Genomic DNA, 56540 nt, shown 5'->3' with positions numbered 1-56540 from the left:
CAGGGCATGCAGTACAGCTACGATCTGGAGAAGGCCAAGCAATTGCTTGCCGACGCCGGTGTTTCCAATCTGCACATCAGCTTCACCTATTCGCAGGCTGACTCCGCCTGGGAGCCGGTTGGACTTGCGCTGCAGGCTTCGCTCGCCGAAATCGGCGTCACGATGGACATGAAGAATGTCGCCGACACGACAAAGCGCGAGCTGGTCGCCAAGGGCGACTACGACATAGCGACCGGCGCCTGGACGCCCGATTTCGCCGATCCGTTCATGTTCATGAACATCTGGTTCGACCCGACCAAGATGGGCGCGCCGGGCAACCGGGCCTTCTATGAAAACCCGAAAGTGACCGATTTGATCACCCAGGCGCTCGCGACCGTCGACCAGAAGAAGCGTGAGCAGCTCTATATCGATGCGCAGAAAATCACCAACGAGGATGCGCCATACGTCCTTCTGTTCCAGAAGAACGACATCTTCGCCATGCGATCCTCGGTGAAAGGGTACGTTTACAATCCGATGCTGATCCAGGTCTACAACATCGCCGATATGTCCAAGTCCGAATAGAAATCGGCGCCGAGGGTATGTCGCTAATTTCAACGATCCTTCGGCGCCTCGTGCTGCTGGTGTTCGTCGTGGCTGGTGTCGCGATCATCACCTTCACGATTTCGCATTTGATCCCCGGCGATCCGGCGCAGCTGATCGCCGGGGACAAGGCTTCAGCCCAGACATTGGCGCATGTGCGCCAGGAGCTTGGCTTGGACAAACCCGTTACCCAGCAGTTTGTCATCTACGTCAAGCAACTCCTGTCGGGCGATCTCGGCCAGTCCTTGCGGACGCGGCGCCCGGTGGCCGGCGATATTGCCCTGTTCCTGCCCGCCACGCTTGAGCTCGGCATCGCCGCGCTGGTGATGGCGATCATGATTGGCGTGCCGCTCGGCGTGCTTTCGGCAATCTACAAGGATGGACCGGTCGACCAGGCAGCCCGTGTCGTATCGGTCGCCGGCATTTCAATGCCGGTATTCTGGTTCGGACTGGCGCTCATCCTCCTGTTCTATGTCAAGATACCGATCCTGCCGGGCAGCGGCCGCATCACGCTTGGCATCGCCGCGCCGCCGCGCATCACCGGCTTCTTCCTGGTCGACTCGCTTGTCGCCGGCGACCTGAAAGCCTTCTGGTCGTCGCTCTATCACCTCGTCCTGCCGGCCTTTGTCCTCGCCTTCGCCAATCTCGGCATCATCACGCGCCAGATCCGGGCCTCGATGCTGGACGTCCTGCAGGAGGATTATGTCCGCACCGCGCGTGCGAATGGTTTGTCGCGGTCGGCGGTCATCCTGCGGCACGCCTTGCCCAATGCCCTGATCCCGTCGGTGACGCTGCTCGGCCTCGCCTTCGGTGATCTGCTCTACGGCGCGGTGCTGACCGAAACGATCTTCGCGTGGCCAGGCATGGGGAGTTATGTGGTGTCATCGATCCAGACGCTGGATTTTCCCGCGGTCATGGGCTTCACCATTGTCGCTTCGCTGGGGTACGTGCTGATCAATCTCGCGGTCGATCTGACCTATATGGTGCTCGACCCACAGATCAGGGAACTCGGCTGATGGCGGCGGATGGCATCGCCACCTCGCCCCGGCCGGCATCGCGGCTTCGCATGGGACGGTTGTGGTATCGCGTGAAGGGAAGCCCCCTCACCCTGGTCGGCGCCGCGATCGCGCTGCTGGTTCTGTTTGTGATCATGGCCGCGCCCCTGCTGGCGCCCTACCCACCCGACAAGATCTCGCTTTCAGCCAGGCTTGCGGCGCCCAGCCTGCAGCACCTCTTCGGCACCGATGAGGTTGGGCGCGATCTGTTTTCGCGGGTGCTCTTCGGCGCGCGCGCGTCCTGCGGCATCGCCTTTGCCATCGTCATCATCTCGACCGTCATCGGCTCGATCATCGGCTGCCTGTCCGGCGTTGTCGGCGGCATCGTCGATACCGCGATCATGCGGCTGATGGATGTCTTCCTGGCGCTGCCGGCACTCATCCTCGCCATGGCGCTGGCCGCCGCGTTGGGACCGAGCCTGTTCAACGCCATGCTGGCCGTCGCCGTGGTGCGGGTGCCCGCCTATGTGCGGCTGGCGCGTGGGCAGACGCTGTCGCTGCGCAACCGCACCTATGTGAAGGCATCGCGCAGCTTCGGGGCTTCGCCTGCCTATATGCTGCGCTGGCACATACTGCCCAACGCCCTGTCACCCATCATCGTTCAGGCGACACTGGATCTCGGCGGCACCATCCTGACGGCCGCGGCCTTGAGCTTCATCGGCCTCGGCGCCCAGCCGCCAACGTCCGAGTGGGGTTCCATGGTGTCGAGCGGCCGCAATTATTTCCTCGACCAGTGGTGGTATGTCACCTTTCCCGGCCTGGCCATTCTGATCAGCGCGATGGGTTTCAACCTGCTTGGTGACGGATTGCGCGACATGCTCGATCCGAGGCTGGGTGGCCGATGACCGAACCGTCTGGCGATGTCCTGCTCGAAATCACCGACCTTTCGCTCGAGTTCCGCACCTATCGCGGGCCGATCAAGGCGCTGAATGGGGTCAGCCTCAATGTCCGTGCCGGCGAGATCGTCGGCATCGTGGGGGAATCCGGGTGCGGCAAATCGGTGACCATGATGGCGGCGACGCGGCTTTTGCCCAAGGGGAGCGCGCACATTACCGGCGGCGGCATCCGTCTGTTCGGCAGCGATCCGATGAAGCTCAGCGAGCGCGAACTCCAGCATGTGCGCGGGCGGCAGGTGTCGACCATCTTCCAGGAACCGATGAACGCCCTAAACCCGACCCGACGGATCGGCGAGCAGATCGTCGAGGTCATCCGCCGCCACCAGCGTCTCGACAACGCGGCAGCGACGAGCAAGGCCTCGGGCCTGCTGCGCGACATGCTGATCAGCGAGCCGCAGCGGATCATGCAGGCCTATCCGTTCGAGCTTTCCGGAGGCATGCGGCAGCGCGTGCTGATTGCCATGGCCTTTTCCTGCGAACCCAGGCTCATCATCGCCGACGAGCCGACGACGGCACTCGATGTGACTGTGCAGGCGCTGATCCTGGGCCTCATCAAGCACAAGGCGATGAGCACGGGAACGGCCGTCGTTTTCATATCGCATGACATGGCCGTGGTGTCGCAGCTTTGCGACCGGCTCTACGTGCTTTATGCGGGACGGGTCGCGGAAGCCGGAACGACCGCGTCGGTGCTGGCGGCGCCAGCCCATCCCTACACGCGCGCCTTGATACGCTGTCTGCCGGGGCTGGCACCACCCAAGCAGCCGCTGGAACAGATCCCCGGTACCTTGCCCGACCTGCTTGACCCGCCTGCCGGCTGCCTCTTTCGGGCCCGCTGCCGCGAGGCGGATGATCGTTGCGGCTCGGTGCCGCCGCTGGCTGCCATGGAGCCTACCCGCCGTGCCGCCTGCTGGCGCCGTATCGAGGAGACGCAAGCCGCGTGACCGAGCTTCCCCTCCTTTCCGTCGAAGACCTGGAAGTCCGCTACCGCGTCACCTCGGGCTGGTTCGGTGGCGCCGACGTCCATGCCGTCAACGGAGTGTCGTTCAGCGTCGCCGAAGGCGAGACGATCGGCATTGTCGGGGAATCCGGCTGCGGAAAAACCACGCTTGGACAGGCGATCCTCGGCCTGACCGGCATTTCCGCCGGTGCGATCAAACTCAGGGGAACTGAACGGGACCGCGCACGGCGCACCCAGTTGCAGATCATCTTCCAGGACCCCCAATCGTCGCTCGATCCGCGGCTTCCGGTCTGGCGCCTGATCACCGAACCTCTGCACATTCGCGGCGGCTACACCCGCAAGCAACTGATCGAGCGCGCAACCGAACTGGCCGTCTCGGTCGGCTTGCGGCCGGAGCATGTCGATCGCTATCCGCACGAGTTCTCGGGCGGCCAGCGCCAGCGCATCGCGATTGCCAGGGCGCTCGCCGTCGAACCTGCGCTGCTGGTCCTCGATGAGCCGACCTCGGCGCTGGACGTGTCGGTGCAGGCGCAGATCGTCAACCTGCTGCTGTCGCTGCAGGCGGAGCGCAAACTATCCTATGTGCTCATCTCGCATGACGTGTCGCTGGTGCGCCACGTGGCCGATCGTGTCGCCGTCATGTATCTCGGCCAGATCGTCGAAGAAGGCCCGACACTCGACGTGCTTGACGCTCCCAGGCATCCCTATACCAGGACGCTCCTCGATGCCGTTCCGAGTTTCGATCGTCCACTGAACTCGATCGCGCCGCGCGCCGGCGAATTGCCGAGCAACCGGACGCTGCCGACCGGCTGCTTCTTCCGGGAGCGCTGCCCTTCCGCGACGGCCGGCTGCGAACTGCCACAGGTTCTGGTACCCGCCGACGGATCGCGCACAGTCCGCTGTCATCTGGTCACGCGCGCAAACGACACCGCGTTGCCACGCACGGCGCCGCGGCCGGTGCTTTCCTCCCCGAATGATGCGATTGCTTAAGCCGCGTCGGCCGCGAATGGGTTTTCCACTTTCGGCCAATAGGGCGTCTTGAGCTTTGTGTAGGGGATCGCGGCGAAGTTGGGCTGCGTCGCACCGGGCGGGGCGCAGAACAGGATGCGCTTGGCGATCGGCGCGAAACCAGCCTGGAAATGGTAATTGGATTTGACGATGACGATGCGTCGCTCGCTTGGATCGAGGCCGAGCGCAGTCATGCAGTCGGGATGGAAGACCTGCGTGCGTACCGTGTTGATGATCAGGTCGATGCCGCCGTCGGTGGTGACCCACGCCGCATCCCCGAGTGGCCACGGCATGGTGCCGAACAGCTGCGTCAGTTCGCGGCCGAGGCCTTTTACCGTAACGCGCAGGTCGACAGGCATACCCGAGAACACGCCGCACTTGCCGCCGACCCGCAGGTTTATGGTACCGCCGATCCCGGCCTCGACGCAGAAGCGATAGGCGATCGGATCCCAGTACATGGCGCTGGCCACGTTCCCGATGCCGCGCTCGATCAGCCGGCGCAGGATGTAGGTGGAGTCCCCCGGTGCGCCGCCGCCGGCATTGTCCGAAACATCAGCGATGACGACCGGCCCATGCGGCTCGGCGAGCGCCATGTCGAGCGCCTCGTCGATGCCCAGGAATTTCGGAATCAGGTCGTTGCGCAATGCGAAAAGCTGCTTGCCGAACCTTTCGGCGGTCCGCTCGGCAAGCGGCTTGTCATCGTCGGTGACGACCAGCATGCGGGCTCCGACATCCTCGACGTCGCCATGCGGAAAGCCATGCCCAAGCGAGACTGACAGTATGCCAGGCTCGGCTTCGGCGGCAGTCATGCCATCAACGAAGCCGCGCATCGGCTGCTCCTGCACGCGGAAGGTGCTGATCATGCGGCAGTCGTAAAGCGCCATCACCGGCCTGACCTTGCCCTCCACCGTGTCGACGATAATGCGGTAGAGCTCGCCGGCACGGTCCATGATGTCGGTGTGCGGATATTCCTTGTAGGCGACGATAGCGGTGGCGTTGTCGACCATCTTCTGGGTTGTGTGGCAGTGCAGATCGAGCTCCGCCCCGATCGGGATGTCGGGACCGACGACAGCTCTGACATGCGCGAGAAGATCACCCTCGGTATCGTCATAGCCTTCCGCGACGAAAGCGCCATGCAGCGCCAGAAGCACGCAGTCCACCGGCATGGCGGCCTTGAGCTCGTCGAGGATCTCGTCGCGGAACTGCTCGTAGACATTGCGGATGGTTATGCCTCCGGGCTCCGCGCAAACGCACAGGCTTTCCACGATCTCGTGGCCGTCGGCTTCGCCGCGCTGACGCCACACGAACAGCTGGCAGGACGGCTCGTTCAATGCCTTCGAGGTGGCGTCGCCCCGCGCGATGCCCATTTCCTCGAAACTGTGGTAGCCGGTCGGGATAGGCGCGAACGTGTTGGTCTCGGTGTCCATGCCCGCTATGAAAATGCGCATTCTTTCGCCCTCAACTCGTCTTTCGTTTAAGAAAAATCTTTTCTCATCATCAAACTATTATATAATTTCCGCAAGCACCTGGACCATGTAAGAGCTGCGCCAAGCCGCATTCACGCGGCCTCTGGCGGGTGGCACAGAATCGGAAATTCACATGCATCTTCACCCGCTCGACGACCTGGTGCTGGACGAAACCACCAAGGCCATTCCGCCTGGCGTCGCGGTCCGCCTTCATGATGTCGGCTCGATGAGCTGGAACCTCCTGCGCGGTGATGTGCCGCTGCCGGCAGCGGTCATCAGGGAGTCCGCGCTCGACCACAATTCGCGTTGGATGCAGCGTTTCCTCGCGAAGCGCAACGCGGTCATCGCGCCACATGTCAAGACGACGATGTGCCCTCAGATCATGCAGAGGCAATTGCGCGACGGCGCCTGGGGCGTGACCGTCGCCACACTGCACCAGATGAAAGTTTGCCGTCGGTTCGGCATCGATCGCATCGTGCTCGCCAACCAGCTGGTCGGACGGCTGGAACTGGACGCTCTGGTCGCCGAATTGAACGCTTCGGCCGGCCTCGACTTCTACATGCTGATCGACAGCCTCGATGCCGTGCGCCTGGCGAGCGAGGCGGTCGGACGCGCCGGACCGGCCTCGCGGCCGATCCAGGTTTTGGTCGAGCGCGGCTATCCGGGCGGCCGGACCGGTTGCCGCAACAACGACACGGCGCTCGAGGTCGCGCGTGCCGCGCATGCGGCGCCGCAACTGCGGCTCTGCGGCGTCGAGGCTTTCGAGGGACTGATCAAGCCGAAGGACGGTGGTCCGGCACGGGCGGTTGCGGATTTCGTCGACGAGATCGGCGCGCTCTACGAAGCATGCGCCGGCGAAAACCTGTTCGAGCGCGCGCCACCGATCGTGACGGCCGGCGGTTCGTCGTTCTACGACATCGTGCTCGATCGCCTGTCCGGCAGCGGCGCGCAGGTGATAACGCGCAGCGGCTGCTATGTCAGCCATGACAGCGGCATCTACCAGGCCGAGCAGAAGCGCATCCTCGCCGCGACCGGCGAGAATGAAGGCCTGGTCAACGCGCTGGAAGTATGGACCCATGTCCAGTCCTGTCCTGAACCGGGGCTGGCCATCCTGACCGCCGGCAAGCGGGATTTCGGAACCGACTCCGGACTGCCGGTGCCGCTGCTCATTTCGCGCGATGGCGGTTCGCCCGAAACGCTGGCGGGCTGCGAGATCTTCGCCAGCAACGACCAGCACGCCTACATGCGCGTTGCGGCGACGGTTTCGGTAAAAGTCGGCGATCGCATCGGACTGGGCGTGTCGCATCCCTGCACAACCTTCGACAAATGGCAGATACTCTTCCTGGTCGACGACGCCTATGAGATCGTCGGCGCGCTCAAGACATATTTCTGACCGGAAGCCAGCGTTGGCACCGCGATCATCGCGCCGTCGAAACGACTTCACCCTACTCCGACGACATGTCGCGACAGCCCGTCGACCATCGAACGGGCCGCGCCGGAAACAAGTCGATCACACACTGGCGGGCTAGGGCGCTTCGCCGTTTCACAGAAACGGCGAAACACTCTAGCTCTTTGTTTTTGAGGCAATTCCGGACGGAAAACCGCTCATACTTTTCCTGGAATTGCTCTAACTCATACGACAAACCGTATCGCGCGCTGGATGTCGAAGAAATTGTCTGCCTCGAAGCGAAGCGTGCGCGCGGCGGGATGTTCGATGCCCGGATACCAGCTTCCCCTGTAGGCCTCGATAGGCGTGGTGTATTCGACGATGAGCTCGAACCGGTCGGCCAGCTTCGGCAGGCATTTCGACAGATCGCGCGAAAGCGAGGCCTCCACGGTCTCGCGTATGGCCTTGACCGAGCCTTGAGGCGAGAGGGAAGACGTCGCCGGCCCGAAGCCTTCGCTGGTTGCAACGGTTGCGATCTCGGGCACCAGCGCCCTCGCCTCGCCGCACATGCCGGCATCGCCAGACAGAAAGACCGAAGGCACGCCGTAACGGGCGGCGCAGTGCGCGTTCAGCGTGTATTCGGATGCCACCTCCCCGTTGATCAGCATCCTGGACACGGTGCCGGTCAACGTGTGGGCCAGCGGATTCGTGTCGGTGCCGGCCTTGTTGTGGTAGCCGGTATAGAGAGCGGCATCGAAGGTGTCGTCGATGCCGAACATCATCGCATCCGGATGGCCGCTCCAGCCGCGCACGATGCGGACATAGGCTGGAAGCTTGGACAGGATGAGGTTGCGCGCCGTCGAATGGGCGTCCTTGACGACGATTTCGGTCGCACCCGCCGCCTTGGCGCCTTCGCAGGCTGCGACCAGTTCGTCGGTCATGTATTCCCGGAATTCGGCATAGTCGGGATTGCCCTTGCGCGCCTCGTCCCAGTTGGTGATGCCCGCCGTGCCTTCGATGTCGGCGCTGATAAAGACTTTCATGTGCTTGCCTTTCGATTTCAGAGAAGGTCACCGCGCACGCGCCTTCAATGGCGTCCGGGCTCGTGCGGTGGAGGTGGCCCGCGCGGCGATGGCTGCCCGGACCGGGCGTCTTCAGGCTGCCATTTCGGCCCGCCGTCGCTCCAGGAACATGGGGCCGACGCGAATGCCGCGGCGTCCATTGTCGTCGACGGCGTCCAGCTCGAGAATCTCCTCCTCGTAGAGCAGACCGTGCATGCGGAACCGGCCGGCATCCACCGGCTCGCAGGTATGGGTGCAGAAATACTCGATCAGGCATCTCAGCTGGCCGTGGCTGTAGGTCAGATAGGTGATGTTGAAATCCGGCCCGTACTCGCCCAGGTGCGGCGCGATCTCCGGCGGCACCTTCTCGACAGGCAGACTATCGACACGCGACCAGTTCGCCCCTTTCCAGGTCAGCTGGTTTGCCTTGGAGAAGGAGAGGTTCATATGCGCGTAGTCGGCGCCGCGACCGTAGATGCGTCCGTCGATGACGAAGTCGTTGCCCGAGACCGGGCGGATCTGCAGCGGCACGCCCTCCCCCATCAGATAGAGCTTGCCATCCTTGTTCTTCACCTCGACGACCTCGCCGCCCACCTCATGACGATAGAGCCCGGGCAGGCTTGCAAATTGGTCTTCGGTGATGGGCGGCGGGGTCTGGCTGCGAAGCGGCATGCGTCCCATGCCGCTGTCGGCAAGGGCGATGCGCAGGCCATCGCCCGCGAGCCGGGAGGCTATCTGGTTGGCGAAATCAAGCGTGGCGAAGATCAGGACGCCGAAGCCGGCCCTCGGCAGGAGCATCATCTGCGACGCATAGCCATAGACCGCGCCGCCATGGCCGACGGAGGTCCACCCGTCCATGTCGCCGACGCCGAAGCACAGCCCATACCCGTTGAGGTCCTTGTTGTGACCTTCGGGGCGTTTGCCGATCGGGGTCCACATCTTGCGCAGCGATGCCGGGCTGACGATGGAATCGCCGTTGGGCGCGAAGCCGCCCCGCAGCAGGCACCGCGTATAGTTGGCCATGTCGGAAGTGGTGGAGAAGATGTTGCCGGCGGGCGATCCGCCCAGATTGAACACCGGCGCGGGGCTGTCCCCGTCCAGCGTCCACATGTCGGCCGGCGCCAGCCTTTCACGGATGCCGGGAGCCATGCCCGACGACGTGTCGTTCATGCCCAGCGGCTTCAGGATGTTCTCGGTGATGTAGTCGGAGTAGCTCTTTCGCGTCACCCGCTCGATCACCATGCCGACCACGGCAATGCCGGCATTGGAATAATGCATGATGCCGGCGCTGGGATCCTGCTTCAACGTGGATGTGGCGAGTTCGGCGACAGTGTCGGCCAGCGGCGGCTTGTGTGAATCCAGATAGTGTCCGCTCTTGGGTTCGCGCACGATCCCGGCGGTGTGGCTCATGAGCTTGCCCAGGCTGACATGCGAGCCGTGAGGTCCGCTTTCACGTCCGGCGAACGGATTGACCGGGTGAAAACCGGGCAGATACTCCGAGACATCGACATCGAGGTCGACCAGTCCCTTCTCCACGAGTTGCATGATGGCAACCGATGTGAAGGTCTTCGTGATCGAGCCGATGCGGAAACAGGTGTCATCCTTCATGTCGAAGTGGCGATCGTGCCGCTGTATGTGGCCGTGCGTCATGAGACCGTCCCGGTCGACCAGGGCATAGGAGATCGACGGGATGGCCTTGTCCTCCACCTCGTGGCGGATAAGGTCTTCAAGAAGCTCGATGGCGTGGGGGGAAAGCGAAGACACGGGCGGATACTCCCTGATTTCAGTTTGTATGGCGGGGATCGAGAATGTCGCGCAGGGCGTCGCCGACGAGGTTCCACGCCAGCACGAACAGGAAGATCGCGGCTCCGGGGAAGGCGAGCGTGTACCAGTACTGGAACGGATTGCCGGGCTGGCCGACGATCCAGTTGCGCGCATAGGCGATGAACTGCCCCCAATCGGCATAGCCTTCCTCCGTGCCCACTCCGAGGAAGCTCAGGGCGGACGCGGTCAGCACCATCGAACCCGTGGCCATGGTAGCCAGAACCAGCACAGGGAAGAACGCGTTGGGCAGGATGTGGAACACGATCAGCCTGAAGTCGCCGGCGCCGTAGCTTCTCGCCGCATTCACGAAATCCATCTCGCGGATCCGCAGGATCTCACTGCGCACCACGCGCGCATAACCCATCCATCCGAAAGTCGTCAGCGCGACGGTTATCGGCCCGAGCCCCTTGCCGAGCAGGGCGGTCAGCACCATGGCGGCGATGAGGAAGGGAACCGCCATGAAGACGTCGACGATACGCATCAGCACTTCGTCCACGATGCCGCCGTAAAAGGCCGCGAGCGACCCGATGATCGTGCCGATCAGCACCGAGATGGCGACGACGCCGAGGCCGATCTTGAATGCCGTGCGTGTGCCCCAGATCACGGCGTAGTAGATGTCGTACTGGCCTTCGGTCGTTCCGAAGATCGCCTCGGGCGACGGCGGTTGCGGCGTTGCCAGGAAGCCCGCTCTCGGCGTGTCGTATACCGACATCTGGAATTCCTGCGGCGGTGCGAGCACCGGCGCGAAAATCGCGATCAGCACGAATGCCAGCAACAGCAGCACCCCGACCAGCGAGATCGGATTACGCTTCAGATAGCCAAGCGCTCTCATCGCGTCTTTACCCTCGGATCGAGCAGCGGATAGATCATGTCGACGGCCAGGTTCAGCACCACGAGGACGACCGCGAAGTAGAGCCCGAAGCCCAGCACGGCCGGAAAATCCAGGTTGGCGGCCGTCTTGGCCGCGAACTGGCCGAGGCCCGCATAGTCGAAGATGGTTTCGGTGATGACGACGCCACCCATCATGGCGGCGAGTTCCATTCCGGCGATCGTCGTGACCGGGAGCAGCGCGTTGCGCCTGGCATGGTGCAGCTCCACCACGCGCCGGGGCATGCCCTTTGCGCGTGCCGTGCGGACATAGTCCTGGCGCAGCGTTTCCAGCATCGACGTGCGCATGACACGCGTCATGTTGGCAAGATTGACGTAGGTCAGCGTGATGACGGGGGCAGCGAGATGCCTGAGCGAATCCCAGAAAATTGGCAGATTGCCGTTGAGCAGCGCGTCGATCGTGTTCGCGCCGGTGTAGCGGGTGAAGCCGGGCGCGGTGACGGCAGCCTGGGCCCACTGGCTGAGACGCCCGGGCGGGAACCAGTCGAGCGCGGAGTAGAAGATCAGCAGCATCAGCAGTCCGAAGACATAGACCGGGAATGACCAGCCCAGGATGGTGAAGATGCGGATCACATGGTCCGGCCAACGGTTGAGATGGATGCCGGCCCGCGAGCCCAGGTAGATGGCGAGCAGAAAGCCGGGAATGAACGCCAGCAGGACCAGTTCCAGCGTCGCCGGCAGCAGGGAAGCCAGCGCGTGGGCAACAGGCTGGCGCGCGGTCTCGGACCAGCCCAGATTGCCGGTCAGGATGTTGCCGATCCAGCGCCCGTATTGAATGTAGAAGGGATCGTTCAGCCCATACTGCTCGATCATCCTGCGAATGCTGTCCTGGCCGCCCTTGAGGAAGTCCGGGGACGGCGCGTACGCCGCCAGGCGCTGTGTCGGCGACAGCGACATCTGCAGCGCGAAAAGCATCAGCGACAGGGCGAAGAGGACGACGGGCAACATCAGGATCCGCCGCAAAGCGTAGTTCAGCACATCAGCATCCGCACCATGAGGAATAGCCGTTTCGCCGGGCGACGATGGCGCCCGGCGAAACCCGAAGCTCTTTAGTCGGCCTTCTTGGTGACGGGATAGAAATCCCAGGCGCCGTAGAGGATCATGTTGTGCACGTAGCCGTCGATGTTGCTGCGGGTGACGATGTACCCGAAGTCCTCCCAGAGGAACTGCGTGGTGGCATAGTCGTAGGACATTTCCTGCAGCTTGGCATAGATCGGCTCACGCACGGCGGGATCGCTCGAGGCCCAGGCCTGGTCGAGAAGCGGCTTGAACTTCTCCTTCATCAGGTCACGATAGCCCTGGCCGAGCATGCCGCCGACAAGACCGGTCGGGGACAGATAGTAGGTCGCGGCACCCAGCGGACCACCCGGGTCGGAATAGTCCGGTCCCCAGCCCATGTAGGTGAGCGGCGAGGCGGGCTTTTCACGATTGTTGAGCTTGTCCGAAATGGAGGCCCAGGGCAGCGACTGGATCTTCATCTTGAACTTCGGGTTGATCCGCTGCAGTCCCTGCTGGAGCGCGGAAAGCGCGGCCGTGCCTTGCGGCGTTCCTTCCTGCACATAGGCGGTGAAGGTGAAGCCGGTGTCCCACAGCTTGCCGCCGAAGGCCTTCTTGAAGTGCTCCGCGGCCTTTTTCGGATCGTAGCTGTAGATTGGCGAGTCCGCGCGGTAGCCCATGATGCCGCGAACGGTCGGACCGCGCGCCTGCACGGTCTTGCCGAGCAGCGCCTGCTTTATCAGCGCATCGTAATTTTGGGCGTAGTTGAAGCCCTGACGAACATCGATGTCGGAGAAGAAGTCCGGCGGGATGCCGTTGCCGTCCAGCTTGCCGCTGCCGATGGCGGGGTTGTCGGCATCATCCAGCGGCCATGCGAAATAGAGGCCGCGGCTGAACACCTTGGGCAGGCCGTCGACGACCTTGACACCGTCCGTCTTGCTGAGCTCGTCCAGGAACTCGACTGGCGTCGTCACGAAGTCGGCATCGCCGGAAAGCAACTGCAGGCGACGCGTGGTCCATTCCGGAACCGTGCGCATGACCACCCGCTCGAGCGAGGCCTTGCCCATGAAGTAATTGTCGAAACGCTTCAGCGTGATGCGGCGATCGGTGCGATCCCATTCGTCGAGCATGAACGGCCCGGTCCCGTTTTCCTGGGCGAACAGCGGATCGTCACCGAGTTCTGGGCGGTAGTACTTCTTCCAGGTATTCCCGTCGCCATCCCATCCCCCGACGGAGGCGACCCATTCCTTGTCGACGATCGAGGCACCGAACGGCAGCGCCAGGACGCCAAGCGTGGCGGGGAAGGACTTCGGCAGCTTCAGCGTGACATTGTCGCCCTCGACGGTGATCTGCGACGCGAGTTCGTCATATACCTTGCGTAGCGCTTCGGGGCTGGCATCCTTGATGTCCGACACCTTGCCTTCGGCTTCGACCCATTTGGCGACGTCGGTGTACTTGCTCGCCGTCACCACCTCGGTGATGGCGTTGGACATCCAAGACTGGCCCATCAGGATGGCGCGCAGCAGCGAGTAACGCACGTCCTCGGCCGTGATCTCGCCATAGCCGGGCTCGATCTTGGCCTTCTGCTCGTCGCTCAGCCCGTCATAGTATTGCCAGGTGATCTTGCCGTCGTCGCCCTTGATGCCGACCTTGTGGGCGTGGACGCCCTTCCGGATCGGGAAAGTGTAGCTGACCGAACCGTCCGCGTTCTGCTTGATCAGGCCGTTTTCGAGGCTCGGCACTTCCGAGGACAATGAGGGCACGAATTCGGAAATCTGGGAGCCGTTGTAATTCAACAGGCGGCTGTAGACGTTGAGCACGCCGTAGGAGCTCGGCGTGTTTGCAATGTAGGCCGGATCAAAGGACTGAACATCGTCGGTCCAAAGAAACACAAACGTTCCGGGATTCTTGGTTTCTGCCACGGCGGGCGACGCAAAAGCGCCTATGCCCATGCAGAACGCTAATGCCAAGGCATGTTTCATTTTCATGAGTATGTTCCCACAATTGACTCGAGGTCTTTTTATCGTTGCGTGCGAAAGCTAGGAGGAGGCTTGCGCCACTGTCCAATGCGTAGATAGGATCAGTTATGCGAATAATGCATGAGGTCGACCGTGGAGCTGGCTTGGTTTGAAGACTTCCTCGAGATCGCCGCGACGCGGAATTTCTCGACCGCCGCGGCGTCCCGGAATATCTCGCAGCCGGCCTTCAGCCGTCGCATCAAGGCCCTGGAGGCTTGGGTCGGCGCCGAACTTATCGACCGCAGTACATATCCGGTGCACCTCACCAGCGCGGGCAACATTTTCGTTCCGCGCTGCCAGGAAATGCTTCGCGACATGTACCGCCTGCGGACCGACTGCCGCAATGCCGCCGGCGCCAGCTCACGGCTTCTCACTTTCGCCGCGCTTCATACGCTGGCCATCTATTTCTTTCCCAGGTGGATCAGCCAGCCCGAACTGCCGAATGCGCCGGTCCGCAGCAGCATGCACACTGGCGACTTCCTGGAATGCGTCGAGCACCTGTCGTCCGGCAAATGCGATTTCGCCATCACTTACGATCACCCCGACGGACCGCCGGTCCTTGAGGGCGGACCGTTCGAATCGCTGCAAATCGGCAGGGATCGCCTCGTTCTGGTGTCTGGAGTCGACCAGACGGGAGCGCCGCTCTTCGATGTCGATGTGCCGGAGGGCACCAGGATTCCCTACCTCGCCTATTCCTGGAGCGACGGCTATCTCGGCAAGCTGATCTCGCTCATCCAGTCGCGCTGGCGGCGTCCTCTCAATCTCAGCATCGTCTACCAGTCCTCGCTTGCCGAAGGCCTGAAGCAGATGGCGATCGCCGGGCAAGGCGTGGCCTGGCTGCCGCAGATCTGTGTTCAGAAATCGATAGCCCAAGGTGAGCTCATCCAGATTGGCGGACAACAGTTGTCCCTGGAGATCGAAATCAGGATTTTCCGCCGCGTGGGCGCGCGCAGCCGGGACGGCGAAGCGCTGTGGAAATATCTCTCGCGAACCGCGGAGCAGGCGCACGGACGCAACCTGGTTGATCCGACACTGACCATGCGCTGAGCGGACCGAAGGCCCATTCGCGCGCTTCATGCGAAATCCGACAGGGCGATGCAGAGATTGCATAACTTCGGTGGAGCGACCGGGAAGCCCGACAATCGTGGGGCGGATGCCGCCTGGCGAGGCATTCCGGGGCATTCCACGGCACGGCCTGCGGGCGATCTGGCGATGGGGCCTATTGACAGCTCACATGCTCACTGCGTTCGATGCCTGTTGTCGCGACCATTGCGCCTGGAGTGCCTTTTGACCGTCAAGTCCGCCGCCACCGCGAGCCTTCCCGACGACGTGATCCTGTCGGTCGAGAACCTTGAAGTCTGCTTCGGGTCGACGGCGACAAGAGCGGTGCGGGCTGTTCAGGGCGTATCGTTCCAGATCAAGCGCGGCGAGACAGTGGCATTGGTGGGCGAGTCGGGTTCTGGCAAATCGGTCACGGCCATGACCGTAATGCGCCTGACGGAATATGACGGCGCCAGGATCACGGGCGGCCGCATCCTGATGAGGCTCAAGGACGGCGGCGTGGCCGACCTGGCAAAGCTTTCCGAAAAGCGCATGGAGGGGCTGCGCGGCTTTGAGTTCTCGATCGTGTTCCAGGACCCGATGTCGAGCCTCAATCCGGTGTTCACCGTCGGCGACCAGATTGCGGAGGTGGTCACCAGACACCAGGGCAAGTCGCCGCGCGAGGCGCGCGACATCGCCCTGAATGTGCTCAAGCTCGTGCGCGTGCCCGACGCCGCCCTCAGGCTCGACCAATACCCGCATCAACTGTCCGGCGGCATGCGCCAGCGCGTCATGATCGCCATTGCCTTGGCCTGCCGCCCCTCCTTGATGATCCTCGATGAGCCGACCACCGCGCTCGACGTCACCATCCAGGCGCAGATTCTGGATCTTGTCCGGGCACTGCAGCGCGATATCGGCATGTCCGTTCTTTTCATCACCCATGACATGGGCGTGGTCGCGGAGATCGCCGATCGCGTCTGTGTCATGCTGAAGGGCGAGATCGTGGAGTCAGGCTCGGTGCACCAGATTCTCGTGGATCCCCGACACCGCTACACACGCGCGCTGATCTCGGCGGTGCCAAGGCTGGGCAGCATGGCCGACAAGGACGGGCCCGAGAAATTCCCGCTCGTCATATACAATGCCGAAGTCTCGCGGCCGGAGGTCTCGGCATGAGCGTCGCACCGCTCGCAACGGACAGAAAGCCCCTGGTCGAAGTCCGCGAGCTTGTTACGCGTTTCGACCTGAGAGGCGGTATCTTCGGCGGCGTCGCCGGCCGGGTTCATGCGGTGGAAGGCGTTTCCTTCGATATTTTCCCGGGTGAGACCCTGGCGTTGGTGGGGGAATCGGGCTGCGGCAAGTCGACCGTGGCGCGCAGCATCATGCAATTGGACAAGCCCTTGTCCGGCGCCATTCGCTATGACGGCAAGGAGATGATCGGCGCAGGACGGGCAACCCTCGCGGGCTTCCGGCGCGAGGTGCAGATGGTTTTCCAGGATCCCTTCTCCTCGCTCAATCCGCGGATGACGGTCGGGCAGGCCCTGACCGACCCGATGCGCGTCCACCGCGTCGCGCGCGGCAGTGCGCTGCGGAAACGGGCGGCGGACCTGCTGGCAAAAGTGCATCTGCCGCCGGAATATCTCGAACGCTACCCTCACGCCTTCTCGGGCGGTCAGCGGCAGCGCATCTGCATCGCCAGGGCTCTGGCGCTCGATCCCCGCCTCCTCATCGCGGATGAAGCGGTCGCCTCGCTCGACGTCACGATCCAGGCCCAGGTCATCAACCTGTTGATGGACCTGCAGCGCGACATGGGCATCGCCATTCTGTTCATCAGCCATGACATGGCCGTGGTCGAGCGCATCGCGCATCGCGTTGCCGTCATGTATTTGGGCGAGATCGTGGAGATCGGCGACCGCCGATCGGTCTTCGGCAATCCCCAACACCCTTATACGCGCAAGCTGCTTTCGGCGGTTCCCGTGGCGGATCCGGCGCGACGAACGGTTGGACGCGAACCGATGTCGGATGAGATCCCCAGCGCGGTACGCGGCGTTGATTTTGTTCCGGTCCACCTGCCGATGAATGCCGTTTCGCCTACCCATTTCGTGCGCGAGACATCACCGGCCTGATCGGGCCATCATCCGGTCGAATGCACCGGGGAAATGTGCTTGCGCATCTCGTTGTCCCATTCGGCGCCACCGGTGGCGATTGAATCCCGCGCGGATCGGGTGATGATAGAGATCCAGGTCGACGATCTCCTGGTGGGTGAAACTGTGCGGCAAGGTGGAGCGCGCGGCGATAGCTCTAAAAAGCGGAGCTGATCCCTGACTTGACCGAAGAGCGTCCTTGTCGGCTCGCCGCGGTAAACTGTATCTCAACGCGGATATCGGGCAGCGCGAAGCTTGCTCCGACGGAGGCCCGCGCCGGCGGTTCGGCGCCGTCGAGCCAGTCGACCCAGGCCTTGTTCATCGCGTCGAAGTCGCCGGCGTCCTTCAGCCATATCTGCGCGAACAGCAGTTGCGATCGATTGGAACCAACCCTGCCCAGAAGGGCGTCGGCCTTCTTCAGTATCTGCCGCGTTTGGCCGGCTGTATCGGCTTGCCGGTCATCGTCGGTGAGGCCCGAAAGATGGATCGTCCCATTGTGAACGACGATCAGGCTGAGCCGCTCGTTCTTCTCGTGTCTTTCAATTTTCGTCATCGTGCGCCCGCGTCACGCTGGCGATAAGTAGGATGCGTCGCAGCATTGCATCGAAATCAGTTGGTAATGCGGTCCCGAGCCCGACCACTGCGATCAGCGGCCAGGATATTGTCCAGCCAGCGCGGATCCATCTGCGGGACGGCGGACAACAGCGCTTTCGTGTAGGGATGATCCGGCGCCCCCATGACGCCTCTCCTGGGTCCCTGTTGCACGATCTTCCCCCGCTGCATCACCACAACCTCATCGGCTATCGCGTTCACCGTGGCGATGTCGTGCGTGATGAAGATATAGGACTTGCCGAGCTCCTTCTGCAGCCGAAGCAACAGTTTGAGGATCTGCTCCTGGACGAGCTGGTCGAGCGCTGATGTGATCTCGTCGCAGATGAACACATCCGGATCGGCCGCGATCGCCCGGGCGATGGAGACGCGCTGCTTCTGCCCGCCCGACAGCTCCGAAGGGAAACTGGTGAGGCATCTTTGCGGCAACTCGACCGTTTCCAGCAACTGGGTCACCCGGCGCGCGCATTGCTGCCCCTTCTGGCCGGTATGCAGTGTGACCAGGCGGCCGACGATGTCCATGACGGTTTGGCGCGGATTGAGGGCATTGTCGGCCGATTGGTAGATCATCTGGATGCGCCGCAGCTGGTCGACGTCGCGATTGCGGAAGGAGAGAGCGAGCTTCTGGCCGTTCAGCTCGACCGACCCGCCCGCAGCCGGCAGCAGCCCTGCTATGACGCGGGCAAGAGTCGACTTTCCCGATCCGGATTCGCCAACGATGGCCAGCGTACGGCCTTTGGGCAAAACCAGGCTGACGTCGTCGAGGACCTTGGCCTGCCCGTAGCGGGCCACGATATGCTCGACCCGGAGGATGGCGGATGTTGGTGAGACCGCTTCCTTTTCCAGAGAGCGCACGGCCCACAAGGAACGAGTGTATTCCTGCTGGGGCCTTTCCAGCATCAGTCCGGTTTGCTGCTCCTCGACCAGTTCACCATAGCGCAGGACCATGATGCGCTGCGCCATTTGCGCGACAACGGCCAGGTCGTGGGTAATGTAAAGCGCGGCCGTGTTGTGATCGCTGACAATTCGGCGAATGGAAGCCAGCACCTCGACCTGCGTGGTCACGTCGAGCGCTGTCGTCGGCTCGTCGAACACGATCAGATCGGGCTTGCACATCATTGCCATTGCGGTCATCGCGCGCTGCAATTGTCCGCCGGACAGCTGATGCGGGAAGCGATCACCAATCGTACTCGGATCAGGCAGTTGCATCTCGGCAAAGAGTGAGCAAGCCCGAGCCTCCGCCTCCTTGCGTGAGGTCACGCCGTCGCGCATTGCGCTTTCAACGGCTTGATCCATCAATGTGTGCGCGGGATTGAAGGAAGCCGAGGCGCTTTGCGCGACATAGGAGATCCGCGTGCCGCGCAGCTTGCGCCGATCATCCTCGCCCAAAGCCAGCATGTCACGTCCGCCGAAGAGAACCTCTCCCGAGGCTATGCGACATCCGGAGCGGGTGAAGCCGAGCGCGGCCAGCCCGAGCGTGGATTTGCCCGCCCCCGACTCCCCGATGATGCCGAGAACCTCCCCACGCCGCAGGGAGAGGCTGATGCCTTTGACGATCGGTTGCCAGACGCCGTCGGTGTCGGCCTCAACCCAAAGGTCCCGGATGTCCAGGATCGTATCGGAAGACCCTTGCGGCAATGACGGTTCAACTATCATTGCGCAGTCCGCTCGTGACATCCAGGAACCAGTCTATGACGAAATTGATGCTCACGGTCAGGATCGCGATCGACGCGGCCGGGAGCAGAGGGGTGACGTTGCCGTAGCTTATGAACGTCGCGCTTTCGCGCACCATCGTTCCCCAATCCGCGGAAGGCGGCTGGATGCCAAGACCAAGGAAGGAAAGAGCCGAGATGGTCAGAAACACGAAGCAGAAGCGCAATCCGAATTCTGCCAGGAGCGTGGGAAGCACATTGGGAAGGATTTCCTTGGTGACGATCCACCACGTGCTTTCCGCGCGCAGATAGGCCGCCTCGATATATTCCATCACCACGACGTTGCGGGCGAGCAAGCGGGACAAGCGGAAAATCTGAGTGGCGTTGAGCATGGCTATGATCAACACGATGCTGGTGATGGACGATCCGAACAAAGCCAGCAATATGAGCGCGAAGATCAGTTGCGGGATCGCCATCAGCGTATCGGCAACGACCGACAGGATGCTGTCGCACCACGGCGACGAGACGGCTGAGAAAATGCCAAGCCCAGCCCCCACGACAAAAGCGAGCGACGTCGTGATGAAGGCGATGCCGACGGAATTTCGCGCTCCGTAGATCAGCCGGCTCAGCACATCCCGGCCCATCTGGTCGGTACCGAGCAGATGGATGATGCTCCATGGAGCGAAAGGTTCACTGGAAACCACGTCGGCCTCGCCGAAAGGCGCCAGCAGGGGCGCGAACACCGCCATTGCGATATAGATCGCAATCACGACCAGTCCGATTCGGGCCGAAAGAGGCGCCGTCCGGAAGCCGTTGCGGAACGATAGGCGGGACCGGCGATACCGGATCGGCGACGAGTCGGCACCGCTCTGCCGGTTGGCTTGGAAGGTCATCGTGGATGGGCCAGTCTGGGGTTCGTGGCGATCGCGACTATGTCGGCCAGCAGATTCAAAAGGACATAGGCCGTGGCGAAGATCAGGGCACAGGCCTGCACGACCGGAATATCGCGCGAGCGCACGGCGTCCACCATCGCCTGGCCGATGCCCGGATAAACGAACACGACTTCCACCACGACCACGCCGACAATCAGATATGCCAGGTTGAACGCCACGACGGCCGCGATGGGCGCCCATGCATTGGGCAGCGCATGACGAAGAACGATGTCACGGGTAGCGACGCCCTTCAACTTCGCCATTTCCACATACGGTGCGGAAAGAAGGTTTATGATCGCGGCCCGGGTCATCCGCATCATGTGGGCGATAATTCCCAGACTGAGAGTGGCGATTGGCAAGGCCAGACGTAGCGCAATCTCGTATGCCGTCATGTTCGGCGTTATGCGCGCCAGCGAATAGAAGATCGGCAGCTTCACCGCGAAGAGAAGCATGAGCACATAGGCGACGAAAAACTCGGGAAACGATATTCCGATCAGCGTGATCGTGTTGAGCAGGCGATCCAGCCAGCTGTTGCGGCGGATCGCGGCGATCATGCCGAGCGCCAAGGCGATCGGGACACAGGCGATGGCGGTTATGGCCGCCAGGAAAAGCGTATTCTTCAGACGCGGTCCGACAATGCTGACGACCGTGCGCGGCGTTCCGGCGCCCGAGGAGAACGACATCCCCAGATCTCCGGTGAGGGCCTTTCCGATCCAGCTCACATAGCGTTCCGGCAGTGGGCGATCCAAGCCGAGCGATTTCTGGAAATTGGCCACCGTCTCCGGCGTCGCCGAGCGGCCCAAGGCGACCTTGGCAAAGTCACCGGGCAGAACCGCGATCGCCGCGAAAATAATCAGGGAGACGAGAAACAGAGTGAAGAACCCCGATCCGATCCTGATAAACGCCGTTCTTGCCAAAGGTGGTAGGTTCAGCCGTTGCAACAATCGAATCTTTCGAAAAGCGGCTGGCGACCAGGCGCCAGCCATCCGGTCAGGTGAGAAGCGTCGGCCTCCCGGTCACGCCAGCCACCAACGCTCCGCCATCCGGAAATTGTCGCATTGGAGCATATTGCCGATCTTGCCGTGGGTGATCTTCTTGGACAGCGCGTCCATGAAAAGCGCATATGCGATGACAAGAGCCCCACCGTCGTCGTGCAGGATCTGTTGCATCTCGCTATACATCGCCTGGCGCTTGGTCTTGTCCGACTCCGCCCTCGCCTGAACGAGGAGTTCGTCGAAGCGTCCGTTGCTCCAGGCTGTATCGTTCCAGGGCGCGCCGGTCGCGTAGGTTGTCGTGAACAGGGAATCCAGCGTCGGCTTGCCCAGCCAGTCGACACCCACGAAGGGCTTGTGCTGCCAGACATTATCCCAATAGCCATCGTCAGGCTCGCGGATGACATTGATATCGATCCCGGCCTTGGCGGCATGCTCCTTGAACAGCAGCGCGGCATCGATCGCGTTCGGGAAAGCGGTTTCGGCGACGGAAAGGTCCACCGACAATGTGGTCAGCCCCGCCTTCGCCAGATATTCCTTGGCCTTGGCGACATCGTATTCATGGATCGGCTCCGGATTGACCGCGAACACGATCTGAGGAGCGGCCGGATTGTCGTTCGCGACCTTGGCATTGCCAAGGAAGGCCTTGTTGATGACGTCGTTGCGATCAATGGCGTGCTTCAACGCCTGACGCACGTCCGGATTGTCGAATGGCGCGGTCTTGGTGTTCATGCTGAAGCTGAAGTGCCGAAGGCCGCTCACCTTTGTGATCTCGATATCCGTATTCTGCTCGAGCATCTTGAGCGTCTTTATGTCGACATCGACCATGTAGTCGATCTCGCCGGTCAGCAAGGCATTGGTGCGAGCCGCCACGTCGATGATGTTGACGAATTCGATCGCGTCAAAGTAAGGCTGACCGGGCTTGTGATAGGCAGGATTACGCTTCATGCGGACCGAAATGCCCGGCTGGTTGTCGTCGATCATGTACGGGCCGGTCGCGACGCCCTTCTCCCACGCGACTCCGCCTTCGGGCTTTGCGGGCAAGATCACCAGATGGACGTCGGCCGTTAGGTAGGGAAAGTCCGCGTTTCCGCCGCTCAACGTGAACACGACCTTCCGGTCGCCATCGGCCTTGATGTCCACGATTGAATCGACAAGCGCCTTCACCGCCGACGACGAAGACGGCCCCATGTGATGGCGGTAGGACTGGATGACATCATTGGGGGTGACCGGCGTGCCGTCGTGGAATTTCAGGCCAGGCCTGAGCGTGTAGGTCCAGACCTTGAGATTGTCCGAAGGGGCAAAGCTCTCCGCGAGGTCAGGTACGGCGGCGCCCTCCACATCCAGTTCCGTCAACGCATTGCAAAGCGTGCCGCCGAAAATCACTTGCGTATAGGAGTTCTGCCACGTCGCCGGATCGTAGGAATCGGTCTGCGTTCCGTCGTTGATGGCGAACTTCACCGAGCCGCCCTGCTTCGGCTCGGCGCGAGCCATGGAAGTCTGACCCACGAGCGACGCGCTCAAGGCCAGCATGCCAACGGCGCCCATGAACTGGCGACGGGTCGCCATGATTCCGGCGAGGCTCGGATCCTGCTTGTCCTGCATGTTCTTTCCCCTTTGTTTTTTGGTTCTTTCAACGCCGCGCCTGCTCGATCGAGAACAGGCCGCGCCTCCTTCATTAGGCCGGCAATATCGATTCCGAAATCTGATTGGTCAATAAAAATATGATCGATCAATCAAAAAATTGTCCCGAAAATGCCATTGACAACAATCACATAAAGTTCATAGCATTGCTGATGAGCCTAAAAAAAACCGAGATATCGAACCATAGCGCCCAGCGCCGCAAGCAGCTGCTGGAGGCGGCGTGCGCGGTGATAGCCAGGCGCGGCCTGTCCGGGATCACGGTGAACGACATCGCCAGCGAAGCCGGATGCAGCTATGGCGTCATCGCCTTTCACTTCAAGACGAAGGAGCGCCTGCTGCTTGCGGCCCTCAACCTCGTGGCCAGCAATTATGAGGCGGTCTGGTCCGAGGCGATGGCGGCCGCCCCAAGCTCTCCCGCCGAGCGACTGCGCATTCTACTTGAGGTCGATTTCGATCCGAGGATAGCCAGGGCAGCCGACCTCGCGGTCTGGATGGCCTTCTGGGACGAAGCCCCGCGCGTCACGGCCTACAAGAGGCGTTGCAGCGAACTGAAACGCCGGTCCCTGCAGTCGATAACCGATCTGGTCCGCGAGCTTGCCACGCTTCGGTCGCTCGACATCGATGTCGATGCGGTATCCCAGGGTCTCTATGCCATCACTGACGGCTGCTGGATATTCGGGCACGTCACCGGCCAGAATGGCCCGCAAGACCGCAAACGCTACAGGCAGATCTGCCTGACCTTCCTGTCGGCATTCTTCCCAGACGATTTCAGCCCGGCACCATCCGTTTCGCCCCGCTGACACGACGGCATGCCCGCGGACACCAAGACAACAAGCCAAGACAAGAGACAACACATGTATTCAGAGACCGGATCCCAGTGGAACGTCGCGGAACTCGAAGATGCGGCCCACCGCCATCTCATCAGCCCGGCCGAGGAGCTGGCCAAGCTCGGCACCTCCGGCGGCCGCACCCTGTTCACGTCGGCAGATGGCATCTACATCACCGACAGTCGCGGCCGCAGGATGATCGACGGCCCCGCCGGGATGTGGTGCACGCAGGTCGGCTACAACTGCAAGCCCATCGCCGATGCGATCGCCGCGCAGGCGCTGCGCATCTGCTACAACTCGCCCTGGTATTCGCTGAACGGCCCATCGGCGGGGCTGGCAAGGCGTATCGCCGAATTCGCCCCGGGCGATCTCAACCATGTGTTCTTTACCACCGGCGGCTCATCGGCGGTGGATTCGGCGCTTCGCTTCATGCAGTTCTTCAACAACGTGCTGGGGCGTCCCAGCAAGAAGACGATCATCTGCCGCATCGACGGCTACCACGGAAGCACGCATCTTACCGCGGCCTGTTCGGGGCGGGCTGGCAACCGTCCCAATTTCGACCTGGAGATGGATAACGTCACCTTCATCTCGGCGCCAAACCGCTATCGTCATCCGCAGGGCGGCGACGAAGCCGCTTTCCTCGAATTCCTCGTGGCCGAGTTCGAAGAGCGGATCGAGAGCCTGGGGCCGCAGAATATCGGCGCCTTCCTGGCGGAGCCGGTTCTGGCCTCGGGCGGCGTCATCGTGCCGCCCAAGGGATATCATCGCCGCTTCCTCGAGATCTGCCGCAAGCACGACATCCTCTACATCTCCGACGAGGTCGTCACCGGCTTCGGCCGCTGCGGCGAATGGTTCGCGTCCGAACCCGCCTTCGATATCGTCCCTGACATCATTACCTTCGCCAAGGGGGTAACCTCCGGCTACGTGCCGCTTGGCGGCTTCGTCATCTCGGACGCGGTCCTGGGACGTATATCCGGCGAGAACGCGAAGGGGAGCGCTTACACCAACGGTTACACCTATAGCGGCCATCCAGTGAGTTGCGCGGCGGCGCTTGCCAACATCGAGGTGATCGAGCAAGGCGGGCTGCTCGCGCATGTCCGCGAAGTCGCGCCCTATTTCCAGGAGCAGTTGCGCAAGCTCGGCGAGATTCCTCTTGTCGGCGACGTACGCGGCATCGGTCTGCTGGGTTGCGTGGAATGCGCCACCGATCCGCATTCGCAGGCGGCGACCGACTTCGACAAGGCCGTGGCGGCACGCATCGACCGCCTATGCTACGAGAACGGTCTGATCGTTCGGCCTATAGGCAGCATGTGCGTGCTTTCGCCGGCGCTGATCATCAAGAAGGAAGAGATCGACACCATGATCTCGATCCTGCGCGAGAGCATCGAAAAAGTGCAGGCCGAGATCCGCGCGGAAGGCAGGTTCTGAACCACGCCTTTTTCCACTCTTCCGCTCCAGCGCAAGTGCAAGCCATGGACCCGGCAATGCCCCAACCAGATTCGTCGTCCGCCTCGACGGCACGCAGCAAGGATCCCCTGCTGCAGCCGCTGACCATCAAAAAGCTGGTGCTGCGCAATCGTGTCATGAGCACCAGTCACGCCTCTTTCATGGAGGAAGGCGGATTCCCGCTGGAGCGCTACCAGCGCTATCACGAGGAAAAGGCCAGGGGTGGGCTGGCCCTGACGATGTTCGGCGGTTCCTCGATGGTGGATGTGGATTCGAACTGGGGCGGCGGCCAGATCAACATCGCCACCGACGAGATCATCCCGCACCTGCAGCAGTTCTCGCGGCGCATCCATGCACAGGGGGCGGCCCTGATGTGCCAGATATCGCATCTGGGTCGCCGCGCCGACGCCACGACCAGCAATTGGCTGCCAGCGATCGCCCCTTCCCGATCGAGGGAGACACAGCATCGCGCGTTTTCCCGAGAGATGGACGAACATGACATAGCGCGCGTGGTCAAGGCCTATGGCGATGCGGCCGCGCGCTGCGTCGAAGGCGGTCTGGACGGTGTCGAGACACTGACCGGTGGCCACCTGATCGGCCAGTTCTTTTCTCCACGTACCAATTTCCGCACCGATCGCTTTGGCGGCTCGGTGGAGAACCGCGTTCGCTTCGGCCTGATGGTGCACGAAGAAATCCGCAAGCGAGTCCGGGACGAAACCGTCGTCAGCATGCGCTTCGTCATCGACGAGGCGAGCGAGGATGGCTTGAATTTCGAGGACTGCCTTGAAATCGCGCGGATTTTCGAGCGCGAAGGGCTTATCGACGTATTCAACTGCATATTCGGCAGGATGGATACCGTCATCGCGCTGGCCGAGCAGAACATGCCGGGCATGTCGCAGCCTCTGTCACCCTTCCTCTCACGGGTCGGGATGTTCCGGCAGCATACCAAGCTTCCGGTCTTCCATGCCGCCCGCATTACAGATCTCGCCACGGCGCGCCACGCCATACGCGACGGGCTTCTCGACATGGTCGCCATGACACGCGCCCACATGGCCGATCCGCAGATCGTCAACAAGCTGATGCGCGGCGAGGAGGAACGCATTCGCCCGTGCGTCGGCGCGTCCTACTGCATGCACAAGAAGGTGAATTGCATCCACAATCCGGCTTCTGGTCGCGAGACGATCCTGCCGCAGATTATCGAGCCAGCCAGCCACATCCGCAAGGTGGTGGTCATCGGCGGCGGTCCCGCCGGCCTCGAGGCCGCACGTGTGTGCGCCGAGCGCGGCCATCGCGTGGTGCTCTTCGAGGCATCGAGCAGGCCCGGCGGGCAGGTTCTCCTCGCCTGCCGCGCGACCTGGCGCAAGGATCTGATCGGCATCATCGACTGGCGGGTGTCCGAACTGGAGCGTCTCGGCGTGGACGTTCGCTGCGACGTCTACGCCGGTGACGCCGATGTGCTGGCCGAGGAGCCGGACAGCGTCATCGTTGCCACCGGCGGCTTGCCGGACCTCGACTGGCTGCCGGGCGCGCAACATTGCGAGACCATCTGGGATGTCCTGAGCGCCAGCACGCAGCAAGGCGGCGACGTGCTGCTCTATGACGGGACAGGCAGGCATGAAGGCATATCGACCGCGCTGCACCTGGCCGAGCAGGGAGCATCCGTCCATCTCGTCACCATAGACGACAGCCTCGGGCAGGAGATCGAATATTCCTCTCGCGCTGTCTACCGCAAGCAATTCCGCCAGCGCGGCATAAAGGTGACCGTTGACCACCATCTGGTCAGGGTCGAACGCAACGGCTCCAACCAGCTGAACGCCGTGTTCAGGCATGAACTGACCGGACAGGAACTCGAAATTTCGGCTCCCCGCATCATTGTCGAGCGTGGCACCATGCCTCTCGACGAGGTCTTCAATTCGCTGCGCGATCTTTCCCGCAACAAGGGGGTGACGTCGCTGGCGGCGCTCCTTGACCCGACGGCTGTGCCACAGGAAGCCCGTGCCAGCGGAGGATTTGAGCTGCACCGCATTGGCGATGCCGTTGCCAGCAGGAACATCCACGCCTCCATATACGAGGCCTTCCGCCTTTCTCTCGCCCTATGAACCAGAGGGCCTCATTTCAGGTCGCCGTCATCGGCGGCGGCATCACCGGCGCCAGCGCCGCCAACCATCTGGCCGCCGCTGGTTTTAGCACCGTGCTGCTCGAACGCGGCGACTTTGCCTCCGGCACGTCGAGCCGCTCCAGCCGCCTGCAGCATTGCGGCTTGACCTATTTCTCTCCCGGCCGGTCGATCTGGAACTTCCTGCTCAAGCCCCGCATGGCCATCGAACATCTGGAACTGGCAAGGCGCGCCATGCGCGACCGATCGCGTTTCGTCCGGGCGACGCCGGAACGGGTGCGCCCCGTCCGCTTCTACACGCCGCTCTATCGCAACGACGGCATCCCAGCGTGGAAGGCCCGGCTGGGTTTCCGACTGTTGGAGCTGCTCGATCCCGGCGGCGTGCCGCTCGATTTCGAGGTGCTCGGTTCCGAGGAGGCGGCGTCCGAGCCTGCGCTTCGCCACCTGCGTGGCAGGCAGGATCTGGTCGGCGCGGTCAAGTTCACCGAATACCAGTTCGACTGGCCCGAGCGCATTTGCGTCGATACAGTCATGAATGCCCGCGATTGCGGCGCGCAGGTGCGCAACTATGCCGAAGTGACCGGCATCAGGCAGGCCACGGATGGCAGATGGCATCTTGCTGTTGCCGACAGGCGCGGCCGGGCCGAGGATGGCAATGTCTTGTCGACGATAGCCGCCGACTGCATCGTCAACGCGACCGGCGCCTGGGTGGATGAAACGGCTTCCCGGTGCGGCCTTTCGGTCCCTCACGTCAATCAGGGACTGAAGGGAACAAACATCGTCACGCGGCTGCCGGACGAATTCCGCGGTCTGGCGCTTGAGACGGTCCTGCCAGACGGCAATCCGTTCTATGTCATCCCATGGGGCGATCTGCATTATTTCGGACCTCGCGACGAGCCGTGCGACCCCACGCCCGATGGCTTTCGCGCGGACGAGTCGACCATACTTGCCCTGCTGCAGGATTTCAGGTCGATCTTTCCTTCCATCCCCATCGCGCGCGAAGATGTGCTCTATAGCTGGGCCGGGGTACGGCCGAGGACGGCGCGTCCGGGCCATCCGGATGGCTGCGAGGCGGTTCTGCTCCACGATCTGTCAAGGCCCGGCGGATCCGCCTACTATACTTATACTGGCGGCTTGCTGATGACACACAGGAATGCCGGCGCCAGCATCGCCGAAGCGGTGTCGAAACGAATCCGGCCTGAGTATCCCAGCCGTCCCGTTTCCTACGCTGCCCGGATCGCCAAGCCTTCCTCAACTGGTCATTCCACATCGAGCCACGCAGCAATTGACATCGAGCAGTTGCGGCTCGCTGCCCGCGAGGAACTGGTTTTCCATCTCGACGACCTGCTGTTTCGTCGTCTTGGCCTTGGATGGTCAGAGCGGCTCGGCCTGGATATCGCTCGGCAGGCGGCCGAGGCGATCGCCGATATCATGGGCTGGTCGCCCGCCGAGGTCGCGCAGGAAGTCGAGCGATACAACAATCTCGTTGCGCGGGAATTCGGGATGGCGAAGCCATGCATCTGATCGACGGCCCGACCGTGCATGAACTGCTCGATTACCGCGGCCTGGTCGACGCGTTGCGCCTCGCGCACCAGGCTCCGATGCCAGAGGTTCAAGAGGTCGTGCTCAGCGAGCCCGGAGGCGACAATGCGCGCAATCTGATCGTGTTGCCGGCCTGGCAGCGAGACAGGCTCCTGGGGGCAAAACTGGTCACGGTCTTTCCCGAGAACCCGTCGCGCATCGAACCGTTGCCGGCCAATCAGGGAATTTACGCAGCCTTCGATGCACAAACCGGAACACCGGTAATGGTGGCGGACGGCACCGCCCTGACGTTGAGGAAGACGGCCGCCGATTCCGCCCTTGGCGCGGATCTTCTGGCGAGGGCGGATGCTCGCAATTTACTGATGATCGGCGCTGGTGCCCTAGCGCCTCACGTCATCAGTGCGATGCTCGCTGTCCGCCCATCCATCAGCATCGTCCGCATCTGGAACAGGACGCCAGCGCGGGCGATAGAGATCGCCGATGCAATGGCCCGGGAAGGACTTCCCGTGGAAGTGGCGGAGCGGCTTGACGACGCTCTTTGCGAGGCCGACATCGTTTCAAGCGCGACGATGGCGCAGTCCCCGTTGATCCACGGGCATCTGCTTCGCCCCGGTTGCCATGTCAGCCTGATTGGCGGCTGGAACCCCCAGATGCGGGAAGCAGATGATCGGACGATCGAGCGTGCGAGGCTGTTCACCGACAGCCGTTCTCAATGCAGCTCGTGCGGCGACTTCCTGCAGCCGGTGGAGAGCGGTGTCATGCTATGGGACGATATCGAAGCCGACCTTTTTGAATTGTGTGGTGGCTCCGACCCGCGCCGTATTCTGCCGGAAGACATAACGCTCTACAAGAACTGCGGCGGTGGCCACCTTGACCTGTTTGTCGCTCAGGAATTGATGCGGAAAATTCAGCAACGCACAAGCCAGTCTAACCGCTAACCGTGTGGATCGAGGGCGGCGCTGATCGAGCCTCGTGGAGAGTCCTGAACTGAAAGTCAGGGACTGCGTCCAGAAACGGAGAGCTTTTGATCAGCCCCGGCCAATGGCGGAAAATCGGATTTGGCCAGCACCCCAGCTGTCTCGGCAAAGCTGACAAATGCCTGTCGCGCCTGTTCGGTTGGCATCTGCCCGGCGATCGCGGCGTTGCAGCCTCTCACCGCGCAGCTGTATATCGGTCCCCGACGGGCCTTCGGCCATTGATTCAGGAATACGAGCGCCTCCCGCACCGTGTTGATGTCGTGTACCACATTACTGGTCTTAACCTGCACGGGAGCAAGGAAAGCCAGACTGGTCATTTGTTACCTCCTGTGAATTGCAAAGGGTTGATTCCAGCATCCCATGATGCGGCTCTTTCGTCTGTGACTGCCGGACGTCATTTGACGTTCCTCGCCATCCGCGAGGACCGGGGCCCATCGAGCCCCGGCCTCCTTCGCGACCGTCATTTGTTGCCGTTGATTGCAATGCGCCTGGCGTTTGCCTGCGCCTTTTTGGTCTTCGGCAGTGTCACGGTGAGCACACCGTTCTTGAACGTCGCCGCCACCTTGTCCTCTTCAACCTCACGGCCGAGACTGAAGCGCCGCTCAAAACGCCCGTAGTGGCGTTCGCTGAACTGGCGGTCCTTGTCCTCGCTCTCCGCCTTCTTCTCGCCGCGAAGCGTCAGAACACCGTCATCCAGCATGACCTCGACGTCGTTTTCATCGAGGCCGGGGATTTCGGCCGTCACCCGGATTTCCTGGTCGGTTTCCGAGAACTCCACGCTTGGCCAGGTGCCGTTGAGAGGGGCCACGCGGCCCAGCAACGAAGGCGTGTCAAAACCGCGGAACACCTCGTCGAACAGACGGTTGACATTGCGATGCAACGACAGGAACGGATCCATGTCGTCACCGCGATAGATGCTCGGTGCCTGGCTGCCGCCACGGCTCCAGGGAATCAAGTCACGTACGCTCATTTTTCCTTCTCCTTTTCGTGTTTTTGGGCCGCGCCCAGAACCCCACCCACGACAGGACGGGGTGTCTGCCGCGGGCCGACCGCCGAAGATCAGGCCGCCGCGCTTTCAATGCGCTTGGTCGCCGCCTTCTTGTCGGTCTCGACGTTGATCGCGATGCGGCGCGGCTTCATTTCCTCGGGAATTTCTTTCTTGAGGTCGACAATCAGCAGACCGTTTTCGAGCTTTGCCCCGACAATGGTCACATGATCGGCCAGCTCGAAGCGGCGCGCGAACGGCCTCAACGCCAGGCCATGATGGAGGTATTGAACCTCGTCGTTCTCTGTCTTGACGCCCTCGATAACCAACATATTTGGCTGATGCGTGATCGTAAGCTGGTCTTCACCGAAACCGGCGACCGCGAGGACTATGCGATAGGTGTCTTCGCCGAGCTTGGCGATATCGTAAGGCGGCCAGTTGTCCGCGTTCTGTGACGGGCTGGCGTTTTCGAGCAGGTTGAAGACGCGGTCAAAGCCGATGCTCGACCGATAGAAGGGGGAAAAGTCCAGGTTCGTTCTCATAACTACATCCTCCTTGGAGCAACATAGATACGAGGGAACGCCAAGAAGCGTGGCGCTCCCTGACACATCGGCCCCTTTCGCGGCGACCGACAGTGATGAGTTGGGAATCGATTTCGGCTGCGTCAAGTGCGCCAAGGCATTTTCGCGACCGCCTTCGAATGGCTGGTGGCAAGCGCTCCATTGAGAGAGGCTTGGGCTTGGGCCGTTGCTGATGAGGCGCTGATGAGCCAGGGATGGCCATTGCCGGGAACACGGATAGCAGCGCTAATCGACCTGATCGAGCCAGACGACGAAGGCGACCTGACAGATCACGCCCAGGCGCATTCACGCGCGGACAATTAATCCGGGATGCCCTCATTCCTGCAAGACTGCGAGGACGACGATTGGCCGATAGTGTGGCCGCCCAGGAGTAACCAGGGCGGCCTGCACGAGCCTGTCAGTTCATTTGCAAGCGGCCAGTTCCTTCAATGCCTTTTCGGCATTGGCCTTGCTCGCATAGGTCTTGTTGCCAGCATCGGTCAGTTTCGTACCGTCCGGTTTTTTGGTCACCACCTCACACTTCTTGGTCGTGGCATCCTTGGCCACCCAGTACTCCGTGGCCGCAAATGCAGGGATGCTGAAAATGGCGACAAGTGCACTGGCGATTGCGATTTTGCGGATCATGCTAACCTCCATACAATGTCAGCCCCGAAAAGGGGCGCATTGCCTTTGATCGCCAACGATTTTGGCGCCATTTTGACATCACGCCCCCTGTGACGCGTCGATCGACGCGGCGGCGGTACGATTGCCGCCGCAAGCGAAATCAACCGTCAATTTCTGCAGAATGGTCCGGACCGCTGATCTTGGGTCCTGTCATCCACGGCGGCGCCACGGGAACATCCTCGATGACACCGACCCTGCGTGCCCAGGTCGTAAATGTCTTGTGCGCCGCATCGACCGACCTTCGACCATCATATGCGGAGTAGCAAGCGTCACTCGCCGCTGCGTGAAGCAGCCCGCGCCTTTCGATCGGCCATTCCTCAAGAAACTCTATCGCATCCATGACACAATCGATCCTTCGGAGAGCGAAGCCATCATCTCGTACGAAGATCGCCTGCTTGAACATTCCATCTTCCATGGTGACCTCCTTGAACCCGTGTGGCACCTGATCCTGCCTCACCCCTGTGTGGCGAGGATGTCAGTTCCGGCAAATCGACGAGCTTGAGTGAATGCCATGGCAAACGGGACGGATTCCGACTCGACATCCACCAAGCCGCGCTCGACACAGAAAAAGATTGGAGAAGCCTCTCTTCGGTTCAAGGGGTGTTGGCAACCGGCCAGCAAGAACCTTCTTCAATCGGGTGCCATGGCGACTAAAGGGCCGTCCCGCTTAGCCAAGTCGCATCGGTTTCAGTACTATTGAAAGGTCAAAATGCCGTCCAGGGCCTGCCATTCGGAAGGCCGGATCAGGCGGTGATGGGCGACGCGCACGGAATGGAGCGCGCCTTCCAGTTCCCGCTCCCAGTAATCCAGAAACCCTTTGAGGGTCGGGAATTCCGGTGCGAGATCGTATTCCTGCCAAACGTAGAGCTGCAACAGGCTTGGATGATCGGGGAGATGGTAGTGGATCTCCGCGGTTGTGAGACCGTAGCCCTCCATCTGCAGCCGGAATTCCCTGCTGGCCATGTTTCTCTCCTTCTTAGCTGCTTCTTAGCTGCGTTCAGCCATCAAGGCTTTGCGGGCGTCCTTGATCCCGCCATTCCTTGAAGTCACTGGCAACTTCAGCGCGAATGTCGTCCAGTCGGCGAAGTGCATCCATGACGGCGTCGAACGTCACCGGTCTCGAAGCACCCGGTGGTTTTCGCAGCGCAGGCACGGAGTCGACTGCGCAGGCATCCGACGCCCATGAGGCAAGAATGGCGCGCTTTTCCTGAGTGTCGAGCGTGCGGTCGCCCACCACCTCATCGGGATGACTGAAGTAGCGCGCCGGAAACAGCAGGCGGTCAAGCGAAGGATCAGAAGTTTCAGGGGCGATCGAGGGGATATTTTTCGACAAGGTTTGTTCCATCGACAGTCTCCGCTTCCTAACAATCTCCTTGGCATCGTTGTGGGCCGTACCCCCTTCGGGACTCCAGCCGCCAAAAAATTTCGTGGAGTTCGGGGCGAATTTCAAGACCTGAAAATCGCGCGCCCTGGCGAAAATAGCTGCATGAATTCATGTCCCTAGCACTCGTGAATGCAGAGTGCCAAAATTTTTCCAGCGACCTCTTGAAACTCGAAAATACCAAAACTAGCTCGATATGCGCGCGATGCCTGAGAAAGGGTCGCGGCGCCCCGCACCGGCCGATATTGCCGGTCCGGTGTGGAGGAACCTCAAAAATCTGTTTGTCCCGAAGGAGAACGATATGACGTTCCGTCCATTGCATGACCGTATCCTGGTCCGCCGCATCGAAGCCGATGAGAAGACGGCCGGCGGCATCATCATCCCCGACACCGCCAAGGAGAAGCCGCAGGAGGGCGAGGTGATTGCCGTCGGCCCAGGCGCCCGCGACGACAGCGGCAAGCTCACGCCTCTCGGCGTCGCCATCGGCGACCGCATCCTGTTCGGCAAATGGTCCGGCACGGAGATCAAGCTCAATGGCGAGGATCTGCTCATCATGAAGGAAAGCGACGTGATGGGCGTGATCGAGCAAAGCGCCCAAGTGAGGAAGGCCGCGTGACGGCTTCCCCAAAATCCAAACAGTCAACGAATGCTGCCCAGACAAAGGAGTGATCCAATGGCTGCCAAGGAAGTGAAATTCCATGCCGACGCCCGCGAGCGCATGCTGCGCGGCGTCAACATCCTCGCCGACGCGGTGAAGGTGACGCTCGGCCCCAAGGGCCGCAACGTCGTCATCGACAAGTCGTTCGGCGCCCCGCGCATCACCAAGGACGGCGTCACCGTCGCCAAGGAAATCGAGCTTGAGGACAAGTTCGAGAACATGGGCGCGCAGATGGTCCGTGAGGTCGCTTCGAAGACCAACGACATCGCCGGCGACGGCACCACGACCGCAACGGTGCTGGCCCAGGCCATCGTCAAGGAAGGTGCGAAGGCCGTCGCCTCGGGGATGAACCCGATGGACCTGAAGCGCGGTATCGACAAGGCGGTCGACGCCGTCGTCGGCGAGCTCAAGGCCAATGCCCGTAAGGTGACGAAGAACGACGAGATCGCCCAGGTCGGCACCATATCGGCCAATGGCGACGCCGAGATCGGCCGCTTCCTCGCCGAAGCGATGGAGAAGGTCGGCAATGAGGGCGTCATCACGGTTGAGGAAGCCAAGACCGCCGAGACCGAACTCGAAGTTGTCGAAGGCATGCAGTTCGATCGCGGCTATCTCTCGCCTTACTTCATCACCAATCAGGACAAGATGCGCGTCGAGCTTGAAGATCCCTATGTGCTGATCCACGAAAAGAAGCTGTCAAATCTGCAGGCGCTGCTTCCGGTGCTGGAGGCCGTCGTTCAGTCGTCCAAGCCGCTGCTGATCATCGCCGAGGATGTCGAGGGCGAGGCTCTGGCCACGCTCGTCGTCAACAAGCTGCGCGGTGGCCTTAAGGTCGCCGCCGTCAAGGCGCCGGGTTTCGGCGACCGCCGCAAGGCCATGCTGGAGGATATTGCCATCCTCACCGGCGGCACCGCGATCTCGGAAGATCTCGGCATCAAGCTTGAGAATGTCACGCTCAACATGCTGGGCCGTGCCAAGAAGGTGGTGATCGAGAAGGAGAACACCACCATCGTCGACGGCGCCGGTTCGAAAAGCGAGATCCAGGGCCGCGTCAGCCAGATCAAGGCACAAATCGAGGAGACTACCTCCGACTACGACAAGGAAAAGCTGCAGGAGCGGCTGGCCAAGCTCGCCGGCGGTGTCGCCGTCATTCGTGTCGGGGGCTCGACCGAGGTCGAGGTCAAGGAGCGCAAGGACCGCGTCGACGATGCCATGCATGCGACGCGCGCCGCGGTCGAGGAAGGCGTATTGCCAGGCGGTGGCGTGGCGCTTCTGCGGGCGGCCAGGGCACTGGACAGCGTGCAGCCCGAGAATGAGGACCAGAAGCACGGTATCGAGATCGTGCGCCGCGCGATCGAGGCGCCCGTGCGCCAGATCGCCGAGAACGCCGGCGCGGAAGGCTCGATCATCGTCGGCAAGCTGCGCGAGAGGCCGGAATTCGGCTGGGGCTGGAACGCACAGACCAACGCGTTCGGCGACCTCTACAACGAGGGGGTCATCGATCCGGTGAAGGTAGTGCGGACCGCGCTCCAGGACGCGGCATCGGTTGCCGGCCTGCTGGTGACAACGGAAGCGATGGTTGCCGAGAAACCAAGGAAGGAACCCGCCGTTCCGGCAATGCCGGCTGGTGGCATGGATTTCTGACGCTAACGGCAGTGTCCGCGCCCGGTGGGCGCGGACACCCTGACAAAAGGTAGAGCCATGAACGTGATGAACTTTAACGTAATCCCCCCGCCGTCGCGTGCGGCCACCGATCTGAACTACGAAGCAGACCTCAAGGTTGCGCTTGACCCGATACTGGTCGAGTTGCTCGACAGAGCGGAGGCCGCGGGTTGGGATCGGCGCAAGGCAGCATACACGGTGATGTTTCTGGCCGCGCGGAATCTTACCGACAGCAAGGGCCCGCCTGGAAACGGGAGTTCGGCAAGCTGAGGCGCGGCGCACGCGATCCATCGCGCACGCGCCGAGGGAAAGGGCTTCCGATCGATTGAGCTAACCACGTGAAAACGGAGGAAAACATGGAACATGATCGATTTCAGCATCCCGTAAGGGTGCTCGTGGGTCTTGGGTTTCCGACCGACATTCAAAGCGTAAAAGACGCCTTCGTCCTGCTGGATGAATGGCCGCCCTCGAAGCGAGGCCCTGCTCATGGCGTCGCGCTCAATGCCTGTCGGGCAGCCCTCGCCGGCGAGGTGGATGCCGAGACCGCTCGCGGCACTTTTGTCGCCTTCGCCCGCCGCATGGATTTGCTTGTACAGGCCGAAGGCGACATCGTCGCGGCCAAGGCAGTTGGCGCTTTCGGGGCTGCTTCGAAAGGCCCCTACAACAAGTCGATGTAATCGGTCCGCGGGGGCGGAGAAAGCCATGAGGGATATTCGATTTCCCGAACCAGTGAGACTGCGCGTGAGATCCTCGAGGGAGCGGGTGGTTGCCAGCAGTTGGGAGGCACTTGAGTGCCTCCATGACCAGTGGCCAGAATGGGCGAGAGGACCAAGCTATCGAGCTGCCTGCCGCACTTGCCGCGACTCCTTGGACGGATGGCGGGCTCCGCAACAAGCAAGAAGGGCATTTTTGAAAGCGGCCCGTCGTGCGGGTCTGGTCCAGGCCCCATAGCGAGCTCTGCGCCGAGGCAAGTCTTTACCTTGCAGACGACGCGATCTGGACGATCGCATGCCTCCGTCGGACCGGCAAAGGAGCGTCTAGTCTAGATCGGGGGCCGACAGCGGTCGATCCTGTTGCAACCAGCTGCTGCGGTAAGAGCCGACCTCATCATTGGCGAGTGGGCCAGTATCAGATCTTCAAGAATCGATAGGCGAAGCGATCGGTCTCGCCTTTGATGGAGGGATCGAACACCTTGGTCGAGTGCGGATCGTCCTTGTTCGCGAGCATGGTGCTTTGCGCGTCCAGCATGAAGCCGGCCGCCTCCACCTCCTCGAGGACGGACGCAGGGTCGATCCGATGCAGCGCCTGAGTGTCGCTCGTGCCCGCCCCTGCGGTGGCGGCGTGGTCTACGATGACGTAGGACCCGCCGGGCTTCAGCCGCTCGTGGACGGCTCGATTGAAGTCGGCCGCGGTCGCGCCCCTGGCCTGGATCAGCGCGGTATGGAGATCGTGGTAGAACAGGTGCAGCCACAGGACATCCGCTGGCTGCGTGACCTCCGGCATCGCCACGAGGTCAGCCGAGACGGCTTCGACGTTCTCTCGGCCCGGCTCCTTCGCAAGCGTCCGCATGCGGCCGACCGGATCGTTCTTGAAGTGAGCGACCTCGGCCGGGACGAAGCTGTAGACTCGCCCCTTGGGTCCGACGATGTCGGAGAAGAGGCGCGTCCAGTCTCCGTCGCCTGGGTACACGTCAATCACGGTGGAGCCCGCATCGATGCGTGCGAAGCGGATCAATTCGGATAGCTTGGACTGGTCGTACATAGGAATCTCCCTTACGGCTTGGCATTCGACGAGCGGGCGGCGTGCGAGGCGACAGTCCACGAGAGCCCAGTCTCCTTGCGGTCTGGGTGGTCTTCTCGATGCTCATGGGAATTTCTCCATCGCGCTCGATTCGATCCGTGTATCCCGACGCTGCCGGTTGGCATGTCGTGTTCATCCGTCGAACTTGACCAAGTCCTTGAAGATCAGATGCCCCCAGCTATTTCCGCGCGCCTGGACCAGCAGCCCACCTTCCGACAGCCCGCCAAGTTTGATTGGCGAGAAACCGAGCTTTTCCGCGAGCACACCAATCTCCGCTGCGGCAGCGTCATCGTCGCTCGCCAGGAACACGACTCTTTTGCCACCATGCGCGGCCGGATCCTGGTCAAGGACGGCAGCGACCAGATGGTTGAAGCCCTTGACCAGTTTTGCGCCTGAGAATGCCTGTGCAACGAACTTGGAAGAAGGCTGTCCCCCCAGTTTTTCAGGAGGCACGCCGTAGGCATTGGTCACATCGACGATGGTCTTTCCCTGCCAGGTGGCGAGCGCCTTGGCGACATCCGGGTGCGCTTCGAAACGGACCGCCAAAAAGATGATGTCCGCCTTGACCGCTTCCGCCAGTGTTTTGGGAATGATCGTGGGTCCGATCGCGGCCGCATCGGCTGCAAAGCTTTTCGGGTCGCGCGTGGTTGCCACGAACACTTCGATGCCTTTGCGGGCAAACGCCTTGGCCAGGGCCTTGCCGATATTGCCGAAGCCGATAATTGCGTAGCTCATAATGCTTCTCCGATCCTGTGTTAACGCCGGGTCAGACCTGTGCCCAGCCACCATCGACGGCGAGATCTATACCGGTGATGTAGGAGCTTTGATCGGAGGCGAGGAACGTGAGCGCAGCCGCGATTTCCTCTGGCTTGCCCCTGCGACCCATTGGGATCTGTGCAGCAAACTGGGCGACCGCCTCCTCGGCTTGCTCAGCGGTAAGGCCGGTCGTTGTCGCCAAGGCGGGAGTCTCGATCGCGCCAGGGCTCATAGTATTGACGCGGATGTTTCGGTCCTTCAACTCCATGGTCCAGGACCGCGAGAAGCTGCGAACAGCCGCCTTGCTTGCTGCGTAGGCGCTGAACGCTGGTAGCCCCATCACATTCGAGACCGAAGAGTTCAGAATGATCGATCCGCCGTCTTTGAAGAGGGGAAGGGCCTTCTGCACCGTAAAGAACAACCCCTTCACGTTCACATCGAAGGTCTGGTCAAAATGAGCCTCAGTGGCTGCCGCGAGCGGCGCGATTGTCCCTGCGCCCGCGTTCGCGAAGAGAATGTCGATGTGACCATGTTTCTCTTTCACAGTGGCGTAGAGCCGGTCCAGATCTTCCAAGCGCGAAACATCGCCCACGACCGTGGTCACGTTTCTCCCGATAAGGGCTGCGGCCTCTTGTAAGACTTTCTCGCGTCGCCCAAAGATCACGATCTGGGCACCTTCTTCCACGAAACGCTTGGCCGTCGCCAAGCCAATCCCGCTGCTTCCGCCTGTGATGACAGCAACCTTGCCTTCGAGTTTTTTCATGATCTTTCACCTTTGGTTGTATGTTTTTGGGTTTCGTAAAGTTTGAGAAGCGTGGCCCCGCATGGGGGTCAGAGTTGCGCCAGACCGCCGTCGACGGCGACCTCGCTGGCGGTCATGAAGCTGCTGTCCGACGATGCGAGAAAGGCGGCCACGGCCCCGATCTCCGCCGGATCGGCCATGCGCTGGAGCGGAGTCATCGCGCCATAGGCCTTCTGGCCTTCCTCGCCCAACGCCTCCTTCGCGAGTTCGGTCGCCGTCGCTCCGGGCGACAGCACGTTTACCCGGATGCCGGTGCCCTTCAGGTCTTCCGCCCAGGTCCGTGCGAGGTTGCGCACTGCCGCCTTGCTCGCGCTGTAGGCGGTGAATCCCGGAGCGCCCGTTGTGCCGGCGCTCGATCCGGTCAGGATGATTGAGCCGCCTTGCCCCATCAGCGGCAACGCCTTCTGGACCGTGAAGATCGTGCCCTTCACATTGGTGTCGAAGGTTTCATCAATGTGCTGGGCGGTAATCTTGCCGAGGGGAAACGGGCTTCCCGCCCCGGCATTGGCGAAGACGATGTCAAGCGTTCCGCGCTCGGCCTTCACCGCCGCGTAGAGCCGGTCAAGGTCGGCCTCATTCGAGACCGAGCCTTTCACTGGGCGGGCATTGTGTCCGAGCTCCGCCACGGCGGCGTCGAGCGCTTCCTGCCGGCGGCCGAAGATGAAGACGAAGGCGCCCTCCTCGATGAAGCGCTTTGCCGCGGCGCGGCCGATGCCGGTCGCGCCGCCGGTGATGACGGCGGTCTTGCCATTCAGTCTGTTCATGTCATGCATCCTTCGTTTCGCCGTCTCGTGTCTTGGCTGTACGGAAAGTCCCGCGAGAGCCCCAAGATGGGTTCGCCGAAGTCGGGCGGTGAGTGCGCAATCGCGCACATCGGTGGTGCGAAAACGATCCGGCTAAATGATTGAACGCCGCGACGACCGCGCGAACTATGGCTGATCGTGTTAGAATGGCCTTTGCAAACCGCACTGCCTGGCGCAGGAATGCACCATGATCGACTGGGATGATGTTCGCTACTTTCTTGCCGCCGCGCGTGGAGGCTCGGTGCGGGCTGCCGCCGCGCACCTCGGTGTCAACCATGCGACGGTTCTGCGACGCATCGCCCAGTTCGAGGAACGCCTCGGGGCGCGGATGTTCGAAAAGCTGCCTTCGGGCTACCGCCTGACGGCTGCGGGCGAGGAGGTCCTCGAGCTTGCGAACCAGATGGAGGCGTCGTCGCACCAACTGGAGACGCGGGTCTTCGGGCGCGACCAGAGCGTGCGCGGGCTTCTGCGGGTGACGCTGGCACCGACCCTCGCGACACACCTGCTCATGCCGGACCTCGCCGATTTCGCGCGTCTGCATCCGGACATAGAGATGGAAATCCTGTCTTCCGGCGAGCTGGCAAATCTGACCAATCGAGAGGCCGACGTGGCGATCCGCGTCGTCTACGACCGCAAAACCCTGCCGCTCAATCTTCACGGCCTGAAGGGACCGGAGCTGTTCGGCGGCGTCTACATGTCCCGGGATCTACTGGCCGCGTGGCGTGCGGGCGCGCCTGATCCCATCCGGTGGATCGTCATAAGCATTCATGGAATCCCGGATTGGGCCAGCGAGGGTGAGGTTCGCACCACGGGGGCTCCATTCAGGACCACGGACGGCGAGGCGCAGATCGTCGCTGTACGGCAGGGGCTTGGGATCACGACACTGCCGTGCTTCGTCGGAGATGCCAACCCTCTGCTGGTGAGAGTGCCAGGCACCGACCTGCACATGTACGGAACGCTCTGGCTTCTCACACAGGGGGAGACGCGCAAGACGAAGCGCGTGCGGCTCTTCACGGAGTTCGTATCCCGCAGGCTCGCCGCATACGCGCCGCTTCTCGCGGGGCTATCCATATCGCGTGACTGATGCCCGGCAGGTCGCCGACGACGCATCCCGCGGATAAGAATGACTGCCCACGGTAACGTTATGAACCTGTCAATGAGGACGTGGTGTCGGTGGTGCGGCCTCAATCAACGCTCAACGCGATGTCCCACGCACCATGTCTCCATGAACAGGTCGTTGTCCCACCGGTAGAAGCCAACGCGGAAATCACAGTCGCATGTGAATGCCTTGTATCGGGTCGAAGGCGGGCTCGAGGCGCCAAGAAATGACCGAATGGCGGCTTTCAGGAAACTGAGCGTGGGAACATAGCGTATCTGAATTGGCCCACTTCAAAGCGAGGATAGCCATAACCAATTGATATTGAACAGTTATGGTGGGCCCGGAGGATGTAGCAAAATTGTTGATTTCATTGGATTTTTCGTAGGCCAGAATCGGAATTCTTCCCATATCCGCATGGTCCCGCGTCAATGGGTGTCAGTCGCCACCGAGAATTGACCCGGCACGAGCCCGCTGCGCCATACCGACAAGGGTTTGCGAGTGAGCGTGGAGGTCGCGGGCAGCCTGAGGGTATGCAATTTCGTCACCGCTAAAAACGACCATGAACTGCGCAGCGAACTCGGGGATGGTTTTGGCCGGAGTTGCGAGCATGGTTTCCACGATGTCGGCCATGTCGGCGTAAAGCCGATCCAGATCGTTGTCGCAAATGTCAAAGCAGATCGATTCCCTTAGCGCCTCCCAACGACGAAAGCCCGCCAGGATCGGGCTTTCGTTCAAGTTTGCAGCAGAAGGCCATTCCACCGCGGGCGCGCCAATGGTTGGAATGGAGACGACGGTACCGAGCACAGCGCGTCTGGTTGTTGGGTGGAAAGTCATATCGAAGTCTCCACGGTCGAACTGGTTCCTACGGCCGGCAAGCCGAAGCTGCATTGCTCTAGATCAAAATCATCGGCAAACGGGCCGAAACCGAAGGTGAGTTCATCCGCGTCCTCAAGGGAACGACACCAACTTATGGAACCCAAACGGCCCGTCGCCCGATTTGATTGGGATCGGAGAGCGACGGGCCGGATTGCCTGAGAATGCACCCGGGAACTGGCGGGACGAGGCGCTTATCGGCAGTTAGGTACGCCGATCGCAAATGCAGCTCAAAGACTGTGGATCGCCCTCGAAAGCGCAACACGGACATTCATCGCTGAAGGATCCGAAGCTGCCACTGAGGGCAACGGATCTACCGCAAGGACCTTGACCGCGTTGTCACCATTTTCTGTCAGCAGCACGTTGCACCAGACAGCGGTAGCTACTCCATTTCTAGCCTTGAATATGACATCGGGATTGGACACACCAAGCACCCGAAAGCCGCCCGTTCTGGAGCCGTCCCGGGCACGTTTCTGACTCCTCATTCCAACGGACTGAACTACTTTGAAACCGTGACTGGCCAATTTTTCGCTGACATAAGGGACGGCTTTGGCAAGCGACATGCGTATCATCTTGCTGATGCCGTTGGACATAAGTTGGTGCGCTCCCGTGCCCGTTTGGCCGATTTCGCACGCAAGCGACTGGTTCAGCATTGATCTGGCGCAATCGTCAGACCTCTCCTGCCGGAGTGAGACGCAAGGAGACTAAGCGTTGACAAGCGCCTGAGCGTATAAGCTTTGGGCTCAAGCCACGTAACGCCTCTCGGCCGGATCGTCAGGATATGCCGCCTTCACGTCAAGGAACTCCTCGGATGCGGCCTGCAGCGCCCGGACGCATTCCGGATCGAACTGAGTTCCGGATTGCTCCTTGATATAGGCAAACGCACGATCGATAGGCCAAGCCTCCTTGTAGGTCCGGTCAGAGGTAAGGGCATCGAAAACATCGGCCACGGCGGCAATGCGTCCGACCAGCGGAATGGACTCGCCACTCAATCCGTTTGGATATCCTGTGCCGTCCCAACGCTCGTGATGGGTTTCAGCAATTTTCGCGGCGAGCTGAAGCAGTGCGCATGTCGATCCTGCAAGGATAGCGCCACCGATCCGCGCGTGCTCGTTCATTCGCAGTTTTTCAGCGGCACTGAGCTGTTCCTGCTTGAGCAGGATGGAATCGGAAATGCCGACCTTGCCGATGTCGTGCATCGGCGCCGCAAGCAGGATGTCGCGGCATTGGTCGGCGGAGAAGCCGAGATGCCGGGCCAGGACCGAACTGTAGTGCGCCATCCTGATCGTATGCATTGCGGTTTCCCGGTCTTTGTAACCGGCGGCGAGCGTCAGGCGCCGGATGATCTCTTCCTCGCGCTCGCGCAACTCCTGCGTGGCCTTGTCCACTTCAACCTTCAGCCACTCCGCTCGATGAACGAGGTCTCTTTGCGCTTCACACAACCGGGCCAGGTTTCTCATACGAGCCTTGAACTCCACCGGCTCGACGGGCTTGTGTAGAAATTCGATGGCGCCGGCATGAATGGCGTCGATGCGCGTGCCGGCATCACCATCGGCCGTCACCATGACGAATGGCGTATCGGCAAACCGCCGGTCGCGCCGAATGCACTTGATGAGTTCGATGCCATTCATACCTGGCATCTGGAAGTCGACGATGCCGAGATCGAAGGTAATCGCGGGTAGGTCGCGCAACGCGTCAGCCGGCGTCGGATAGCTAATGGCCACACAATTTGGGATTTGCCCGACCAGCATCTGCATCAGCATCCGGTTTGTCCGGTTGTCCTCGACAATCAATATCTTGGTGGCTTCGTCCATGGCTTACGCCGCCCTTCTCTCGCTGTCCGCGATACGCACCATTTCTCGCTCGATATCATTGGTCAATTCGAGGTCGAGTGGGTATTGGCGTCCCGCCTCAGCCATCGCCGCAAGGGACGTCAGGCCGATGTTGGCGGCGGCGCCCTTCAGCGAATGGAGAGTCCGGTCGGCGAGCGTCCGGTCGCTGGTCGACATTGCGCGATGCAGATCGGACAGCAGTGCGGCGGAGTCCTCCAAGAACGAATCTAGCAGGCGATGGAACGCGTCCTTTCCAAGGAGTTCGATCAGTTCCTTGGCTCGCAGATCTGCGGGAATGGCACCGTCCTGGGGGTCTCCACCGCGTGGACGGATCGAGAGGGATTCCGTTTTGTCGGCGGATTCAGCAAGTCCGTCCAGCAAATGCTCGAGCCTTGCCATCGTCACCGGCTTGGCCTCAAACCCGTTCATGCCGGCATCGATGCAACGCCGGCGGTCTACATCGGACGCATTCGCGGTCATGGCTATGATAGGGACGCGGTTGCCCGCCGCCCTGATGGCCCGGGTGGCTTCGATGCCATCCATGATGGGCATCTGCATGTCCATCAGGATCAGGCTGAAGCTGCCTTCGGATGCAAGCCGCACCCCGTCACGGCCATCCGCGGCGAAGGTGACACGTTGCCCCAACAGTTCGAGGAATTGCTGTGCCACCTCGCGGTTTATCGGATTGTCCTCAACCACCAGGATGTCAAACGATGGCAGCACAACAGCCTGTGTTTTCGGGACAACCGGTGGATCGCTGCGCTGAGCCGGCACCTCGAACCAGAAGCAGGATCCGACCCCCGCGGCGCTGTCGACACCGATCGTGCCGCCGAGCCCCTCGACCACCTTCTTGCAGATGGCGAGGCCGAGGCCGGTGCCGCCGAAGCGCCGGCTGATCGTGCCATCGACCTGGCTGAAGGGCATGAACAGCCGATGGCGTGATTCCAGCGGAATGCCAATGCCCGTATCCGACACCTGGAAGCGCAACCATGTCCCGTCTCCGCTCTCGGCCACGCTGAGCCGTATCAGCCCATTCTCGGTGAATTTGACGGCGTTGCTCAACAGGTTGAGCAGCACGCGCCGCAGGCGCGTCGGGTCACCGACATACCATCCTGACTGGGCCATGCAGTCATTCGATATCTCTATACGGTCGCGCTGCTCCGCCGCCCTGCCCTCCATGACGTTGGCTACGTCCCGCAGCATTGCGGGGACATCGAAGGGAACCGTCTCGGCAGCGAGGTCGCCGTGCTCGATCTTGGCGAAGTCGAGTATCTCGTTGATGACTTCCAGCAACGCCTCGCCCGAAGTGTTGATGATGCGGACGCTCTCGCGGTCTCGAGCGGCAAGTTGAGAACGGGACAGCAGTTCAGACATGCCAAGGATGGCGTTCAGCGGAGTGCGAATTTCATGCCCGATAGTGGCCATGAATTCTGATTTGGCGCGGTTGCCGATCTCTGCCGCGCGATAGGCAGTCGACAGTTCGTGGGCCGTGGTCTCGAGTTGTCGGCTTGTCAACTGGACGATACGCAGTTGCCGCATGAGGTTGAGGATCAAGAGGGCAATCGAGCAGCCAAGCGCCATGACGACGGTCGCGGAAAGCTGCTGCAGCCGCATGACCTCGTCGCGTGCGTCGGCGCGTGCGGCCGAAACCGAGGCGTTGGTGTAGCTGAGCAGCGACTCGGTGATTTTCAGCAGACCGCCAAGCGTTTCCGAGGCGCTGACCAGAGTGGTAGGATCAACCATCTCGTCAGCGGCGATGCGGTCGAAGACCGGCTCAAGGCCAACGACGATGTCGCGCACTTGGCTGCGCACGCCGCGAAAGGTCTCACTGGCTTCAAAGAACGAAGCATATTTGGCGTTGTCCAGGATCGAGAGCCGCGAATAGAGGATGTCATAGCGCAGGGTGAGCGCCCGGACCTCATCTGCGCCGACGCTGCTCTTGCCAGCCAGCTTCTCCGTCGCCTGCGCGAGTGTTCGGCTTTCACGGTCGAGCTGGTAGACGGCCCATAAGGCGTCTTCACGAATGCCATCCTGCAATGTGTTCTGCCTGGCCGCCAGGTGAGCGAAGGCACCCGCCAGCGCAACCATGAGCCCGACCGAGACAACGATCAGATAGCGGGTCGCCTTGCCCGCCGTGCGAACCGCCTCGCGGCTCTCGATCAGTTCGGGCTTCAATCGACGACCTCGATTTCCTTGATCTGCCAAACCGAGCGCGAGAAGTATTTCTCGTTGTAAAGTTCGTGGTTCTTGTCGAATGGATAGATCATGAAGAGTGGTCCCTTGTCGCGAACCGACATCGACTTGCCGTTCATCTTCAGGGCAAGAATGGTCTCGTAGTCGGTGGCATCCGCCATCGGCACGTCGGCCGAATAGTCGTTGAGGGCCTTGATCCTCAGTATTTTGCCGTGAGCACCAACGGCTTGGAGAACCGATTGCAGGTAGGGCCCGTCGAACTCGGTGGCGCCGTCCGTCCAGGGGGTGTCCATGATCGCCTGCCGGCCGGCGAGCGCCTGTAGCATCGCCAGGTCGAAGGTCGCCGTATTTGCTGCGTTGGTGTTTTGTATATCGCCGGTAATCGTAAGAATGACCGCGCCCTTCGGCGCCTCCAGGGATGCACACATCGCACTGGACACCGACAGGGCGCCAAGCAGCGCAGCCGCAATCAGGAATTTCATCGAATGGTCTTTCTGTAGCCGGCGCTGGTCGCGGCGGCAGGCACGGGGATGCGACTGTGGCGTCGCTATTGTGCAAGGAAATCGCAACCGCCGGCCTCAAACCGGCACGGACGGGCGGCATCATGCCTTCGCCTTGTGGCGATCGTCCGAGGTAACTGCTTGGTCTTACCGATGACAGATTTCAATTTGGTAAAAGCTATTTGAGGGATTGTGCATATTGTCAAATTGTTGCCACCAGCCGTGCAAACCTGTCTGGATTGATTTCGCGCAACGCAAGCCGCGGTCGCGACGCTAAGCTTCGGGCATGCTCGCGAACCTTCTTGTCGGCACAATCGCCATTAGTCTGACGGTCCTTGTTCACACCTTTGGTCTCATCGCAGTCACCCATGCGATGACCCATATGGTTGCGCATTTCCGGATGCATGGCCGCCGTAGCCGCATTGTCGCAATGATCAGCGTGGTAATGGGCCTCTTCGCCGTCATGACCGCCGAGGTCTGGCTCTGGGCAGGCCTATACAGGTTGCTGGAGATTTTCGACGACTTCGAAACCGCGCTCTACTTCTCGACCATTACGTTTTCGACGGTCGGCTATGGGGATGTCGTGCCCGCCCATGCATGGCGCGTCCTGGCAGCGCTCGAAGGCGTGAACGGATTCCTGCTCATCGGATGGTCGACTGCTTACCTGATCGCGGCCGGCACCCGTATCGGCCCATTCAAGGCCGGGGAACATTTCTGACCATCTAGACACTCAGACCGCCACAGAATGCCTGGCCTTGCCGGTCTCGAGATATTTGTCGAATTTCGCCGCGACGCTTCTGACAAAGGGGCGGTTTTCCGCCGGCACGACGAAGCTGTCACTATCAAGTTCCAGCAAGCCCTCGGGGTCACGAAGCGCGGTGGAGCTCGCCGTGAGCAGAAGTCTTTGGCCTGCTTCGCCAAAGCGCTCCACCAATTCGATCGCCGAGAAGGCGAAGTCGCACATCAACTTCTCGATGATCCAGCCGCGAACGCGGTCGTCTTCGGTAAGCGCGATACCCCGGACAGCCGCCAGCCCACCGTCCGAGACCATGCGTCCATATTCCGCGGTCGACGGCATGTTTTGGGTATGGCCTTGGCGAAATTGACTGATGGACGATGGGCCGAGACCGATCAGTGTTTCACAGCGATCCTCGGTGTAGCCTTGGAAATTGCGGCGCAAGCAGCCGGTTCGGGCCGCCACGGCCAATGAATCGTTGGGCTTGGCGAAATGGTCGAAGCCTACGGCTTCATATCCGGCGTTCAGCATAAGACAAGCGGCCAGTTGCGACTGGGCAAACCGCTCTGCCGAGCCCGGCAACCATGCCTCGTCGATCATCGTCTGATGCTTCTTGAACCACGGCACATGCGCGTATCCAAACAATGCCATCCGATCCGGTTCCAGGGTCAACGCCTGCGCGACCGTAGAGGAGACGCTCTCCCTGGTTTGATGTGGCAAGCCATAGAGCAGGTCCAGATTGACGGATCTGACGCCCCGCGCGCGAACCCCGTCCACAACCGCCTTGGTCTGTAGAAAGCTCTGCTCGCGGTTGATCGCCTTTTGCACCTTCGGGTCAAAATCCTGCACGCCGAGACTCGCCCGGGTCATGCCGATCTCGGCAAGAGCGTCGAGGCGCGCATCATCCATATCGTTGGGATCGATCTCGACGCTGATCCTGGCATCCGGGAGAAATTCGAAGTTCTTGCGCAAAACCGTTCCCAGCGCGACCAGATCCTCCGGCTTGAGCATGGTTGGCGAGCCGCCGCCAAAATGCACGGCGCGGACATGACCCCTGCCGCCGACGAGACCGGCGACCGTTGCGATCTCGGCATGCAGCGAACGAAGATAGATGGCCACCGGTTGGTAATGGCGTGTCTGCTTGGTATGGCAGGCGCAGAACCAGCAGAGCCTGTCGCAGTAGGGGATATGCAGATAGAGTGAAATCTCGTCACCGCTTCCAATCGCTTCCAGCCAGCCCCGCTGGATGGCGGCATCCACGCCCGGGTGAAAATGCGGAGCGGTCGGGTAACTTGTGTAGCGCGGGACGTTCTCACCCAATCTGGCGGCCAGTTCCGATTTCATTTTACCTTCCATCATCCTGACAAGCTTGAATCTTGCAGGAATGAGTTCTGGCTAATGGCCCTTGCGGCCGCCTTGATTTCGGTCAATGCCGCTGTGCGTAAACTGGGGCAGGGATTTCTGGTCGCCGATACGATCTTGCCCGCAGTCAAGGATTCCTTGGACAATCATGATGACAATGCGCCAGGACATCCACAGCTCCGGCATCCCCGTGCTTTGCCAATCCTGCGAAGCGCGGCATCGCGGCGTCTGCGGTGCGCTCGACGCGGAGCAGCTCGCTGGGCTTGCCAAGACGTCGTCCAGGCACAACGTCGAGCCAGGCGTGGAACTGATAGGCGACGCCGAAACTGTCGACAACTATTCGAATTTGCTTTCCGGCGTGGTGAAACTCACCAAGAGCCTTTCAGACGGGCGCCAGCAGATTGTCGGCCTCCAGTTCGCCCCTGATTTTCTGGGGCGGCCTTTCAAGGCGGAAAGCGCAATCAACGCCGAAGCCGCCACTGCCGTTTCCGTGTGTTCGTTTCCCAAGGCCGCCATCGAACGGATAATGAAGGAATCACCGGAACTGGAGCATCGTCTGCTCAAGCAGACCCTGAACGAACTCGACGAAGCTCGCGACTGGATGGTGACTCTCGGGCGCAAGAGTGCTTCGGAAAAGGTGGCGAGCTTTCTCCTGATGATCGCCAGGAACATCGACCCTGCGCTTGACCCGTCCGCCCAGTCCACAAGTTTCGACCTGCCGCTGATCCGCGCCGACATCGCTGATTTCCTTGGTCTGACGATCGAGACTGTGAGCCGCCAGCTGACCAGGCTGCGATCGGATGGCGTGATTCGGATCGAGAACAACAGGGAAGTCACCGTCGACAACTTGACCCGGTTGCAGCGACGCTCCGGCGTCTAGGATCAATCGACTATCCCGATCATCGGCAAGACGTGCTCACGTTCAAAGGCGATATGCCGCCGCATACTTTCAAAGAAGCCGCGCAACATGAAGCCGATTGCCTCGGCATTCTCGACCGTTTCGCCATGGCCGATCGCCAGCAGGATTTCGGTCACCTCGCCGGCAAAGCATTCGTCCTCGACATGTTCGGCGCGCAATCGCCGGATTGAAGCAAGGCTGGCGTCGCTATCAGCCGCGGCAGCCTCGTAGACCGGAAAGATGATTGCCTCCTCGTATCGATGCGTGTTCCGCAACAGCGGAACGATCGCATTTGCGGTAGCCAGACATGCGAGGCAATCGACCCTGGGCAGGGTGTCTGCGATCCTCTCAAGGGCTTCGCAGAGCCGCAGCTTTTCCAGATGCGCACGTTTCATCACCGCCGCCGGAACTGCCTCCCTGCCGGATCGAGCTGCCCGTATCGAATTTTCGCGGCTCGTTTCGAACAGCAACGATTCCAGCTCCTTCTCCCAGTTCAACGGCAGCCTCCAGATCGTTTGCGCGACCGAAGCTGCCCAATCCAAAAGCAAGTGGCTTTGACATGGATCAAGGCGGCGAAGGGGCGCCTGCTGAATTGCTGTTGCTGCGGATTGACGTCCGCGCATCGGAGTCGACGTCGGGGACATGTCATGAAGTTCGGCACGCACATCTTTGTTTTGGGCCTGTTCGCCTTTGCGGCTTTTGTGGCTGCCGGCTTCGGGGTGGACGAGCCCTTTCGCCAGCATATGTGGGTGCTGCTCATCGTGCTGCTGGGTTTCACCGCCATTCTTCTACGCAACACGAGTTTCGCGCCGGCAGTCGCGGTCGATCCGTCAGCCTACATGGATGGTCCCATCCGCTACGGGGCCATCGCCACCATATTCTGGGGTGTCGTCGGCATGCTGGTCGGCGTCGTCATCGCGCTACAGCTTGCATATCCCGATCTCAACATACAGCCTTGGTTCAACTTCGGCCGCTTGCGGCCGGTGCATACGTCGGGCGTCGTCTTTGCCTTCGGCGGCAACGCGCTGCTGTGCACATCATTGTATGTCGTGCAACGCACCTGCCGCGCCCGCCTCTTCGGTGGCGATCTCGCCTGGTTCGTGTTCTGGGGTTACCAGCTCTTTATCGTGATGGCGGCGACTGGCTATCTGCTCGGCATCACCGAGAGCCGCGAATACGCCGAACCTGAATGGTATGTCGACATCTGGCTGACCATCGTCTGGGTCGCCTATCTCATCCTGTTCCTCGGCACGATCCTGAAACGCAAGGAACCGCACATCTACGTCGCCAACTGGTTCTATTTGTCCTTCATCATCACTGTCGCGATGCTGCATGTGGTCAACAACCTGTCGATGCCGGCCTCATTCCTCGGCTCGAAGAGCTATTCTGCCTTCTCCGGCGTCCAGGACGCCCTGATACAATGGTGGTACGGCCACAACGCGGTCGGCTTCTTCCTCACCGCCGGCTTCCTCGGCATGATGTATTACTTCGTACCCAAGCAGGCGAACCGGCCGGTCTACTCCTACCGCCTCTCCATCATTCACTTCTGGGCGCTGATCTTCCTCTACATCTGGGCAGGCCCGCATCACCTCCACTACACCGCCCTGCCCGACTGGGCGCAAACGCTTGGCATGGTGTTCTCGATCATGCTGTGGATGCCATCATGGGGCGGCATGATCAATGGCTTGATGACGCTGTCCGGTGCCTGGGACAAGCTGCGCACCGATCCGATCATCCGCATGATGGTGATGGCCATCGCCTTCTACGGCATGTCGACCTTCGAAGGGCCGATGATGTCGATCAAGACGGTGAATTCGCTGTCGCACTATACCGACTGGACCATTGGCCACGTGCACTCCGGTGCGCTCGGCTGGGTCGGCATGATCTCGTTCGGCGCAATTTACTTCATGGTGCCGAAGCTGTGGAACCGTGAACGGCTCTATTCACTAAGGCTCGTCACCTGGCACTTCTGGCTCGCGACGCTCGGCATCGTCGTCTACGCCGCCGTCATGTGGGTGTCGGGCATCATGCAGGGCCTGATGTGGCGCGAGTACGACGAGCAGGGCTTCCTGGTCTACTCCTTCGCCGAAACCGTCGCCGCCATGCACCCCTATTATGTGATGCGCGCTATCGGCGGGGCGATGTACCTCTCGGGTACCCTGATCATGGCCTGGAACATCGCCATGACGATCCTCGGCCACCAGCGCGAGGAGCAACCGATGCCGGGCTCCGTTCCCGCCCCTCAGCCTGCCGAATAAGGAGCCAGAAAATGGGCTTGATGGACAGACACGCGATCGTCGAGAAGAACGCCACGCTTCTTCTCGTTGGTTCCCTTCTGGTGGTGACGGTCGGCGGCATCGTCGAGATCGCACCACTCTTCTATCTCGACAACACGATCGAGAAGGTCGAAGGCATGCGGCCTTACTCGCCGCTCGAACTCGCCGGCCGCAACATCTATGTGCGCGAGGGCTGCTACCTCTGCCATAGCCAGATGATCAGGCCGTTCCGCGACGAGGTCGAGCGCTACGGCCACTACAGCCTGGCTGCTGAGTCGATGTATGATCATCCCTTCCAGTGGGGATCGAAGCGTACCGGACCCGATCTCGCCCGGGTCGGTGACCGCTATTCGAATGCATGGCACGTCGCACATCTTTCCGATCCACGTTCCGTGGTGCCGGAATCGATCATGCCGAGCTATGCGTTCCTGAAGGACGCGCCCATCGAAGTGAAGGATTTCTCAACGCATCTGGTCGCCAACCGGCGTGTCGGTGTCCCCTACGACGACGACATGATCGCGCACGCCAACGCCGATCTGATGGCGCAGGCCGATCCGAACGCCGATACCTCCGGCCTTGAGAAACGCTATCCAAAAGCCAAGATCGGCGACTTCGACGGCAACCCGCAGCAGGTCACCGAAATGGATGCCCTTGTCGCCTACCTGCAGATGCTGGGCACTCTGGTCGATTTCAAGAACTACGACGAAGCCGCCGGCTACCGCTGAGGAGTTTTATCCATGGATTACAATTTAATGCGGGAGTTTGCTGACAGCTGGGGCCTGGTCGCGATGGCGCTTTTCTTTGTTGGGGCAATTGTCTTCGCCCTGCGCCCCGGTAGCCGCAAGCTGGCAGAAGAAGCTGCCCGGATTCCCCTTGAGGACGAGTGATCATGAGCGACGAGCACATCGATGAAATCTCCGGCGTCTCGACCACCGGCCACGAATGGGACGGCATCCGGGAACTGAACAACCCGCTACCTCGCTGGTGGGTGATCACATTTTACGTCACCATTGTCTGGGCCATCGGTTACACCATCGCCTATCCCGCATGGCCGCTGCTGCACTCGGCGACAACGGGGGCGCTCGGCTATTCTAGCCGCAATGAAGTCAAGAACGAACTGGCCGCGGCAGAAGTCGCGAAAGGCAAATATCTCTCGGCGGTAGAGTCCAAGAGCGTCTCGGAGATTGCGGCAGACGATGCGCTGCGCGAATTCGCCGTCGCCGCCGGCGGCGCCGCCTTCAAGGTCAACTGCACACAGTGCCACGGCTCTGGTGCTCAGGGCTCCAAGGGCTTTCCCAACCTCAACGATGATGATTGGCTGTGGGGCGGCAAGGCGGAGCAGATCCAGCAGACGATCACGCACGGCATCCGCTTCGTATCCGACCCGGACACGCGGCTGTCTGAAATGCCGGCCTTCGGCGACATCATAACCGCCGACCAGATCGCACAGGTCAGCGCCTATGTCGCCAGCCTGTCCGGAAAGGTCGTGGATGCAAGCCTCGTCGCGCCGGGCTCCAAGGTCTTTGCCGAGAATTGCGTGGCCTGTCACGGAGACAACGCAAAAGGCAACAAGGAACTCGGCGCCCCTGATCTGACCGACGCGATCTGGCTTTACGGCTCCGGAGAGACGGCAATCGCCGACCAGGTTCGCGCACCGAAGCAGGGCGTGATGCCGGCCTGGGGCGCGCGCCTGGGCGAAACCAAGGTCAAGGAACTGGCGGTTTACGTGCATTCGCTTGGCGGTGGAGAATAGCAACGGGGGTCTATTCTCTGGCCCTCTCCGTGCAAGCGACGAGGCCCGGCCATGCCGGGCCTCGATCTGTTAGCGGCATGCGGCGATTGACCTGCATCAACGCGGCTCAACCCTATCGGTGGCAAAGTCCGGCAAACGCTGCATTTCGCGCGCTTGTCTGAAACCGATCAGGCCAACTGCCTGCGAAATCACAAGCTGCGCGACGGGAGACAACAGTGCTGGACAATACGCAGGTAGAACGGCTCGAAGCCGAGGCCGTCAACTCCGCCAAAGTGCGCCAGCCAATGTATGCCGCGCGCAAGAAAATCTTCCCGAAGCGGGCATCGGGCAGCTTTCGCCAGTTCAAATGGATCGTGATGGCGGTAACGCTCGGCATTTATTATCTGACGCCGTGGTTGCGATGGGATCGAGGCCCATTTGCCCCTGATCAGGCGGTGCTGCTCGATGTCGCCAACCGGCGCTTCTACTTCTTCTTCATCGAGATCTGGCCGCAGGAATTCTATTATGTGGCCGGCCTCCTGGTCATGGCCGGCGTCGGTCTTTTCCTGATCACGTCGACTGTCGGACGCGCCTGGTGCGGCTATAGCTGCCCGCAGACCGTATGGGTCGATCTGTTTCTGGTCGTCGAGCGGGCCATCGAGGGTGACCGCAACGCGCGTATAAAACTCGACGCCGGACCCTGGAGCCCCCGCAAGCTCGTGCTGCGTGTATCAAAGCACGCCATCTGGCTGGTCATAGGCGCGGCGACCGGCGGCGCATGGATCTTCTATTTCGCCGATGCGCCGACGTTGGTCGGCGAACTCTTCACCGGCACCGCGGCGCCAATCGCCTACATCACCATCGCCGTGCTGACGGCGACGACCTATACGTTCGGCGGGCTGATGCGCGAGCAGGTCTGCACCTATATGTGCCCATGGCCGCGCATCCAGGCAGCCATGCTCGATGAAAATTCTCTCACCGTCACCTACAATGACTGGCGCGGTGAACCGCGTTCGCGTCACGCCAAGAAGGTTCTGGCAGCGGGGGAATCCGTCGGCGATTGCGTCGACTGCAATGCCTGCGTGGCGGTCTGCCCGATGGGGATCGACATCCGCGACGGACAACAGCTTGAATGCATCACCTGCGGGCTTTGCATCGACGCCTGCGACGGCGTCATGGAAAAGCTGGGCAGGGAGCATGGACTGATCTCCTACGCGACGCTCTCCGACTACAACGCCAACATGATGCTGGCGACCGCCGGCGGCTCCAGTTCAGTCCAACCGTCGCTGGTCAGGACCGCTGATGGCCTGTTCTCCGACAAGGTGGCTCACTTCCATATCCGCAAGATCTTTCGGCCCCGCACCTATGTCTACATGGGTATGTGGTCGCTGATCGGCCTGGGCGTGGTCTATTCGCTGCTGACGCGTGACCGGCTCGAGGTGAACGTGCTGCATGACCGAAATCCGCAATTCGTCACGCTGTCCGACGGTTCGATCCGCAACGGCTACACCGTCAAGCTGCTCAACATGATCCCTGAGCCACGAACGATCGTCGTCACGATGCAAGGCTTGCAAGGGGCCGAAATGAGCGTGGTCGGCGACGACCTAAAGGCAAGCCGCTCCTTCGCCATCCCGGTCGAGCCCGATCGCCTGAAAATGCTGAAGGTCTTCGTGCGGCAGCCAGCGGACCAGATCCAGGGCACAGCGCAGACCTTCACGTTCCGGGTCGAGGACAAGGCGAGCTTCGAATCGGACGAATACACGGCCACCTTCAACGCACCGGAGATCGCCAGATGACTGCCAAGGCGCAAAGGCCCCGCGAATTCACCGGCAGGCACATGCTGGCCATCATCCTTGCCTTTTTCGGTGTGGTCATCGCGGTCAACCTGACCATGGCGACACTCGCCAACACAAGCTGGACCGGCCTTGTCGTTGAGAACACCTACGTGGCCAGCCAGCAATTCAACAAAAAGGCCGAGGAAGGGCGCGCGCAGGCAGCCCTTGGCTGGAGCGGGAACCTGACCATCGCATGGGGTGAGGTTCGCTATAGCCTGACCGATGCGGCCGGCAAGCCGGTTACCCTGCGTGGCGTCAAGGTGTTGTTTCGTCATCCGGCCTACGAGAAAGAGGACAAGGCTATCACGCTCGCCCCCGCCACGGGCCAGGAATTCGCCGCCCAGCATACGCCGAAGGACGGCGTCTGGATCGTCGAGGTGGACGCCGATGCAGGTCTCGCGAAGCCCTATCGCGAGGTCCGCAGGATCATGATTTCCCATGGAGCGCTGAAATGAGCTGTTGTGCGCCGGGCGCCGAAATGGCGCTGGACCTGGGCAGCTCCACATCGGTTCTGCCATCCGGCCAGGAGATCAGGCTGGCGAGCCGGCCGCTTGGCGACAACCTTCGCCAGACCGATCTTTCGGTGCCGAGGGTTCATTGCGGGGCCTGCATCCAGACGATCGAGACGGTGCTGGGAAAACTGGACAATGTCGAAGGCGCGCGCGTCAACCTGTCGACGAAGCGCGTCGCGATCCGGTGGCGTGGGGATCAAGTGCCACCCTTCGTCGACGCGCTTGGCAGGCTGGGCTACGAGGCGCATTTGTTCGCCCCTGAGGTGGATGAGAAGGATAAGACGCTTGCGGAGCTGATCCGCGCCGTCGCTGTTGCCGGCTTTGCGGCTGGCAACATCATGCTGCTTTCTGTCTCGGTCTGGTCCGGCGCGGATGGCGCGACGCGCGACCTGTTTCACTGGGTCTCGGCGCTGATCGCCATTCCCGCACTGGCCTTCGCCGGCGGCATCTTCTTCCGCTCAGCCTGGAACGCATTGCGCCATGGCCGCATGAACATGGACGTGCCGATCGCGGTCGGGGTGTCGCTTGCTTATGCCATGAGCCTCT

General features: G+C 61.4%; 58 protein-coding genes (2 of these 58 running past the window's edge). 29 read left to right on the top strand and 29 right to left on the bottom strand.

Translation table 11 applies throughout. The features are described from left to right. The 5 genes in view from EB815_RS14960 to EB815_RS14940 are tightly spaced (at most 17 nt apart) and all read left to right on the top strand, a layout consistent with a single transcriptional unit that may run on beyond the window. Positions 1 to 561, top strand: the final stretch of a protein-coding gene (locus tag EB815_RS14960; protein ID WP_056570742.1) for an ABC transporter substrate-binding protein. It extends 987 nt beyond the left edge of the window; the window shows 561 of its 1548 coding nt (coding positions 988-1548); its start codon lies off the left edge, out of view; its stop codon occupies positions 559 to 561. Between the two features lie 17 nt (positions 562 to 578). After that, on the top strand, positions 579 to 1595 hold the full coding sequence (locus tag EB815_RS14955; RefSeq protein WP_056570740.1) for an ABC transporter permease: 1017 nt from the start codon (positions 579 to 581) through the stop codon (positions 1593 to 1595). Then, positions 1595 to 2479, top strand: a complete 885-nt coding sequence (gene ddpC / locus EB815_RS14950) for a D,D-dipeptide ABC transporter permease (protein WP_056570738.1) — start codon at positions 1595 to 1597, stop codon at positions 2477 to 2479. Before EB815_RS14955 ends, ddpC begins: the two co-directional genes overlap by 1 nt. Next, the gene (locus EB815_RS14945; protein ID WP_056570737.1) at positions 2476 to 3471 is read left to right on the top strand and encodes an ABC transporter ATP-binding protein; all 996 of its coding nucleotides are present in this window, start codon (positions 2476 to 2478) and stop codon (positions 3469 to 3471) included. Before ddpC ends, EB815_RS14945 begins: the two co-directional genes overlap by 4 nt. Then, positions 3468 to 4478 carry an ABC transporter ATP-binding protein gene (locus EB815_RS14940; protein ID WP_081294840.1) on the top strand — a complete coding sequence of 337 codons (1011 nt, stop codon included), beginning with the start codon at positions 3468 to 3470 and terminating at the stop codon, positions 4476 to 4478. Before EB815_RS14945 ends, EB815_RS14940 begins: the two co-directional genes overlap by 4 nt. Here the strand turns inward: EB815_RS14940 and EB815_RS14935 are convergent. Further along, positions 4475 to 5944, bottom strand: coding sequence for a M81 family metallopeptidase (locus EB815_RS14935; protein WP_065005244.1), 1470 nt, complete (start codon positions 5942 to 5944; stop codon positions 4475 to 4477). The genes EB815_RS14940 and EB815_RS14935 overlap by 4 nt on opposite strands. A 151-nt stretch (positions 5945 to 6095) precedes the next feature. On the opposite strand from EB815_RS14935, the gene EB815_RS14930 reads away from it, so the two are divergent. Continuing rightward, complete coding sequence (locus EB815_RS14930) at positions 6096 to 7355, top strand: amino acid deaminase (protein WP_065005243.1); 1260 nt, start codon at positions 6096 to 6098, stop codon at positions 7353 to 7355. A 239-nt stretch (positions 7356 to 7594) separates the two neighbouring features. On the opposite strand, the gene EB815_RS14925 is transcribed toward EB815_RS14930, so the two are convergent. From EB815_RS14925 to EB815_RS14905, 5 genes are all read right to left on the bottom strand, one after another. Next, positions 7595 to 8392 (bottom strand): M55 family metallopeptidase, encoded by a 798-nt coding sequence (locus tag EB815_RS14925; protein WP_065005242.1) that lies wholly within the window; start codon positions 8390 to 8392, stop codon positions 7595 to 7597. A 111-nt stretch (positions 8393 to 8503) separates the two neighbouring features. After that, positions 8504 to 10174: a serine hydrolase domain-containing protein gene (locus EB815_RS14920; RefSeq protein WP_065005241.1), complete on the bottom strand. Its 1671-nt coding sequence runs from the start codon at positions 10172 to 10174 to the stop codon at positions 8504 to 8506. 19 nt (positions 10175 to 10193) lie between these two features. Beyond that, positions 10194 to 11066: an ABC transporter permease gene (locus EB815_RS14915; protein WP_056570727.1), complete on the bottom strand. Its 873-nt coding sequence runs from the start codon at positions 11064 to 11066 to the stop codon at positions 10194 to 10196. Continuing rightward, the gene (locus tag EB815_RS14910; protein WP_245303348.1) at positions 11063 to 12070 is read right to left on the bottom strand and encodes an ABC transporter permease; all 1008 of its coding nucleotides are present in this window, start codon (positions 12068 to 12070) and stop codon (positions 11063 to 11065) included. The genes EB815_RS14915 and EB815_RS14910 overlap by 4 nt, the downstream gene beginning before the upstream one ends. A gap of 101 nt (positions 12071 to 12171) precedes the next feature. Next, positions 12172 to 14010 (bottom strand): ABC transporter substrate-binding protein, encoded by a 1839-nt coding sequence (locus EB815_RS14905; RefSeq protein WP_244494056.1) that lies wholly within the window; start codon positions 14008 to 14010, stop codon positions 12172 to 12174. Between the two features lie 207 nt (positions 14011 to 14217). Here EB815_RS14905 and EB815_RS14900 point away from each other — a divergent pair, with 207 nt between their 5' ends. The 3 genes from EB815_RS14900 to EB815_RS14890 all read left to right on the top strand — a co-directional run bounded on the left by EB815_RS14900 (position 14218) and on the right by EB815_RS14890 (position 17300). Continuing rightward, positions 14218 to 15183 (top strand): LysR substrate-binding domain-containing protein, encoded by a 966-nt coding sequence (locus EB815_RS14900; RefSeq protein WP_244494055.1) that lies wholly within the window; start codon positions 14218 to 14220, stop codon positions 15181 to 15183. Between the two features lie 240 nt (positions 15184 to 15423). Beyond that, positions 15424 to 16350, top strand: coding sequence for an ABC transporter ATP-binding protein (locus EB815_RS14895; RefSeq protein WP_244494054.1), 927 nt, complete (start codon positions 15424 to 15426; stop codon positions 16348 to 16350). Beyond that, on the top strand, positions 16347 to 17300 hold the full coding sequence (locus tag EB815_RS14890; protein WP_081294838.1) for an ABC transporter ATP-binding protein: 954 nt from the start codon (positions 16347 to 16349) through the stop codon (positions 17298 to 17300). The genes EB815_RS14895 and EB815_RS14890 overlap by 4 nt, the downstream gene beginning before the upstream one ends. A 175-nt stretch (positions 17301 to 17475) precedes the next feature. On the opposite strand, the gene EB815_RS14885 is transcribed toward EB815_RS14890, so the two are convergent. The 5 genes from EB815_RS14885 to EB815_RS14865 all read right to left on the bottom strand — a co-directional run bounded on the left by EB815_RS14885 (position 17476) and on the right by EB815_RS14865 (position 23108). Then, entirely contained in the window at positions 17476 to 17871 is a 396-nt protein-coding gene (locus EB815_RS14885; protein WP_056570726.1) for a RidA family protein, read from the bottom strand. 56 nt (positions 17872 to 17927) lie between these two features. Further along, positions 17928 to 19583, bottom strand: a complete 1656-nt coding sequence (locus EB815_RS14880; protein WP_056570724.1) for an ABC transporter ATP-binding protein — start codon at positions 19581 to 19583, stop codon at positions 17928 to 17930. Continuing rightward, entirely contained in the window at positions 19573 to 20349 is a 777-nt protein-coding gene (locus EB815_RS14875) for an ABC transporter permease (protein WP_244494053.1), read from the bottom strand. The genes EB815_RS14880 and EB815_RS14875 overlap by 11 nt, the downstream gene beginning before the upstream one ends. Before the next feature lie 119 nt (positions 20350 to 20468). Then, a complete protein-coding gene (locus EB815_RS14870; RefSeq protein ID WP_413814129.1) occupies positions 20469 to 21452 on the bottom strand; it encodes an ABC transporter permease in 984 nt (327 codons plus the stop codon). A 75-nt stretch (positions 21453 to 21527) separates the two neighbouring features. Continuing rightward, entirely contained in the window at positions 21528 to 23108 is a 1581-nt protein-coding gene (locus tag EB815_RS14865) for an ABC transporter substrate-binding protein (protein ID WP_056570721.1), read from the bottom strand. A gap of 191 nt (positions 23109 to 23299) precedes the next feature. On the opposite strand from EB815_RS14865, the gene EB815_RS14860 reads away from it, so the two are divergent. From EB815_RS14860 to EB815_RS14840, 5 genes are read left to right on the top strand one after another with little or no spacing between them, the layout of a single operon-like run. After that, positions 23300 to 23947 carry a TetR family transcriptional regulator C-terminal domain-containing protein gene (locus tag EB815_RS14860; protein ID WP_162258916.1) on the top strand — a complete coding sequence of 216 codons (648 nt, stop codon included), beginning with the start codon at positions 23300 to 23302 and terminating at the stop codon, positions 23945 to 23947. A 54-nt stretch (positions 23948 to 24001) separates the two neighbouring features. Further along, on the top strand, positions 24002 to 25402 hold the full coding sequence (locus EB815_RS14855; RefSeq protein WP_056570716.1) for an aminotransferase: 1401 nt from the start codon (positions 24002 to 24004) through the stop codon (positions 25400 to 25402). A gap of 56 nt (positions 25403 to 25458) precedes the next feature. Then, positions 25459 to 27519, top strand: a complete 2061-nt coding sequence (locus EB815_RS14850; protein ID WP_056572020.1) for an NADH:flavin oxidoreductase — start codon at positions 25459 to 25461, stop codon at positions 27517 to 27519. Beyond that, positions 27516 to 29060 carry an FAD-dependent oxidoreductase gene (locus tag EB815_RS14845; RefSeq protein ID WP_056570715.1) on the top strand — a complete coding sequence of 515 codons (1545 nt, stop codon included), beginning with the start codon at positions 27516 to 27518 and terminating at the stop codon, positions 29058 to 29060. The genes EB815_RS14850 and EB815_RS14845 overlap by 4 nt, the downstream gene beginning before the upstream one ends. Next, on the top strand, positions 29051 to 30016 hold the full coding sequence (locus EB815_RS14840) for an ornithine cyclodeaminase family protein (RefSeq protein WP_056570713.1): 966 nt from the start codon (positions 29051 to 29053) through the stop codon (positions 30014 to 30016). Before EB815_RS14845 ends, EB815_RS14840 begins: the two co-directional genes overlap by 10 nt. Before the next feature lie 56 nt (positions 30017 to 30072). Here the strand turns inward: EB815_RS14840 and EB815_RS14835 are convergent, their stop codons facing one another. The 7 genes from EB815_RS14835 to EB815_RS14805 all read right to left on the bottom strand — a co-directional run bounded on the left by EB815_RS14835 (position 30073) and on the right by EB815_RS14805 (position 33629). Then, positions 30073 to 30372: a DUF982 domain-containing protein gene (locus EB815_RS14835; RefSeq protein ID WP_056570711.1), complete on the bottom strand. Its 300-nt coding sequence runs from the start codon at positions 30370 to 30372 to the stop codon at positions 30073 to 30075. A 143-nt stretch (positions 30373 to 30515) separates the two neighbouring features. After that, a complete protein-coding gene (locus tag EB815_RS14830) occupies positions 30516 to 31025 on the bottom strand; it encodes an Hsp20/alpha crystallin family protein (protein WP_056570709.1) in 510 nt (169 codons plus the stop codon). Between the two features lie 89 nt (positions 31026 to 31114). Further along, entirely contained in the window at positions 31115 to 31582 is a 468-nt protein-coding gene (locus EB815_RS14825; protein WP_056570707.1) for an Hsp20 family protein, read from the bottom strand. A 441-nt stretch (positions 31583 to 32023) separates the two neighbouring features. Then, a complete protein-coding gene (locus EB815_RS14820; RefSeq protein WP_056570703.1) occupies positions 32024 to 32245 on the bottom strand; it encodes a hypothetical protein in 222 nt (73 codons plus the stop codon). 139 nt (positions 32246 to 32384) lie between these two features. Continuing rightward, entirely contained in the window at positions 32385 to 32699 is a 315-nt protein-coding gene (locus EB815_RS14815) for a DUF982 domain-containing protein (RefSeq protein WP_056572018.1), read from the bottom strand. A gap of 278 nt (positions 32700 to 32977) precedes the next feature. Then, positions 32978 to 33247 (bottom strand): usg protein, encoded by a 270-nt coding sequence (locus EB815_RS14810; protein ID WP_056570701.1) that lies wholly within the window; start codon positions 33245 to 33247, stop codon positions 32978 to 32980. A gap of 34 nt (positions 33248 to 33281) precedes the next feature. Then, positions 33282 to 33629 (bottom strand): hypothetical protein, encoded by a 348-nt coding sequence (locus EB815_RS14805; RefSeq protein ID WP_056570699.1) that lies wholly within the window; start codon positions 33627 to 33629, stop codon positions 33282 to 33284. Between the two features lie 337 nt (positions 33630 to 33966). Here EB815_RS14805 and EB815_RS14800 point away from each other — a divergent pair, with 337 nt between their 5' ends. From EB815_RS14800 to EB815_RS14780, 5 genes are all read left to right on the top strand, one after another. Next, entirely contained in the window at positions 33967 to 34281 is a 315-nt protein-coding gene (locus tag EB815_RS14800) for a co-chaperone GroES (protein ID WP_056572016.1), read from the top strand. A gap of 57 nt (positions 34282 to 34338) precedes the next feature. Beyond that, positions 34339 to 35967 (top strand): chaperonin GroEL, encoded by a 1629-nt coding sequence (gene groL / locus EB815_RS14795; RefSeq protein ID WP_065005562.1) that lies wholly within the window; start codon positions 34339 to 34341, stop codon positions 35965 to 35967. A gap of 57 nt (positions 35968 to 36024) precedes the next feature. Next, complete coding sequence (locus EB815_RS14790) at positions 36025 to 36255, top strand: hypothetical protein (protein WP_056572014.1); 231 nt, start codon at positions 36025 to 36027, stop codon at positions 36253 to 36255. Between the two features lie 86 nt (positions 36256 to 36341). After that, positions 36342 to 36662 (top strand): DUF982 domain-containing protein, encoded by a 321-nt coding sequence (locus EB815_RS14785; protein WP_056572012.1) that lies wholly within the window; start codon positions 36342 to 36344, stop codon positions 36660 to 36662. Between the two features lie 25 nt (positions 36663 to 36687). Further along, the gene (locus EB815_RS14780) at positions 36688 to 36936 is read left to right on the top strand and encodes a DUF982 domain-containing protein (RefSeq protein WP_081295085.1); all 249 of its coding nucleotides are present in this window, start codon (positions 36688 to 36690) and stop codon (positions 36934 to 36936) included. Between the two features lie 177 nt (positions 36937 to 37113). On the opposite strand, the gene EB815_RS14775 is transcribed toward EB815_RS14780, so the two are convergent. The 4 genes from EB815_RS14775 to EB815_RS14760 all read right to left on the bottom strand — a co-directional run bounded on the left by EB815_RS14775 (position 37114) and on the right by EB815_RS14760 (position 40107). Continuing rightward, positions 37114 to 37746, bottom strand: a complete 633-nt coding sequence (locus EB815_RS14775) for a class I SAM-dependent methyltransferase (protein ID WP_056570695.1) — start codon at positions 37744 to 37746, stop codon at positions 37114 to 37116. Between the two features lie 171 nt (positions 37747 to 37917). Next, entirely contained in the window at positions 37918 to 38520 is a 603-nt protein-coding gene (locus tag EB815_RS14770) for an NADPH-dependent F420 reductase (RefSeq protein ID WP_056570693.1), read from the bottom strand. A 31-nt stretch (positions 38521 to 38551) separates the two neighbouring features. Beyond that, positions 38552 to 39304 (bottom strand): SDR family NAD(P)-dependent oxidoreductase, encoded by a 753-nt coding sequence (locus EB815_RS14765; RefSeq protein ID WP_056570691.1) that lies wholly within the window; start codon positions 39302 to 39304, stop codon positions 38552 to 38554. Between the two features lie 68 nt (positions 39305 to 39372). Then, entirely contained in the window at positions 39373 to 40107 is a 735-nt protein-coding gene (locus EB815_RS14760) for an SDR family NAD(P)-dependent oxidoreductase (protein ID WP_056572010.1), read from the bottom strand. A 226-nt stretch (positions 40108 to 40333) separates the two neighbouring features. Here EB815_RS14760 and EB815_RS14755 point away from each other — a divergent pair, with 226 nt between their 5' ends. Next, positions 40334 to 41230 carry a LysR family transcriptional regulator gene (locus tag EB815_RS14755; RefSeq protein ID WP_056570689.1) on the top strand — a complete coding sequence of 299 codons (897 nt, stop codon included), beginning with the start codon at positions 40334 to 40336 and terminating at the stop codon, positions 41228 to 41230. 450 nt (positions 41231 to 41680) lie between these two features. Here EB815_RS14755 and EB815_RS14750 read toward each other — a convergent pair whose 3' ends face one another. From EB815_RS14750 to EB815_RS14730, 5 genes are all read right to left on the bottom strand, one after another. After that, positions 41681 to 42079, bottom strand: a complete 399-nt coding sequence (locus tag EB815_RS14750) for a hypothetical protein (RefSeq protein WP_155772523.1) — start codon at positions 42077 to 42079, stop codon at positions 41681 to 41683. Positions 42080 to 42348: 269 nt separating this feature from the next. Beyond that, positions 42349 to 42711 (bottom strand): hypothetical protein, encoded by a 363-nt coding sequence (locus tag EB815_RS14745; protein WP_155772522.1) that lies wholly within the window; start codon positions 42709 to 42711, stop codon positions 42349 to 42351. 150 nt (positions 42712 to 42861) lie between these two features. Then, positions 42862 to 43932: an HD domain-containing phosphohydrolase gene (locus EB815_RS14740; protein WP_056570682.1), complete on the bottom strand. Its 1071-nt coding sequence runs from the start codon at positions 43930 to 43932 to the stop codon at positions 42862 to 42864. Positions 43933 to 43935: 3 nt separating this feature from the next. After that, on the bottom strand, positions 43936 to 46125 hold the full coding sequence (locus tag EB815_RS14735; protein WP_056570680.1) for an ATP-binding protein: 2190 nt from the start codon (positions 46123 to 46125) through the stop codon (positions 43936 to 43938). Then, positions 46122 to 46625, bottom strand: coding sequence for a molybdopterin-dependent oxidoreductase (locus tag EB815_RS14730; RefSeq protein ID WP_056570677.1), 504 nt, complete (start codon positions 46623 to 46625; stop codon positions 46122 to 46124). The genes EB815_RS14735 and EB815_RS14730 overlap by 4 nt, the downstream gene beginning before the upstream one ends. Before the next feature lie 304 nt (positions 46626 to 46929). On the opposite strand from EB815_RS14730, the gene EB815_RS14725 reads away from it, so the two are divergent. After that, a complete protein-coding gene (locus tag EB815_RS14725; RefSeq protein ID WP_056570675.1) occupies positions 46930 to 47361 on the top strand; it encodes a potassium channel family protein in 432 nt (143 codons plus the stop codon). Positions 47362 to 47373: 12 nt separating this feature from the next. On the opposite strand, the gene hemN is transcribed toward EB815_RS14725, so the two are convergent. Next, positions 47374 to 48723, bottom strand: coding sequence for an oxygen-independent coproporphyrinogen III oxidase (gene hemN, locus EB815_RS14720; RefSeq protein WP_056570673.1), 1350 nt, complete (start codon positions 48721 to 48723; stop codon positions 47374 to 47376). A gap of 169 nt (positions 48724 to 48892) precedes the next feature. Between hemN and EB815_RS14715 the strand changes: the two genes are divergently transcribed. Further along, entirely contained in the window at positions 48893 to 49621 is a 729-nt protein-coding gene (locus EB815_RS14715; RefSeq protein WP_056572008.1) for a Crp/Fnr family transcriptional regulator, read from the top strand. Positions 49622 to 49623: 2 nt separating this feature from the next. Here the strand turns inward: EB815_RS14715 and EB815_RS34250 are convergent, their stop codons facing one another. Next, positions 49624 to 50034, bottom strand: coding sequence for a hemerythrin domain-containing protein (locus tag EB815_RS34250; RefSeq protein WP_056572006.1), 411 nt, complete (start codon positions 50032 to 50034; stop codon positions 49624 to 49626). A 252-nt stretch (positions 50035 to 50286) separates the two neighbouring features. Here EB815_RS34250 and ccoN point away from each other — a divergent pair, with 252 nt between their 5' ends. From ccoN to EB815_RS14675, 7 genes are all read left to right on the top strand, one after another. After that, complete coding sequence (ccoN, locus tag EB815_RS14705; protein ID WP_056570671.1) at positions 50287 to 51897, top strand: cytochrome-c oxidase, cbb3-type subunit I; 1611 nt, start codon at positions 50287 to 50289, stop codon at positions 51895 to 51897. Positions 51898 to 51908: 11 nt separating this feature from the next. After that, complete coding sequence (gene ccoO / locus EB815_RS14700; protein ID WP_056570669.1) at positions 51909 to 52640, top strand: cytochrome-c oxidase, cbb3-type subunit II; 732 nt, start codon at positions 51909 to 51911, stop codon at positions 52638 to 52640. Between the two features lie 12 nt (positions 52641 to 52652). Further along, positions 52653 to 52802, top strand: coding sequence for a CcoQ/FixQ family Cbb3-type cytochrome c oxidase assembly chaperone (locus EB815_RS14695; RefSeq protein WP_056570667.1), 150 nt, complete (start codon positions 52653 to 52655; stop codon positions 52800 to 52802). Positions 52803 to 52804: 2 nt separating this feature from the next. After that, positions 52805 to 53668 (top strand): cytochrome-c oxidase, cbb3-type subunit III, encoded by an 864-nt coding sequence (gene ccoP / locus EB815_RS14690; RefSeq protein ID WP_056570665.1) that lies wholly within the window; start codon positions 52805 to 52807, stop codon positions 53666 to 53668. A 215-nt stretch (positions 53669 to 53883) separates the two neighbouring features. Then, entirely contained in the window at positions 53884 to 55443 is a 1560-nt protein-coding gene (gene ccoG / locus EB815_RS14685; RefSeq protein ID WP_056570663.1) for a cytochrome c oxidase accessory protein CcoG, read from the top strand. Next, entirely contained in the window at positions 55440 to 55937 is a 498-nt protein-coding gene (locus tag EB815_RS14680) for a FixH family protein (protein WP_056570661.1), read from the top strand. The genes ccoG and EB815_RS14680 overlap by 4 nt, the downstream gene beginning before the upstream one ends. After that, positions 55934 to 56540, top strand: partial view of a cation-translocating P-type ATPase gene (locus EB815_RS14675; protein WP_056570659.1) — the start only. 1655 nt of this gene lie beyond the right edge of the window; the window shows 607 of its 2262 coding nt (coding positions 1-607); the start codon lies at positions 55934 to 55936; the stop codon falls past the right edge of the window. The genes EB815_RS14680 and EB815_RS14675 overlap by 4 nt, the downstream gene beginning before the upstream one ends.

It is taken from the genome of Mesorhizobium loti (genome assembly GCF_013170705.1).
GTDB lineage: Bacteria > Pseudomonadota > Alphaproteobacteria > Rhizobiales > Rhizobiaceae > Mesorhizobium > Mesorhizobium loti_D.
The sequence above is the reverse complement of the archived record's forward strand: the minus strand, read 5'-3'. Positions and strand labels throughout refer to the sequence as shown.

Coding starts and splice junctions, on each gene's coding strand:
- EB815_RS14955 (WP_056570740.1), top strand. CDS start 579: ATGTCGCTAATTTCAACGATCCTTCGGCGCCTCGTGCTGCTGGTGTTC.
- ddpC (WP_056570738.1), top strand. CDS start 1,595: ATGGCGGCGGATGGCATCGCCACCTCGCCCCGGCCGGCATCGCGGCTT.
- EB815_RS14945 (WP_056570737.1), top strand. CDS start 2,476: ATGACCGAACCGTCTGGCGATGTCCTGCTCGAAATCACCGACCTTTCG.
- EB815_RS14935 (WP_065005244.1), bottom strand. CDS start 5,944: ATGCGCATTTTCATAGCGGGCATGGACACCGAGACCAACACGTTCGCG.
- EB815_RS14930 (WP_065005243.1), top strand. CDS start 6,096: ATGCATCTTCACCCGCTCGACGACCTGGTGCTGGACGAAACCACCAAG.
- EB815_RS14925 (WP_065005242.1), bottom strand. CDS start 8,392: ATGAAAGTCTTTATCAGCGCCGACATCGAAGGCACGGCGGGCATCACC.
- EB815_RS14915 (WP_056570727.1), bottom strand. CDS start 11,066: ATGAGAGCGCTTGGCTATCTGAAGCGTAATCCGATCTCGCTGGTCGGG.
- EB815_RS14910 (WP_245303348.1), bottom strand. CDS start 12,070: ATGTTGCCCGTCGTCCTCTTCGCCCTGTCGCTGATGCTTTTCGCGCTG.
- EB815_RS14900 (WP_244494055.1), top strand. CDS start 14,218: ATGAGGTCGACCGTGGAGCTGGCTTGGTTTGAAGACTTCCTCGAGATC.
- EB815_RS14890 (WP_081294838.1), top strand. CDS start 16,347: ATGAGCGTCGCACCGCTCGCAACGGACAGAAAGCCCCTGGTCGAAGTC.
- EB815_RS14885 (WP_056570726.1), bottom strand. CDS start 17,871: ATGACGAAAATTGAAAGACACGAGAAGAACGAGCGGCTCAGCCTGATC.
- EB815_RS14880 (WP_056570724.1), bottom strand. CDS start 19,583: ATGATAGTTGAACCGTCATTGCCGCAAGGGTCTTCCGATACGATCCTG.
- EB815_RS14865 (WP_056570721.1), bottom strand. CDS start 23,108: ATGCAGGACAAGCAGGATCCGAGCCTCGCCGGAATCATGGCGACCCGT.
- EB815_RS14860 (WP_162258916.1), top strand. CDS start 23,300: ATGAGCCTAAAAAAAACCGAGATATCGAACCATAGCGCCCAGCGCCGC.
- EB815_RS14855 (WP_056570716.1), top strand. CDS start 24,002: ATGTATTCAGAGACCGGATCCCAGTGGAACGTCGCGGAACTCGAAGAT.
- EB815_RS14850 (WP_056572020.1), top strand. CDS start 25,459: ATGCCCCAACCAGATTCGTCGTCCGCCTCGACGGCACGCAGCAAGGAT.
- EB815_RS14845 (WP_056570715.1), top strand. CDS start 27,516: ATGAACCAGAGGGCCTCATTTCAGGTCGCCGTCATCGGCGGCGGCATC.
- EB815_RS14840 (WP_056570713.1), top strand. CDS start 29,051: ATGCATCTGATCGACGGCCCGACCGTGCATGAACTGCTCGATTACCGC.
- EB815_RS14835 (WP_056570711.1), bottom strand. CDS start 30,372: ATGACCAGTCTGGCTTTCCTTGCTCCCGTGCAGGTTAAGACCAGTAAT.
- EB815_RS14830 (WP_056570709.1), bottom strand. CDS start 31,025: ATGAGCGTACGTGACTTGATTCCCTGGAGCCGTGGCGGCAGCCAGGCA.
- EB815_RS14825 (WP_056570707.1), bottom strand. CDS start 31,582: ATGAGAACGAACCTGGACTTTTCCCCCTTCTATCGGTCGAGCATCGGC.
- EB815_RS14820 (WP_056570703.1), bottom strand. CDS start 32,245: ATGATCCGCAAAATCGCAATCGCCAGTGCACTTGTCGCCATTTTCAGC.
- EB815_RS14815 (WP_056572018.1), bottom strand. CDS start 32,699: ATGGAAGATGGAATGTTCAAGCAGGCGATCTTCGTACGAGATGATGGC.
- EB815_RS14810 (WP_056570701.1), bottom strand. CDS start 33,247: ATGGCCAGCAGGGAATTCCGGCTGCAGATGGAGGGCTACGGTCTCACA.
- EB815_RS14805 (WP_056570699.1), bottom strand. CDS start 33,629: ATGGAACAAACCTTGTCGAAAAATATCCCCTCGATCGCCCCTGAAACT.
- EB815_RS14800 (WP_056572016.1), top strand. CDS start 33,967: ATGACGTTCCGTCCATTGCATGACCGTATCCTGGTCCGCCGCATCGAA.
- groL (WP_065005562.1), top strand. CDS start 34,339: ATGGCTGCCAAGGAAGTGAAATTCCATGCCGACGCCCGCGAGCGCATG.
- EB815_RS14790 (WP_056572014.1), top strand. CDS start 36,025: ATGAACGTGATGAACTTTAACGTAATCCCCCCGCCGTCGCGTGCGGCC.
- EB815_RS14785 (WP_056572012.1), top strand. CDS start 36,342: ATGGAACATGATCGATTTCAGCATCCCGTAAGGGTGCTCGTGGGTCTT.
- EB815_RS14780 (WP_081295085.1), top strand. CDS start 36,688: ATGAGGGATATTCGATTTCCCGAACCAGTGAGACTGCGCGTGAGATCC.
- EB815_RS14775 (WP_056570695.1), bottom strand. CDS start 37,746: ATGTACGACCAGTCCAAGCTATCCGAATTGATCCGCTTCGCACGCATC.
- EB815_RS14770 (WP_056570693.1), bottom strand. CDS start 38,520: ATGAGCTACGCAATTATCGGCTTCGGCAATATCGGCAAGGCCCTGGCC.
- EB815_RS14765 (WP_056570691.1), bottom strand. CDS start 39,304: ATGAAAAAACTCGAAGGCAAGGTTGCTGTCATCACAGGCGGAAGCAGC.
- EB815_RS14760 (WP_056572010.1), bottom strand. CDS start 40,107: ATGAACAGACTGAATGGCAAGACCGCCGTCATCACCGGCGGCGCGACC.
- EB815_RS14755 (WP_056570689.1), top strand. CDS start 40,334: ATGATCGACTGGGATGATGTTCGCTACTTTCTTGCCGCCGCGCGTGGA.
- EB815_RS14750 (WP_155772523.1), bottom strand. CDS start 42,079: ATGACTTTCCACCCAACAACCAGACGCGCTGTGCTCGGTACCGTCGTC.
- EB815_RS14745 (WP_155772522.1), bottom strand. CDS start 42,711: ATGTCCAACGGCATCAGCAAGATGATACGCATGTCGCTTGCCAAAGCC.
- EB815_RS14740 (WP_056570682.1), bottom strand. CDS start 43,932: ATGGACGAAGCCACCAAGATATTGATTGTCGAGGACAACCGGACAAAC.
- EB815_RS14730 (WP_056570677.1), bottom strand. CDS start 46,625: ATGAAATTCCTGATTGCGGCTGCGCTGCTTGGCGCCCTGTCGGTGTCC.
- EB815_RS14725 (WP_056570675.1), top strand. CDS start 46,930: ATGCTCGCGAACCTTCTTGTCGGCACAATCGCCATTAGTCTGACGGTC.
- hemN (WP_056570673.1), bottom strand. CDS start 48,723: ATGAAATCGGAACTGGCCGCCAGATTGGGTGAGAACGTCCCGCGCTAC.
- EB815_RS14715 (WP_056572008.1), top strand. CDS start 48,893: ATGACAATGCGCCAGGACATCCACAGCTCCGGCATCCCCGTGCTTTGC.
- EB815_RS34250 (WP_056572006.1), bottom strand. CDS start 50,034: ATGAAACGTGCGCATCTGGAAAAGCTGCGGCTCTGCGAAGCCCTTGAG.
- ccoN (WP_056570671.1), top strand. CDS start 50,287: ATGAAGTTCGGCACGCACATCTTTGTTTTGGGCCTGTTCGCCTTTGCG.
- ccoO (WP_056570669.1), top strand. CDS start 51,909: ATGGGCTTGATGGACAGACACGCGATCGTCGAGAAGAACGCCACGCTT.
- EB815_RS14695 (WP_056570667.1), top strand. CDS start 52,653: ATGGATTACAATTTAATGCGGGAGTTTGCTGACAGCTGGGGCCTGGTC.
- ccoP (WP_056570665.1), top strand. CDS start 52,805: ATGAGCGACGAGCACATCGATGAAATCTCCGGCGTCTCGACCACCGGC.
- EB815_RS14680 (WP_056570661.1), top strand. CDS start 55,440: ATGACTGCCAAGGCGCAAAGGCCCCGCGAATTCACCGGCAGGCACATG.